Raw genomic sequence first — 57,671 nt, forward strand, 5'->3', positions numbered from 1 at the left:
TCGTAACGCATAAAAATACCCCATAAGTTGTGTCCAACTTATGGGGGTCGGTTCAGATAGGCCCTTTTTTGTTGTCATAGACAATCATATTGCCGCTGCACTCTCAAATCACTAAAACACTCAAACTGACATTATCCGCATAGAATCTCGGCCAGCGCTGCTGGTGTGTCGACCTGATAAGTAGGTTGCTGCGCGGCGAGCTCAGCACTAGAAGCTGTGCCGTAATTGACCGCTATACTGGTCATACCAAGTTGCGTTGCCATTTGAATATCATAAACACTGTCACCGATAAAAACCGCATCAGACACTTGTTGCTGCGTATTATCTAAAATATCTATCAGCATTTGCGGATCAGGTTTCGACCCTGCTTCATCAGCACAGCGCGTCATCACAAAATAATCATGGCTTTTAGAAGCATCTAATACCCGGTCTAAGCCTTTGCGCTTCTTGCCTGTAGCAACCGCCAGCTTTTTACCTTGTGCTTGCAAGGTCTGTAACATATTTTTTGTAGGAGCGAAAAGTGGCGTACTGTGGCTGTTGGCAACATAGTGATCTGCATAGCTTTGTTGAATGGCAAGCTTTTGTGATGTATCTGCCTCAGGATATAAAATATCAATCCCATTCATTAGACTAAGACCAATGATGTCTTTTACTTCTTTATCTGTCGTTTGGAATCCATGCGCCTCTCCTGCGATATGCATAGATTCAACGATTAAGCCGATGGAGTCCATCAGGGTTCCATCCCAATCAAAGATAACCAGTGTCTTATCTGATAAACGATGATTGGTTGATAGCGGAGAAGTTGTAGCCGATGCTAGCGTACTGGCAGCAGATTGTTCACTCATGAATAAGCCTTAGCGAATAGCGATGATAAATAGCGCATATGAATGCGGATACAAAAACGTCACGGCGACTTATTAGAAAAATAAGAGTTCGTGACGTTTAAAGTTAATGCTCAAAAAATTTGGCTTGTTATTTTATTCGGGCAGTTTGGTTTGCTCTGGTAGCCAGTCTGCCATGTCATCTGGTAGTGGTGCGGTAATGGTTTCATAACCTGGGATATCTAAGCGCCACGCATGTAGACACAGACGATGAACACCTGACTTGTCATGCACGTTATATTTATCATCACCTAAGATTGCATGGCCAATATGAGCTAAATGCACACGTATTTGGTGAGTGCGCCCTGTCAGAGGTTTGGCTTCGATTAAGCTCACTGGCTGATCAGCAATCGTAAAACGATTATGAACGATAATATCTGTCTGGCTTTCTTTGGCTTGTGGGTCTTGCGCATCGACTTTGACGCGGCGTTCACCACTAGCGACTGTATAGCGTAGTAATGGCGCATCGATACGTTGCTCATCTAGTGCAGGCTGCCCTTTTGCGATACATAAATAATGCTTTTGGATGGTTTTGTCTACCAGATGCTGCTGCAATGCCTTTAGCGCTGAACGCTTTTTAGAAATCATCAATAGACCCGACGTATCTTTATCAATACGATGTATCAACTCTAAGTACTTTTTACCAGTGACTTCACGCATGGCTTCAATAACACCAAAGTCCAAACCACTACCACCATGAACAGCAATACCAGAGGGTTTATTTAGCACTAATAAACCGTCATCTTCATAGACCACGCGTGCTAGTAGGCTTTTGGCAAACTCTTCACTAATAATGGGCTTTTCGCGGGTAGCGAGTACCACTGGCGCGATACGTACCACGTCTTCACGCTGTAGTCTATCATGCGCTTTACAGCGTTTATTATTAACCCGAACCTCATCAGAGCGAATCATTTTGTAGATATGCGATTTTGGTAAACCTTTCAACCGGTTCAGCAAAAAGTTATCCAAGCGTTGATCGTGCTGATGGCGAGTTACTTCGAGATAATTCACCTTGCCAAAGTTACTGATTTCGTCATCAGCGCTTTGCGGGCGTGTTTTGCTATTAAAAATAGCAGGTGCTTCGTGGATAGGTACATCTTCAGTCATTTTTGAGTTCGCATTTTTAGTTAGGTATTTACACAAAGATTTGCTATAGTTTAACATGTTGAACGACGATTAAGCAGAGACTGCGGCAATAATCATTGTTGTTTCAGAGAGTTCATTACCATTTTTGCTACTTGCTAGCAACAAGGTATAGGCTGTATGCCCTGCCAAGATTGTCCCTTTCATCTAATTTTCGGGCGCATTATGTATTTAGGACGATCATTTACAGATACTTCTAGATATTGCCCCATAAATTGAAAAACTGCACTGATGTTATTCAGTGCCACAAAATAAATAGTGACACTAACTAAATACCTTTGTGTTCGTAAATTCAACGCTTATAAAATTGGCAGAACGCCTTTTTATTAAGCTCGAATACTATTAAACGCAAATGACACTTAAACGCAAATGACACTAAATTGACTCACAACCTGCATGACAACGACTTTTTTGATAATTATTCATTATTTAATGACTGATTATCTGATGATTCTTTAGACAAGCATAGTTGAGCAAGTATGGGTGATTTAGTATTAGGGTCGATAAATATATCGATAGCTGCCCAAGTATTAGTGGTCAAACAGATAACGATAAGCAAGATATAAATACAGCACCACACCAATAGTTTGGTCATTTATTCTGTTTGCCAAGTACGCCCCGCTGATAATGAGAGCCGCGAGACCTAACTTTACAACTAAAACACCCAAGATATTATTGACGTTATACCAGTCAGAACGACAAATACAGAGTGACCAATTGCTTTACCTAGAGAAATAACTGCTGACCACTACTACTTAATCATAGTACTGATAACAGCGATATTATTGTTAGACTTTGAGAGATTGATTGCAACAGCCAGATTTTTTCGATATCAAGATGTTAAGTCAGTAACTGACCGTCGCCCACTCTTACAAAGTGCGCTGACATAGCTACCAACTAAACCTAATGATACTGAAACTTTAATCACAAGCTGGGCTATTAACATTTAGACCAAACCTATCAATAATAGGATATAAACACATAGCCTTACACCCTATAAAATTTATATTTACATTAGCACTGCTAAAAAATTTAGGTAAAAATAAGCCATTGAAAAGCCTACGTGCTTTCTTAAATACCTCAGTGACGTTCGACTGTTAACTAACATCTACAAATGCTAATTTAAAATACTAGCCACACTTGCCATTATGCTCTAAAGCCCATCTTGTCGTTGTTGTGCGTACTCATAGGATATAAATATGAAACGCATTTTGATCAACGCAACTCAAAACGAAGAGATTCGTGTCGCCTTATGTAAAGGCAATCATCTGTATGATTTCGACTTAGAAAATCGTACGCGTGAACAGAAAAAATCTAACATCTATAAAGGTCACGTAACTCGTGTCGAACCATCACTCGAAGCGGTTTTTGTAGAGTATGGCTCACAGCGCCAAGGGTTTTTGCCAATTCGCGAAATCTCTACCGAATATCTAAGCGGCAACCCACGTGATGAAAATATCAAAAAACTGATTAAAGAAGGCGACGAACTCATCGTTCAAGTCGAAAAAGAAGAGCGCGGCAATAAAGGCGCTGCCCTATCGACTTACGTATCATTAGCAGGACGTTATCTGGTATTGATGCCAAACAATCCTCGTGGCGGCGGTATCTCACGTCAAATCTCAGGCAAGCTACGTGAAGACATGAAACGCATGCTGGGTAATCTTGATTTACCCAAAGGCATGAGTGTCATCATTCGTACTGCAGGTATTGGCAAAACTCAAGAAGACTTGCAACACGATTTGAACCACTTGCTCAATATCTGGCAAGCCATCCAAGAACAAAACCAAAAATATCCATCACCGCGCTTGGTTCACCAAGAAGCAGGCGTCGTCACACGTGCTGTTCGTGACTATCTGCGTGATGACATTGCTGAGATTTGGATTGATAACGAAAACGCATACGTCGAAGCGGCAGGGTTTATCGATGCAGTGATGCCAAAGCAAGCCGAAAAACTGCGCAAATATACCGATTATGAGCCGATGTTTTCGCGCTTTAATATCGAAAAACAAATCGAAACGGCTTATCAACGTGAAGTTCGTTTGCCATCAGGTGGCTCAATCGTTATTGATCAAACAGAAGCACTGGTTTCAATCGATATCAACTCAGCCAAATCGACCAAAGGGTCAGACGTTGCTGAGACCGCTTACCATACCAACCTTGAAGCAGCAGACGAAATTGCGCGTCAATTACGCCTACGTGATATGGGTGGTTTGATTGTTATTGACTTCATTGACATGAATGATAACAAGCATCAAAAAGAAGTCGAAAAACGTCTCATTGATGCCACCAAATATGACCGTGCGCGCGTTCAGTTTGGTGATATTTCTAAGTTTGGTTTGATGGAAATGAGCCGTCAGCGCTTACGTCCTTCACTAGAAGAGTCAACTGGCTATATCTGCCCACGCTGCCATGGTAATGGTATGATTCGTGACTTGCGCTCATTATCACTATCGATTATGCGTCAGATCGAGCAAATCGCGCTAAAAGAACGTCAAGGTGAGGTACAAGCTGAAGTGCCAACTGACATCGCCGCATTCTTATTAAATGAAAAGCGCGACAGTTTAGTCTATCTTGAACAAGACAGTGGTACTCGTATTACTATCTTGCCACATGCACATTTAGAGTCACCAAATTTCAAACTGCACTTTAACCGTGATGGTTTTGCGCCATCAAGCTATGAGCGCATTACCGACACTCAGCAGCAAGAACATAGCGACCTTGGCTACAATGTTGATTGGCAAACGGCTGAAAAAGAACGCCCTGAGCAACAGCCTACTCGCCAGCCACGCCAAACAGCAGCAAATAAAGCCACTAATAAACCAACTACAACAGTTGAGCACAGTAATGATCGTCGCAACAATAAAAGTGCGACCAATGTTTCATCTACACGTGCATCTCAAGCTAATAAAAATCAAAGCGTTGCAGCACCAACGACTGCTCCAGTAGCAACACAACCAGCTAAAGTTGAGACAGCCGCCCAACCACAAGCAGTGGCCTGGTTATCTAATCTATTTGCTCAAGCGCCTCAAGCCACGACAACGCCTAACGTCAGCAGTCATGATGCAGCAGAAGCCATTGAGGCACTGGTGAATAACGGCGCACAAAGCTTAGGTTCATTTGGTCAAATTGATAACAGTGCTTTGAATAATGCTGCAGATAACGCGCAAGCAACTCAGCAAGACCGTCATCAGAAAAGTGATAATCAATCATCAAATAACAACACCAATAATCAACAGACGCGTCGTAACTCAGACAACAACACTGAGGACGGTAATAGCGAAGACAGAAGAAGACGTAAGCCTCGCAAGTCTAGATCATCTAAGCCGCGTCAAAGAAAAGAGCAAACCGATGAGAGCACCAGTAATGTAAACAGCGACACAGAACGTAATGCGTCGAATAATGCCGTAAATGATACTGATGACAAACAGTCTAGCAATCAAGACAAACGTCAACAGGGTAATAAACGCACGAACGATCGAAATCGTAATAGTCGTCAAGATAGCCACGCTCAAAACGGCAACCGTCAACACAGTAACCGTAATGCAAGCGAGCGCAATGAGACTACTGATAAAGACAGCAGCTCAGCAGATGAGCAAACTCGTAATAAACGTAAGTCGCATAGCCAACGCGGCTCACGTGGCAAGTTAGAGCGCGGTGAAACGCTAACAGCTGATAATATCAAACAGCAATCAGCTTCAGGTAATAATGGCAGCAAAAACCAAGCTAATACCCGCCGTAATCAAAACCCTAACGAAGTCGTGCTACAGGTCAACGAAGCACCTGCTGCGCTTAAGCCATCAGAAGTTGTGCATTTGTCTTTAGATGACAGTAAATCGATGCAGACAAAGTCTCAAGCTACTGAAAAGCAAAGCTCAACAAATGAGGTTGCGAAAGACAAAGTAGCAAAAGCGTCTAATGCTCAAGCGCAGACTAATCACAGAAACACTAATAAAAAAGTGACTGACGATAAGGTTGCGGCTGAAAAAGCGACTGCTAGCAACGCTGTAGAAATCAGTGAAGCTAAGGTTGATAGCACGGCTAAAGACGATAGTCAGCACAACACCATGAAAGCTAATGCTAATACTGATGTCAAGGAACCCGTTACAGGTGAACCGTCCGTGTCTAAAAGTGATAAAGACAGCGCATCTGACGACACTGTGAAGCCAGTAGCAGATAAGCATCAGGAAACTGCTAAGGGTAATGACGAGTGTGACAATGCTCAAAAGGCTGCGAGCGCTCAGAAAGCTGATAATAGCGTAAAATCTAGCAATGAGGGTGACAGTACCAAGAGCAAATCCGCACTTGAGCTGACACATGAGGCATTGTTCGCATCACGCTACGTGACTGCTGAGAAGTTTGGTCAAGCCAGTAATGATCCTCGTGTTGTCCTTAGTCAACAGGCGCAATCACAGGTGACACCAGAGCCTAAAGTCAACGAACAAGCAGTAGCAAGCGTACCTGCTATTCACGGTACGGTTGGCGAGTTTATTCGTGCAACGTTGCCAGAAGCACAGACTCGCTTGACAGCAGATGGCGTGATTAACTGCTTTATCGAAACCGTTGCTTTACACATGGAGCAAGCACAACGTGCTGATAGTGATGCAAGCGTGAGCGCCAATAATGGCAGCGAGCTTGCGAGTCAGAGCTTTGACTTTAGTAACTACGGCTATCAACCTTTAACGGCTGATTATCTATCACGCTTCGAGATGATGACCCAAGCTGTCAGTCAATTTGCAGCAGCCCCAGGGAAGACAGACGTTGAGCCTCGCACCGTTAGCAAGCGTGCCAGTAATGATCCACGTGGTCAGCATCCTGACTATCAGCAGCCAGCCGTATTAGATGCCCATCAAGTTGAGGCAACGGCCCTATCGAATCAAGATCAAACTGATGCTATCAGTGCTGATAGTAAGCAACTGCTAGCCACCGATAAAGCACTATCAGAAGTTGACAGCCAGCAACCTGATGTAGAGAGCGCTACTGAAAACGTAGATGCCAAAAATGCTGCTGAAGCGACCGCTGATACTGCTATCGAACAAGCACTTGAATCTAAAGTAGAAGAACCTACTAAAGAGGAGATTCAGGCGGAAAAGTCAAAAACGACAATAGCCAGTTACAAAAACATGATCGAAAACGTAGCTGAGCAACTGCTACCACAGACTGGTATGTTTAATCTGACCACGCCAAAAGTACCAAAGGCTCGCACTCGTAAGCCTAAAGCAGATCATAAGAAGCCAACGCAAGCAGAACAGTTGGATGCTGATGATTCAGACAGCTAATTGCAATACATTACTGTAAGCATAAAAAAACCCCGCATATTCTATAATATGCGGGGTTTTTATTAAGTAGCATTTCATCTATAGCAATACTAGTGAGCCGCAGAAGCGTTATCACCACGCATGTTATTAATAGTAGTGATGATAGCCAAAACAATCGCACCAACCACAAAACCAATAATGCCCTGCAATAGCATAAGAACTAAACCCTCTAATATTCCTATTTTACCCGCAATGTCCTCTAAAAAATGCTCTAAAGGCGCAATACCATGAGAGAGAATACCTCCCCCCACTAAGAACATCGCTATCGTGCCAGCAACAGATAAAAACTTCATTAGCTTTGGCGCAGCAGATAGCATAAACTGACCGAGCTTGCGGCTGCTAGCACTAGCATCTGGCTTCTCAATCAAGTGCAAACCTGCATCATCAATTTTGACAATACCTGCAACCAAACCATAAATACCAACAGTCACAACAAATGCAACAATAGAGAGCACAATACCTTTTTCTAAAATATCTGCTCCTGCGGCGGTTACCGCACCTAAAGAGATGACTAATATCTCAGCTGATAAAATAAAATCAGTACGAATAGCGCCTTTAACTTTCTCTTTTTCAAATTCGACCATATCGACATTATCATCTGCATTTGCCGCCCTTCGTGCTTCATGCGCTTCATCATGCGGCAATAACCTTGGCCAAAACTTATGAATGACCTTCTCAGCACCTTCATAACTCAAATATAGGCCACCAATCATCAATAAAGGCGTGATTAACCAAGGTATAAAATAACTAATAAGCAGTGCAGCTGGTACTAATATAAGCTTGTTGACAAACGAGCCTTTAGCAACTGCCCAAATAACAGGCAGTTCACGGCTTGGCCTAACGCCAGTTACTTGTTCAGCATTGAGTGCTAAATCATCCCCCACCAAACCAGCTGTTTTTTTAGCTGCTATCTTAGTCATGACAGATACATCGTCCATCAATAGGCTAATATCATCAAGTAATAATAATAAACTGGCACCTGCCATGTGTAGTCCTTATCTGCATTTTTTGAGGTAAATAGTTCTATACAAAGGATTATTATATAGAATCTTATAGAATAATGTTAAATACTATAAAGCGTATTAAATACCCTAGCGATACGAGCATAAATATTAAATAGTACAAATGTATCCTATTTTTAAGACTCACTTGTTTCTATACGACTATTGTCATGCCTTTTATTTACCGATATAGCTTACTAGCCCGTGGCTATTATTTATTATAAATATGTTAATATAGTCGGAATTACCGTTTACTTGACATTATCAATATTTCTCTATATCTCCTTAATATTCAAAATCTTAAGGAGTTTTGCATTCATTATCATACGTATACTATTATTAGCTCCATTCTCAAAACAAATTTATGATTAGGCACGATGCCTATAGGAAACCCGTATGTCGCTTCCCTCTATCAAAAGCACCACCTCGCAAAGTCGCTTTTCTCGTACTCTTTTCTCTCGTTTTATGATGAGTACTCTACTGGTTGGCATCGCTGCTGGCTGCTCAAACAATGCTGCCGATGCCACCAATAATACCAGTATTGTCAGCAACGCAGAGAGCAACGTCAGTGCTGATAAAACGTCAACGGATAGCGATGCTACAGTGGTAGAAGCATTACAAGCCAACTTAAATGCTTCTGGTATCGAGGAAAACATCATTTCAGCAGTACCAACGGATATGGATGGTATTTATTGGGTAACGGCTGAAGGTCTGCCACCTTTCTTTACTGACAAAGTAGGTAAGCACATCATTCAAGGGCAAATCATTGCAGTCGGTGAACAAACTCCTGTAGATATTAGTGCGGCACTGGTTGCTAGCACGGCCCAAGAAGCGTTAAAGGCAGTCGACAAAAAAGACATGGTTATTTACCCAGCAAAAGGTGAAACAAAATCAATTATCTATGCCTTTACTGATGCAGACTGTGGTTACTGCCGTAAGCTGCATTCAGAAATAGACGATATCAATGCGCGCGGTGTCGAAGTGCGTTACTTAGCATGGCCACGTAGCCAACAGTCAATACCAAAAATGGAAGCGATTTGGTGCAGTGAAGATCGCAAAGCGGCAATGAATCAAGCAAAAACAGGCGCCAATGTGCAAGCGCCTAGCTGTGCAAACCCTGTACAAGAGCATATGGCCTTGGGTGCAAAACTCGGTGTGCGTGGTACCCCAGCTATCTTTACTGAAGCAGGACAACAAATTGGTGGCTATCTACCTGCCGCACAATTGGCAGAAGCCGCTGGCGCTAACTAAGATTCATTGTATGCGTTAATCATTATTGATATCTATACTTGCTAGCAGATAGTTTTAGAGATAAGAACGATGAGCGGTATTACTATAAATAGTAAACTAGGTCATGTTTTCATTTTAAAAATGGAAACATAACGGTGGCGATATTGTGTAGACGTCACAACTGCTTGTCGGTATGATACGATAAAACGCTATGAAAAATCTGCAGCATACTACTTTTATTTGAGTACTTTTTATTCAACTATAATGAAGTCACGATAGCACTACTACTGTCAAAGTACGCTTATTACTATTAGTAAATTTGACCTGTAATAGTTTTGCACTTGATTCATTATATTTAACCTCTTGAGGATACTGTGAGCAATTCCATCAAACTAGCGATACTTGGTCTGGGCACTGTCGGCACTGGCGTGATCAATCTTATTAATGACAACTTAGCTGAGCTAAAGCGCCGTAGCGGCCATGATATTATTATTACCGAAGTTGGTACGCGCCGTCAGCGTGATAATATTGATCCTAATATTATTCAAAACAGTGACTTGATGGCAGTGGCTGCAAGCGATAATGTCGACATTGTTATCGAAGTGATCGGTGGTACTACTTTAGCTAAAGATGTCATCATGCACGCTATTAAAAATGGCAAACATGTCGTCACTGCAAACAAAGCACTATTGGCTGAACATGGCAATGAAATTTTTGCATTTGCAGAAGACAATAACGTCCATGTCGCCTATGAAGCAGCAGTGGCAGGCGGTATTCCCATCATTAAAGTAATGCGTGAAGCGTTAGCGGCCAATAAAGTCAATTGGCTTGCAGGTATCATCAACGGAACTGGCAACTTCATCATGACCGAAATGCGTGATAAAGGTCGTCCGTTCTCCGATGTGCTGAGCGAAGCACAAGAGCTAGGTTATGCTGAAGCAGATCCAACGTTTGATGTGGAAGGTATCGATGCGGCGCATAAACTCGCCCTACTCGCCTCTATTGCATTTGGTATCCCATTACAGTTTGATAAGGTCTACTGTGAGGGCATCACTGGTATTACCTTGCAAGATGTGAACTATGCTGAAGAGCTTGGCTACCGTATCAAGCATTTAGGCTTTGCTGTACGCCGTGATGGTCAGGGTGACAATGCCGCCGCTGGCATCGAGTTACGTGTACATCCAACGCTTATCCCGCAAAATGCGCTATTGGCTAATGTCAATGGCGTAAAAAATGCAGTCTTGGTTAACTCTCATCCACTTGGACAAACGCTCTATTGCGGGGATGGCGCTGGCGCTGGGGCGACGGCTTCTGCAGTCATGGCCGATGTCATGGATTTGGTTCGCGTGTTAGGTAACAAAGATGGCGATGAGCAAGACAGCAACAATCAAAACAACCACGGGCATCATGTACCGCATCTGGCATTTATCCCTGAGCAATTATCAGACACACCAATATTACGCGCTGAGCAGATGACGACTGGTTACTATCTGCGTGTACATGCCAGTGACAACCCTGGGGTATTGGCCGATATCACTCGCATCCTAAGCGATGCTGGTATCAATATCGATGCGATTTTACAAAAGCCTGCACATAAAGTTGGTCAAGTCCCAGTAATTATTCTGACCTTACCTGTGGTTGAGAGTCAGATGAACTTAGCGATTGAAAAAATTGAAAACTTAGAAACCATTACTGATAAAGTAGTACGCATTCGCTTAGATGAGCTAGCATAAAACTAAGTAACTGAAACTGCTGCTCACCTATCTGCGTTTGATAATGAATAAATGTTTGATTTTACTCAGCGTAAAATACTCTCATTTAAAATACGTAAAAGGGAATAATAAAAATGTCAAATGATGCAATTGTAATTTTAAACGGCGCACGTACTCCAATGGGCGGCTTCCAAGGTGCCTTAAAAGATATGAGTGCGACAGATCTTGGAGCCGCTGCCATTAAAGCTGCGGTCGAGCGCTCAGGTGTTAGTAGTGATAACATTGATGAAGTTATCATGGGCTGTATCTTGACTGCAGGTCTGGGTCAAGGTCCTGCCCGTCAAGCAATGCGTAAAGCAGGTTTGTCTGATGCAACTGGTGCTGTCACTATTAACAAACTGTGTGGCTCAGGCCTAAAAGCAGTCATGCAAGCACATGACGGTATCAAAGCAGGTAGCTTCAATGTCGCGGTTGCAGGTGGTATGGAATCAATGACCAACGCACCCTATATCCTGCCAGGCTCACGTGGCGGCTATCGTATGGGACATAAAGAGGTCAAAGACCATATGTTCTTGGATGGTTTAGAAGATGCTGAAACTGGCAAGCTGATGGGTAGTTTCGCTCAAGAAATGGCGAATGAAAAAGGCTATACGCGCGAGCAAATGGATGAGTTTGCTATCGAATCTCTCAATCGTGCACTAACAGCTATCAAAGATGGTCACTTTGCAGATGAAATCGAAGCGGTTACCTTTAAAACTCGTAAAGGTGAGCAAACGATTGATACTGATGAGCAACCACCTCTTGCCAATGCCGATCGTATTCCTACCTTACGCCCAGCATTTGCCAAAGATGGTACCATCACTGCGGCAAACGCCAGCTCGATATCTGATGGTGCTGCCGCCGTGGTCGTCATGAAAGAATCGCAAGCGCAAGCTGAAGGTTTGGATTACCAAGCACGTATCATCGCTACAGCATCCAACTCTCGTCATCCAAGCGAATTTACCATTGCACCAATCGGTGCGATTGAAAAAGTACTGGCTAGTGCTGGTTGGTCGGTGGCCGATGTCGACCTATGGGAAATCAACGAAGCCTTTGCGATGGTTACCATGGCTGCGATGGACGAGCTAAAAATTGACCATGCCAAAGTCAACGTAGAAGGTGGTGCTTGTGCACTGGGTCATCCAGTAGGCTGTTCTGGTGCTCGTATTTTAGTCACTCTGATCAACTCTCTAAAACGCACTGGCGGTAAAAAAGGCGTTGCCACCTTATGTATCGGTGGCGGTGAAGCAGTGGCAGTTGCCATAGAACTGGCTTAAGGCGGATTTGTTAAATATAGAATTGCCTTGAGCATTAAAGAATTCTTAATATTCAAAAAACCGCAGTGTATCAAACACTGCGGTTTTTTTATGTCTATCTACTCTCAATACCCTCAAAACATTACTCTCTGTAAAAACACGTTAATGTATACCCCCACCTATGTTATGCCATTTACAGCCTATTACACGCAATTACTTCAAGTGCACACTTTGCTACCTTGCTCATATATCTCATCAGAAATCCTGATGTTAGGATTATTACAAGTCGATATAGAGTTTTCTTATGACTTATTAAGTAATTGATTATAAAAATATTTTTCTTGAAGATGTACTATTATTCAAATAACTATTAATAATTATCCCATAAAATAATTAACTCATAAAAAAGGAAGACAACAATGAGCCAACTAATCCGTTTAAAAGATATCCAAGCAACTCACCATGACCTTATTGGTGACGACTATTATGATCCAACAGGCAAAACTGCATATGGTGTCAATGAAGACAAAGTCGGTAAAATTGAAGGTGCGTTGGTAGAAGATACCACTGGCCGTATCCGTTATCTCATTGTTGATGCAGGTGGCTGGTTCAGCTCAAAAGAAGTACTAGTACCAGCAGGTCTCGCTCGTATCGTTGGTGATGATGTATTCTTTGATAGCTTAACCAAAGCTCAAGTAGAAGCTATGGAAGTATATGATCATGACTATCAGTATAGTTATAAAGATCAACATCAAAAAGATCGCCAAGCCTTTGTCGCTGATAGTGTTCCTCCTGCAGAGCGCATGGAAATCGCTGATCATGCCTATGAAGCACCAAATACCCTAGAGTTACTAGAAGAGCGTCTAACTGTCAATAAAGACCGTATCGTCGCTGGCTTAGTTAAAGTCGGTAAGCATGTGGTCACTGAAGAGCGTAATGTCGATGTCGAGCTAGAAGAAGAGCATGCCAATATTCAACGTACCAATGTCGACCGTCCGACAGACCGCCGTATCGGTGATGTAAATGGTGATGAAACAGTTGAAGTCGAGTTACAAGCGGAACGTGCACGCGTTGGTAAAGATACCTATGTGTCAGAAGAGGTCAATGTTGGTAAAACAACCGACCGTCATACCGAAACTATCGTTGAAACCATTCAGCGTGAAGAGTTAGACGTTGATCGTGACGGAAATGTGGTCGACCGTGAAGGCAATGTCATAGATCGCGAGGGAATCACTGCAGAAGACGTACGCCGCGCACGTGATCTGTAATACACTACACCACCACATTATTTGACTGTCATTACAACTAAATGAAATCTAGATAAAGATAACAGTCACAAGTAGCTAAGTTTAGCTATTTAGGTTTTTCTATTTAGATTTTCGCTTAGAAAATTAAGATCAGGGTATAACTCTGGTCTTTTTTTTGCTCAGCTTTTACTCATTCATATAGTTGAGTTCAAATAATTTCGATACAAAAAAACCGAGTGCAAGCTATATATTAGTATGGTCAGCGAGGATGACGATGTAGCAGATTTATATGGGTTTGACTATCTAAGCCATGTTAAACATTGCTGATAAAACGCCCGCAAAAAATAATAACGTTAAATGAACCAAATTTTTCAATACTCGCCCTCCATTCCTGTATAACTATAAATATTGCTCAATTATAAGGAAACGATGATGACCACTAATAACAATAAAGACAAGCGCCTAGACAGATCAGACAAAAATCAAGTTTTACCACCTGATCAACAAACTGACAAGAAAGGCATCAGTGATGAAAAAAAAACTGGTTATTTAGAATTGCTAGAAGAACGTCCAGTCATTAACAAAGAACGCTTGGATGTCGGAAAAGTCACGGTCACTAAGCATGCGCGCACTAGAACCGTTGATGTACCCATCGAGCTAGTAGAAGAATACCTTACCATTCGCACTGAGTTCAATGATGCAGAAAGTCAGGACCTATTGTCTGGTGATTATGACAAACAGGATATATTGCGTCATGTTGAACCATCATTGGACAGTAAAGCCGTTATCACCATTAATGGTAAGCAAATACAAATCGGTGATGACCCTATCGAAATGGTCTTGTCTCGCCAAGTAGCTACCATTATGAAGGAAACCTATACTGTCCAAGAAATAGATATCAGTAAAACCACGCATACTCATACCGATACCATTCAAGTAGCGCTGAAACATGAAGAATTGGATGTACGAGAAGAAGGGTTTTTAGATCATGAGGATAGTAATACGCATAAGTGAGCCAAAAGTCGGTAATAAAAAAAGCAACGATAACGTTGCTTTTTTTATTGCTTCGACCATAGTGAATGTTTTAGGGTGTGTCCTCATCAGCATCGCTATCTTCAGCAGCACTATCCATCGAGATAGCCGCATCACCTTCTACTTCATCGACCGATGTATCTGTAGTATCAATGATCACTTCAGTCGGCTCAGCAGGTTCAGCAGACATTGGTACTGTTTCTTCAGTATTAATACCGTCTTCTATATCACCCTCTGTCTCTGGCTGTTGCTGACAGGCGCTGATAGACAACACACCAGCAAGCAGTGCCGTCAACGCCATTGAACGACGTAACCCTTTTGCTAACTCTAAACTCATAACACTCTCCAAATAAATCTGTTAAATACTATAGCCTGTCAATAAATACACGCCTACGCTGAATTTGTAAGAAATCAATACAGCATATAGTCAAAGAACTCTAAAATGAGTATAAGGCAGCCAACTGTAGATTGTACAAGTAGTACATCTAAGAAGGATAACGCCGTAGTGACTTAGTAGTTCAGCGACTATATCTGAGAGTATTAGTGCGTGTCTTAATAAATACCAAAAAACCCCTATCCACTTTAGATAAGGGCTTTTCCTATAGTATTGCTAATATATCTTTACTAACGATTCAGTACCTAGCGTCCACACCTACTTATTAGAGCTAAATTTTGCCATGACAGTGTTTGTATTTGAGGCCTGAGCCACACGGACAAGGCGCATTACGGCTGATGTTTGAGCCTGCATATGGGTTTGGCTCACCAGCTGTACTCCCTGCTATCGAAGCCGCTGCTGCTGCACTGGCTACAGCACGGTTGTCAGGTTGCGACTGTGCAGCTGAGTTGCTTGCGCCACTATCTAAGTTATCAATGTCATTATGCTCGAACTGCATTTGCATATGAGCAGCATTCTCACGTTGCTGCGCTTCCAATGCTTCTAGCTCTTCTTTGGTAGGAATATGTACACGTGATAAATCTTGTACTGTTTCAGATTTAATCGCACCTAGCATCATTTGGAACAACTCAAACGACTCACGCTTATATTCTTGCTCTGGGTTTTTTTGTGCGTAACCACGTAAATGAATACCTTTACGTAACTGGTCCATCTGCGTTAGATGCTCTTTCCAATGCTTGTCTAGACTCTGTAGCATAAAATGACGTTCTAGCTGAGCTGCGTCTTTTTCACCCATCTGCTCACGGCGCCCATGATAGCGCTCTAAGGCTGTTTGAATGATTTTTTCACGCAGTCCTTCTTCATCTAAGCGGCGATCCTCGTCTAGCCAATCATTAATCGGCATCGAGATTTTGAACTCATCTTCTAGCTCATCCTCTAAACCATCGATATTCCATTGGTCATCGATAGAGCCCGGTGGAATAAACTGGTTGATCATGGCATTATAAACTTCACGATGCATCACTTCGAGAGCCTCGAGTAAATCCATCTCTGCCAACAAGTCATCACGCTGACCATAGATAACTTTACGCTGCTCATTGGCAACATCATCGTATTTCAATAGGTTTTTACGGGCATCAAAATCACGACTTTCAACCTTACCCTGCGCATTCTCAATCGATTTGGAGACCATTTTGTGTTCGATGGCCTCGTCTTCTTTAAGACCCATGGCGCGCATCATATTGACCACGCGATCGCCTGCAAAGATACGCATAAGGTCATCTTCTAATGATAGGAAGAAACGCGACATACCAGGGTCACCTTGACGACCGGCACGACCACGCAACTGGTTATCAATACGGCGTGATTCATGGCGCTCAGAACCAATAATATGTAGACCACCTGCCTCAACCACTTTGTCATGCTTGACTTGCCATTGATCTTTTAAGCGCTGCATTTCCTCTGGGCTAACCGCATCAATGTCCTCAATAAACGACTGCCAATTACCACCAAGGATAATATCGGTACCACGACCTGCCATATTGGTCGCAATAGTGACTGATTTTGGGCTACCTGCTTGGGCGATAATTTCTGCCTCACGCTCATGCTGCTTAGCATTCAAGACATTGTGCTTAACGCCTTCTTGATCGAGTAGATAAGACAATTCTTCACTGGCTTCAATCGTCGCCGTACCAACCAGTACTGGCGCACCTTTGGCTTGAATTTCTTTAATTTCGCGGATAATGCCTTTGTACTTGCCTAGCTTGGTCAAGAAAATCTGATCATCCATATCGATACGAGCAATTGGCTCATGCGTTGGAATGACGATGACATCTAAATCATAAGTTGATTTGAATTCTGCCGCTTCGGTATCTGCTGTGCCCGTCATACCAGATAATTTGTCATAAAGACGGAAGTAATTCTGGAATGTGGTGGTCGCAAGCGTTTGGTTTTCTGCTTGAATATCGACGCCTTCTTTGGCTTCTACTGCTTGATGTAGACCTTCTGACCAGCGACGACCCGGCATGGTACGACCAGTATTTTCATCAACGATGACCACTTCGCCTTCATCAACGATGTAATGCACATTTTTTACAAAGACATGATGCGCACGAATGGCGGCTTGCACGTGAGCCAATAACGGCAAACGGCTTGGACTATATAAGCTTTCGTTTTCGCCAAGCTCACCGACTTCGACTAAGAAACGCTCAATTTTTTCATAGCCTTTTTCGCTGATTTCAATCTGGCGATTCTTTTCATCAATCCAAAAATCTTCTTCTTCATTATTCTTATTAGCCTCTTCGTCTTTTGAGCGAATCAGCACAGGGATAATGGTATTAATCAGCGCGTACATACGTGATGAATCTTCGGCTTGACCCGAAATAATGAGCGGCGTACGGGCTTCATCGATCAAAATAGAGTCAATTTCATCGATAATACAGAAGTTCAGCGGACGCTGTTTTTTCTCAGCAAGACTAAACACCATGTTATCGCGTAGATAATCAAAGCCGTATTCATTATTGGTACCGTAAGTGATATCCGCTTGATAGGCCTCAACTTTATCCTGCGGTGGCTGCTGCGAATAAATAACACCAACCGTCATACCCAAAAAGCCAAATAACGGGCGGTTCAATTCGGCATCACGCGCCGCCAAATAATCATTAACTGTAACCAAATGAACGCCTTTACCGCTGATCGCATTGAGATACATGGCCAAGGTACCCATTAGGGTTTTACCTTCACCAGTTTTCATCTCAGCGATTTTGCCTTCGTGCAAAGTGATACCACCAATCAGCTGCACATCATAGTGACGCATGTTATTGACGCGTAATGATGCTTCACGGCAGACGGCAAACGCTTCTGGCAGTAACGCATCTAAGCTTTCACCCTTTTGATGCCGTGCTTTAAACTCTGCGGTTTTTTGTTTTAATTGCTCATCAGACAGTGCTTGTATTTCGGCTTCTTGTGCATTAATTTTACTGACCACTTTGCGCATACGCTTTAATTCGCGGTCATTTTTAGTGCCAACCACACTGCCTATAATCTTTGATAACATAATTTTTTGACCTATGGAAATATTCGATAATTAGTGCGCATTAGCCAACGCTTAGCTCGCTGCCTTGTCATTATCTGACTAACGTACCACTGAAATGAGGTACTGCCTAATGAAGTATCGCCTAATGAAGTATCGCCCAATTAAGTGTGACGTCATTATATATGGTTATGACGCTGATGGATACAAGGGCAGCGAGCAGATATTTGCCGACGTAAAAACACGGTTGAACGTGTTAAAATGGTTTTGTTATATTTATGACATGGCACCGCTATATTCACTGATATTACGTCAAGCCGTTTCATGCTAGCTGAATACAAATACGTAAAAAACACTCCATTTCATACTATCACCACTCCCAAAAAATAGAATAGCTAAAAAAACAAGCGCACGTACTACGCCTAGTAGTCTGAACAAGCTTGATACCGCTAATCGTACTTTTGGGATTGGTTATAAGTACTACAAGAGACTCTGAATGACTGTAAAGACGTCCGCTCAAGATTTTAATACCTCAAAACCTACTCCGTCAGCATATGCGCTATCAAAACAACAGACATCCGAGCCATTAACCGCTGATCATTTGATAATTGGTGATAGCGTTTATAATTTGGCCAATCATACGCCGATGATGGTGCAATATCTAACCATGAAAGCCAACTATCCACAAGCGTTACTGCTGTACCGCATGGGTGATTTTTATGAGTTGTTTTTTGATGATGCCAAGCGCGCGGCACAAATATTAGACATCACCTTGACTCGCCGTGGTACGGATAAAGCGGGCAATACCATTGCCATGGCAGGTGTGCCTTTTCATGCGGCCGATAGCTACATGGCAAGGTTGATAGCTGCTGGGCAAACCGTCGTTGTGTGTGAGCAAATTGACGAATCAGCCACTGGCACTGACAACACGAATAATCCTTCCAATGCTCCGACGATGGGCGATAAGCAGAGAAAAGATAAAAGCAAATCTGCTGCTGGCAGTATTATGCGCCGTGAAGTGGTTAAAACGCTGACCGCAGGGACAATTACTGATGATGCTTTAATTGCGCCCAATCATACGCCAACTGTGGTCGCCATTGATATCGAGATACCTAAATCGAACAGCAAACAACCTGTGCAAGCTGCCATTAGCCAAATGGATTTAGCCGCTGGAACACTAACGACGCAAACGCTTAGTGCCAGCTATAATAACAGCCCTGATGATGTTAAAAATTTGCAAACGCAAATGCTGACGGTGCTGGCACGCTTTGCGCCTAGTGAATGTATCGTTAGCGAAGCACTTAACGACCGTATCGGCGAAGATTGGACGCTGTGGCTACGTCAACATCTCGACTGTCCGATTATCGAAGTGGCGGCAAATGACTTCCACCGTGAGCATGCCAGCGCAACCCTTTGCCAACAGTTTGACGTGCAGCGCCTTGATGGACTAGGAATCAATGACACACTTCTTGCCCAATCTAGCTGTGCAGCGCTCATACATTATGCGCGGCAAACTCAGCAGCGTCATGTGCCACAGCTCAATCAGCTGATCGTTGAGTACAGTGACGACTATTTAATTATTGATGCCAATAGTCAGCAAAACCTTGAGCTATTTACACCCGTTAGCAGTAATGGTACGTCATTAATATCGGTGCTCAATCATTGTCAAACGCCGATGGGTCGACGCTTACTGGTGCAGCAAATGAAACGCCCACTGCGTCAGCATTCGCGCATTAATATGCGCTTAGATGCGATAGCTAGTTTACTAAAGAACTGTGATCTCTCTGTCAATACTGAATATTCTGCTCAACACCTAGAAAATAGCGTATCCGTTCAAAACATACGGGAAACCTTAAACGCCATCGGTGATATGGAACGTATCAGTAGCCGTATTGGGCTAATGAGTGCTAAGCCGCGTGACCTGCGTAAACTTGCTGATGGTATTGCTAGTAGCGCCCAGCTTACGACGCTACTGACAAATGCAGGTATTCGCCATGAACAAGCAGGACTGTTACCGATGCTAATGCAACAATTGCCTGCGCAGTTACCTGCCATACAGTCCGTCGCTGAGCTGATTGAGCGAGCTATTATCGCAGAACCACCTGCCCATATTCGTGATGGCGGCATGCTAGCCGCTGGCTATGATGCTGAGTTTGATCGCCTGACTCATTTACATGACAATATCCAAGTGACATTGGATGAAATGGTCGAGCGCGCACGTTTAGAGAGTCAATTACCCAGCCTAAAAGTAGGCTTTAATAAAGTGAGCGGCTTTTATTTTGAATTGCCTAAAATACAGGCAAAGAATGCACCAGCGCATTTTATCCGGCGGCAAACGCTCAAAAGTAGCGAGCGATTTATCACTGACGAGCTAAAAACAGTCGAGACAGAATATCTAAGCGCCCAGTCATTAGCATTAACCCGTGAAAAGCAGCTGTATCACGAACTCTTAACTGAACTCAGCAACCATTTAGCCGAACTGCAACAACTAAGCGCTGCTATCGCCCAAATAGATGTGCTCAGTAATTGGGCACAGCTTGCAACTATTTATAACTGGCAGCGCCCAGTCATGAGTAACGACTCAAAAGAAGATAGTGGCTTAAAAAACAGTCACTTAAAAAATGGCTTGAATAATAACAATCAAACCAATATCGATATCAAAGCAGGTCGTCATGTCGTCGTCGAAGCCGCGCTAAATCCTGTTCATGCTCACAACAATACTCCTGCCAAGCATAGCAGCCATTTTGTCGCCAATGATTGTGCATTAGGCAGTCATGCAAATCCTGAGCGCCTACTAATGATTACTGGCCCTAATATGGGTGGCAAATCGACCTATATGCGCCAAACCGCGCTGATAGTTCTACTCGCTCATTGCGGCAGCTTTGTGCCAGCAGCGCGTGCACATATTGGTGATATCGACCGTATCTTTACCCGTATTGGCTCAGCTGATGATTTGGCGGGCGGTAAATCTACCTTTATGGTGGAAATGATTGAAACGGCTAATATTCTCAATCAAGCAACCAATAAATCGCTGGTACTGATGGATGAAGTCGGACGCGGCACAGCGACCACTGACGGTTTGGCCATTGCTCATGCTTGCGTTAATCGATTGCTAGAGATTGGCTGCCTGACATTATTTGCCACTCACTATTTTGAGCTGACAAAATTGGCGGAAAACTATAAAGAAAGCAGTGGAAGCAATGACAAACTTATCCGCAACGTCCATGTCGCTGCCAGTGAAATCGACGGTCAACTGTTACTACTGCATCAAATCAAAGACGGTGCCGCAAGCTCTAGTTTTGGTCTGCATGTGGCAAAAATGGCAGGGGTTCCTACCCAAGTACTGGATGATGCCAAGCACTACTTAGCCGATAACTTAAAATTAGACCCTATGAATACAGAAAGCGTAAGAACCGTTGATGACAAAAATGAATTAGCTAAGTCAGTAAATGATAAATGCGATCATATGGATGGTCATGAAATAGAGAAAGCGGATGTAAGCCGTACCAATCAAACTCAAATAATGAATAACATTCCACAACAAAATCAGCTGTTTAGCTTACAGGATGAGCTAAGTGCGATTGATCCTGATACCTTAACGCCAAAGCAAGCCCATGATTTACTCTATGATTTGAAGAAGATCATTAGTCATTAAAGGGAATTGTCAAATCGTAGTAAAGGCGCTAAAATACGCTTTATTTTCGACTATTCTATTTAGCCAAAAGCCAAATCAATAACAGGTAGACATTACTATGACCTTTGTCGTTACAGATAACTGCATTCTTTGCAAATACACCGACTGTGTGGAAGTCTGTCCTGTGGACTGCTTTTATGAAGGACCGAACTTCCTTGCCATCGACCCTGATGAGTGCATCGACTGCGCACTATGTGAGCCTGAATGTCCTGCCAATGCCATCTTCTCAGAAGACGAGGTGCCGAAGGGGCAAGAGATGTTCACTCAGCTAAATGAAGAGCTGGCGCAAAAATGGCCAAACATCACAGAGATGAAAGAGCAGATGCCAGAAGCCGCCAAATGGGACGGCGTCGAGGGTAAAATTCAGTATTTAGAGAAGTAGGCAACAACTGATACTTTGGATACTATGTAGGCTGGGCTTTTGGCTCAGCCTTTTTATTTATAACCTAACTCCAATTCGTATCGCGTAGGCTGTGGCTTTAGCCTAGCATGGTAACTTTGCATGATTTGAGCTGGGCTAAAAAGGCCAGCCTACCTACGCCCATCACCTCGTCTATACACTGATTGCCTTATGAGAAACTACATTCGTGACAAAACCCAAGGCGGTTGTTATTTTTTGACCTTTAATCTACTGGATAGAAAGTCGTCACTCTTATTGACTCATATTGATAAGTTTCGTGATGCCTACGTTAAAACCATTCAACACCACCAATTCAAATTAGACGCTATGGTCGTCCTTCCTGACCACGTCCATATCATGATTACTTTGCCACCAAATTCTGATAATTACGCTGTCATAGTGGCGAGTATCAAAAGCCAATTCTCTAGGCAAATCACTAAAACCGAAGCCATTACTCCTTCACGACAAGCAAAAAGAGAGCGTGGTATTTGGCAACGACGATTTTGGGAACATCGTATCCGTGATGACGCTGACTATCGGCAACATATGGATTATATTCATCATAATCCTGTTAAGCATGGCTACGTCACCAATCCTCAAAATTGGCAGTACTCTACGTTGCATAAATTGATTAAAAAAGGCGTGTATCCCGCTGATTGGGGAGCGGATGAGAATGATAAAAATATCAACATTCGATATGATGTGTAAGCTAATATATTGGCTTACACATCATAGGCTTTGGGATTTATAGGCTGGGCTACCCTTGGTTTTTTATTGAATTTAATCGTTTAATCTGTGTAGGCTGTGGCTTCAGCCCAGCATGGTAACTTTACAAATATTTGATGCAAAAAATTTTGAATAATTTTAAACACAAAAAAACCAAACGTAGCGTTTGGCTTTTTAGATATTAAGCGAGAGTCTTTGTAGGTTGGGCATTTTGCCCAGCATATTAACCTTGCGTGATTTGAGCTGGGCTAAAAGCCCAGCCTACGCTTGCTTGCGGTAAAAACAATCACATCAATGGCATTGAGAACTTTTGGAACCAGTCTAAACGAACTCTAAGAAAGTATAATGGGATCGATAAGAAGAACTTCCATTTGTTTTTAAAAGAGTGTGAGTTTAGATTCAACTATGGTTCACCATCTAATCAGCTGAAAATCCTGAGAAAATGGTGTGATATTTAATTCTTATCTACTACAGCCGCTTCTAATTTACAAGAAGCAGTTGCATCGACGTCACAAACAACCTTCTGGCCTGTACCATCAGTCGGTGTTGCTGTTGCAGAGGTAACTGTAGCTACATTTGCATCAGTTAATTCTTCTAAGGCAGTGTCACCAGCTTTATATGAAATATCACCACAATGGGGTAGATCACTTACACCTGGAATATTAGCAATATTAGGGTTTTCAGCAATTTTCTCTGCCAAAACTAGGCTTGAGGCAGACTTCATTTCAGATAAGCAACTAGAATCGCGAGCTTTTTTAGTGTAGCTTTGATAACCAGGAATAGCGATCGCCGCTAGAATACCGATGATAGCAACCACGATCATTAGTTCGATTAGGGTAAAACCTTTTTGAGCGTTCATAAGAACTCCTTTAGAGGGGATAAAGATAACGGATATTCGCTCGCGCTATCTTTTGTTATGTTAGGTATTGGATATAGTGTATTGGTCTTTCGTGCTCTATTAGATGCATATAGCGTGCCAATATCATTAGTCACAGTAGGTATATGTGCTAAGTGCCCAATACTTATCGCTATTTATCGATATTTTCGTGCAGATACTTACCATACTGTTATCTACTGACACTAATTGTTACGCTAAGCATACCTAAAAGTGTCAGTTTATGTCAATGGTGACTACTCTGGCTCACGATAACTGACAATAATTGTCAGTTGCCAGACTAATTTTTAGTCATTCCACTCATCACCAAACCCACATACCTGATCCGTATCCGTATCCGTATCACTGCCTCGGCATTTTTCCCCCTCAAAATTGAGAGTAAGCACACCATCATCTTCCATTTGAGTACCTGATATAGGATTAGCAGTGAGGATCCAGTCCCTGTCATCAAACGGCGTCCTGTCAACGGCAGTAATCTCAACAGTATAAAGCGCTGTCCCATTATTAGGAAAGGTAGTACCTGCACCACTCACCGTATTGCTAAATATCTCACTGAGCGGGATACGATCATAGCGTCTATATGTGATTTTATTGGCTTCTATTCTTGATGCTATCTGCTGCATTTCCGTCATCATATCGACGCGCTTGGTCTTTATGACATAAGACTGATAACTAGGATAAGCAATCGCTGCGAGTACACCGATGATGGCGACGACGATCATCAGCTCTATCAGAGTAAAGCCTTGTCGGCTGCGTTTTACCATGGTTCACTCCCCTCTCCGCAGTTCTGCTCTGATCCAGCCGCCACCATGATGTCACTGGCTTTGGATGCACACTGTACCCCTTGACTGGTATAGGCCAGCATAGGATTGTCTGCGACCAGACTACCCGTGCGCGGCGTCGCTACCATGACCCAACTATTTGCAGGAGATGCGGTAGATAGCGACACTGCGGTAGGTGTGCTACCTGAGCTCACATGCATGATTCTTATCGCATACTGATGATTGGCGGCAGTACTACCACTAGGTGTATAGACTGTATCAGCAGTAGCCGACCAGCCTCTATTGGGTACAAAGCCGCCGTAAGTCAGAGTCTTGGCTCGCCACCGCTCCAGCTCTACGCCTAGTGCTAGCATACGCGACTCGGCTTCGCTTTGAGCGTTTTTTCGTACATACTGCCGATAAGACGGTACCGCAATAGCAGCCAGGATACCTATTATCACGACTACTACCATTAGCTCAATAATAGTAAACCCAGACTCTGAAGGTCGATTCACTTACCTCTCCTTCCATTGCATTGGATCTATACGTGAGTCGGTAACCACTTGACAACTGGTACCTTGACAGTTTAGCCCTTCTGTCAATGGGTTGACTTCAAGATTGACTTTACCATCGCTACAATCACCACCCTCACAGTAGTTTTCTAGCACCACCACACTATTTTGTGTATCTCCATCGAAGTTACCATCTGCGATGATATTGTCTACGATACCGATACCAGCATTAGAGACATAACGAGTCTTGCGCACTGCCCAGTCTCCCGTCAGCGCACCATCTGAGTCCACATCCTTGCTCAAGCAAACACCATAAGGCAAGCATAACTGCTCTCGCTGAGTACGGCCAGTCACGCCAGCAGAACAAACACCTGACGTATCGCCTACATTGGGGTTATAGACCGTCGTAAATAACAGCCCTGCAATAGCATCAGGCTGATTGAACATCTTAAGACCTCTATTGTTAGTCGTTACTGCCTGAGTACCAGAAGTCGTTTTTTCTGACCACATCGTCAGTGGTAGATACCAGCCTAATTTCGTATAGCTGTCCATTTGTGTCTTAATAGTCTGGGTATTGGTAAACTCGCCAGAGTTATTGCTGGTCAGTGGTACTAAATCGGCAGGGGTAATCGCTGATGGCTGGGCGAGAGTGGTCGTAACCCCATCGCACTCATCATCTGGTGTGTCTTGTACATCGTAGCAAAACAGATCTGGGCGCGCGATATCACGATCGACAAAGGTATAGATGCGATCTGCTACGTTTCGCTGAGCGCGTACAGGAGAGCTTCTATCGCCTGTACCTACCGTCACAAGACCAACGATGTCGGTACCTTCACCCAATCGAGTAAACGTCACTAACGGTTTTTCATAAATTCTTGGTAGGGCATCAGTGCCGCTCGATGCAGCATTGCTGCCACTAGCAGACAAATCAAGTAACTTTGTCACTCGCTCTACTGCAAAGTCATCTGCATCTTCAGCGCTATTAATATCGACACGCCATACCCTTCCTCCTAAATCTGCAAAAACCAGCTGATCAGTCAAGCCATCATAGTTACGATCTAATACTCGGATTTCGGTCACGACACTGTGGTTCATATCTGTCACTTTGGTGAAGTTGGCATTGCCAGCGCCGTTGTTAGAGCTGCTTGTCCACCATAGCAAGTCGCCGTTGCCAGACGTCGTATCAAAGCTACTTTCGTTACTGGCATCAGGATTCGTCTCTGATGTGCTATCGACTTTTTCTTCACCAACTTGCACCATATAGATGCCATTGCCTTGAGCGGCAGTCTTACCATTACATCCTGCGACTGTGTTCGTTGTAATACCTGAGCCTAGTTGGAACTTTGGATCTTCATAGCAACGATCATAGCCGCCTGCCAAAAAGTTCACCATAACGCGTTTACCATCTCTCATCACGTAGCCGACACTGGGCTGTGCAAAGCTCAACCCCATTCTTGCATAAGCTTTTTGCTGGCTCGTATTGGTGGTGGCATTAGCGACGGCGTCATTTTTTATGCCCTTAGCATTGGCACTTCCATCCATTGCATAAGTAGAGCCGACTGAATATATCAACTCAGGGTCGCTAAGATCAGACAGGTTCAAACCATAGTACATAGAACCGCCCATACGCAAGCCGCCAAAGGCAAGCGTCTGCAATGCAGTAACTTTTGTATCTGAATACTTATAATTGTTGAATACCGACCATGGGCCATCCACACCAAATATCGGATTTTGCGCCACCGTATCAGGGTCAACAAAGCTTGCGCCTTGTTGCTCTAGCACGTGCTTCGGTATAAAAGTGAATACTTCTTCACCCGCTTTATCTGAACCAGAGCTTGTATCTCTCACGACATGTAAGGCACCGTCAAGAGAGCCATACAGTACATAGTCTTCACGTTTAGTATTGTCTATAGAGCCATCTGCTTTTAACGCTGCTTTTTTGGAAATAAGTTGGGGTAACGAATGCAGCACCCCTCCCAACTGTTTTTTATTCCGATCAAATGGCACGCCAATCGCTGTATTATCATTGATCGTCAATGAGTTGGCTACGGGGAAGCCTAAGAAGTTCAGCAATTGCTGCTTTTGCGTATCAGTATAGCCAGCTAGTGCATCAAAACCTACGGGCTTTGCAGCCGCGGTTGTCGCATCTGTACGGATATTTTTGAGAGTACCACCTTGATTGACAAAGAGTTTGCGGCTGTTATTGTTTTCAAAGATATGCTGATAAGTACCACCTACCTGAGGCCTAGCCAAATCGGGGCTCCTAGCATCTAGGCGACTGGTATCTATAATAGTGTTGTACAAGTCTGAGGTATTTAAGGCAAACTCACCATCTTTACCTGTAAAGATTGGCTTATTGCTCTTATCGACCAACGTACCGTTTTTTACATTGTACTTTTTAAGGTTGCCGCGCCACAGCTTGTTTGGAGATAACGGGTCTGGGTCCAGGATTGGTAGATAAGCAAACTTGCGTGAGGTGGATACATTAAGATCATCTAGCGGCACGGCCATACTACCCGTAGAGATCGGTGGTATCTCAGTTGTCAACTTACCTGTCAAGGACTTAACACTATTGACGATATCCTCTGCGCTCTCTGCATAATAAAAACCACCTTGACCGTTGATCCCTAGATTACATAAGTTTCTAGCATCGGGACTCGATCCTGCATTACAGTCCACGTTGGTCGTCGCATTCTGAATGCTATTATAAACCGACCCAAAGCCTACAGTCGCTGTTTTGATTGCAATACCACTTGGATTATCCGTATTCAATAGCTTATCGGCAAAAACGGACATGCACGACCAGCCAGAGTTATCACCTCTATAATCATTACTGCAAGTAACGGATAACGAACCTGTAGTTGACCCTCTAGGTGTCAGCGCATTATCCATCACCGTTGTGGCAATGGTTGCACTCGATTGGTTAGGTACACCATCTGTCAAGAAATAGATCCCGTTACCGGCACAAGTCTTATCACTTGGTGGTAGAGGCGATACATAGTATTTCTCGTCATCAGTCTTGGTATCCTCTGATGAATATGGAAAGCCGCTATATGCGTAGTTTGTAACAGTCGTATCTATCAATGGATAAGGAACGATATTATTGCTCGTAATCAGCGGATCATTTGCAGCAATTATTTGTCTATAAAAATCGGTATATACATAATATGCCCACCGGCCCCAGCCCTCAATATCTCTTTGAGTTGCATAAACTTCATGACCGTCTCTATCTAAAGTATTAGTATTTAATTTCGATACATTTTGCCAATTCGTACACTTTATAAAGTTATTATCTGGGCTAAGCGAGCTTTTATCTATACTCTCCCAAGCCGTACATTTCTGGTCTCCATCCGAGGTGTTGTCGAATCCTGTATTTCTATAGTTTTTAAATGTATCTTTGTATAAAGAGAATGGGGTATCGACAATACTGTTTGTTGTCGTACCCATCATATAGGCACCTGCCTCGGCATAGGCTTGAGCAGCAGGTGTACCACCATTCGCAGAAAGTGTCGCAATAAAATTATCAATATCTGCCTTATGTGCTGCATTGAGCTTTTTAGCAGGTATATCAATATGACCGTTATTTTTATCTCCACTACCAGAACGGGGGTAGGTGCCAATACCAAGTTTGACAATATCTTTAAGATCAGGATCTTTGACTAGATCAGATACACCCATTTTTAGGTTATCAATACGACGATAATATTTATTATCTCCTACTTTGCAATAATATGTCGTATAGCCATAATCATCTTCTGTGTAATAATAGTAGTAGGGTCTGTACTGACAGCCACTAGGTGCGTCTATCTTATCCATACTACCGGAGACATCTAGCATTAAGGTAATAACGGGTAGCGCCTCTTGTGGGCCTTTATATATCTCAAGGTCACCATGGTTTTCGAGACTAGCATGAGTCACACTTCCAGCCAGACCTGCGAGCACAGCAGCGGTCAAAGACTTAAGCTGCCATAAAGAGACTCGATTCGTTATGTTTTTTTTCAAAATAATTACCTCAATATAGAAATCAGCTTAAGCAGCGTACGCTAATAGGTTTTGACTTATAGGCTTGCATTTGTGTATTAAATGGCACATTTAGGCTTTCTAGGCAAGCGTCAATACTGCATTCTACTTTTGTTTTTGAAGTATCTGCTTCACAGGTTTCTTTTAGCGCATCTGTATTGACATTTTTTAGACAGGCATTTATCTTTGCCGTACTTTCATCAGAAAAGGCTGGAACCAGTGAAGTTGCGTATACTTCAAAGTTAGAACACTCAAAAGGCGTCTGACCAGTTTGAGAAATCTGATCGTCTGTAAAAGTTTTATCGCCTTCCAAGCTATAAGGGAGCGCCTCTGTGACATCGCTCTTTGCAAACGTCATTTGTGTCACTGTTCGGCTTTCACCAACATAGTCTGCTGAATCTCCCACATCACAAAAACCATCATTTTTGCCAGAGATATAACCTGTGCCATCAGAAGTCTTCTCTGTCAGCTTAGTTTGATTAAAAAACCTACTGGTTTTGGGCCTGACACAAAATACAACCTCACGGCCTACATATTGTTTGCCAGGTCGGGTGACATAGCCTCGTACATTGTCCACACTATTACCCTGACCCAATGATCTGTCTTCTTTTTCAAGCTTGTTAAACGCCGCGTCAGTCGACTGAAAGGTTAATTTTCCAACCTGTGATGCCGTTGCGAGCCTTAGGTCCGTACTACCTCTTTGAATGGCTATAGTGCCAAGCAGAGTGATTAAGATAAGCACTAATAAGACCACAATCAGTACTGCGCCTGACTCTGAACCTCTGATCATGTTTTTTTTAGAAGTAGATATCATGGCTTACCTCTTGCGTTACGAATCAACGTCGTCGTTTCATATACATTTCTTAAGTACTGACGGTCATTAGCAGCCGCAGTATTGAGTTGCTGGTCGCGTCTATCTAAGACATTGAAGCGTAGGCTACTATTGGCTTGCTGAGTGGCTGTCGCGGTATCAGAATGGACAAGCAGCCCGACTTGCACACTTACAATACGTTGTCCTGCCAATGACGTCGGATCATTAGGTATCGGCTGGTAGATCAGTGCTAAATTTGTAGGATCTGTAGCAAAATCATTCTGAGCAGTTGTACCTAGCAGTACTCTAAAGTAATCTACATTAGGAATAACGATCATGCCATTTCCAGTTAAACCTGCTATATCTGCTGATACATCTATCCCTGTAGTATTAGCGAGGGTTTCATCATAAGTGTATATCAGTGATGCACAAGCCAAGCCATTTTTATTTGGAGTTATACTGGTGTCTGTACGAACAAAATAACGCTCTATGACATAATCGCCTTTATCAATCTCTTCACCATCACAGCTAAACATGTCATCCTGATAAGCTTGGTATTGAATAGTAAGCTGATCACTATTATCAATGCCGTCCAGATTACTCTCACTATCTGTATATTCATTGGTCGAAAGTATACTCGTCGGCAAAGGATCAGAGCCATTTTTTAATCCATTGAGGTTAGATTTAGACCACGGGCTCGTACCAGTACCTGTCGGCCTAGTCAGCACTATTCCACCTTGAGGCGTTAAATGATTGAGATAAAAACCACTGACTGTATTTGAATTTGCGCCGTAATTTGCTCGCCGTAAGTGTTTACTAAAATCATCAATACCAAATACCGCGTTGTCTTGAATCTGAGAGCCTGCTTGCTGGCGGTTATTATTGACGCTGCTGGTATAAAATATCTGTAATGCTGCTGCAGAGACTACAAGCCCTAAGATCAAAGCCACCATCAACTCTACTAATGTAAAGCCACTTTGATTTATGCTTACAGGATAGCCTGTTTTTTTCATCAAGTTATCTCCATAAACATGCATGTGGCTTTTGGATGATAAATACCACCTTTGGTGATTGAATCATCATCATTAGTCACTTGAGAGGTCAGACAGTAGTTTTTGTCAGCGTTTGTTCCAATTGTAGGACGGGTCTCCCCCCATGCACTTATAAGACACCATGAATACATAATATTATTAGCATTTTGTCCACCTGTACTGGGACAAGGATGTAGATTAACTGTAAAACCATGATTGCTCATGTCTTGTGTAAAGATATAAGACTCTGCTGTTGCTAACTGGGCGGGTGTACAAGTAGTCGTAGCACTACCGTATAAACCGCAACTGACAGTTGGTACTGTAGTTGAAGGTGAGTTGATCGCCGTCTGATAAGAAGTGATAGCTGTTGGGTTAAGTCTGATTTTTTCACCCATATTTCGCATCATGACAAGAGACTGTGTTCGCTCCAAGGATTCATCAGTTGCTTTGATTGCTTGACCTTGCATAGCGGCAAACCCTAATACAGCAATTGCCAGTATTAGTAGTGATACCATTACCTCTATCAATCCAAAGCCTTGCTGTTTATTTTTCATTAGCAATTTGTCCCTGCACATTCAAAAGCTCTCTTTGTGTTTACTCGCACTCTCTGAGTAGTAGCTGCTGCTCGAGTATCTCCTATGTCAATTGCTAGGTTTATAGCTCCACCCGCTATCGTCCTGATATTGCCTTCTTTATTTGTCTCAAAAGTAGTCACTGTGGTAGGCGTAAATGTCAGTGTACTATTACTATTTAAATCATAACTAGCAACTGTCGCGCCTTGACTCACTAAGGTAATCTGATGATCGGTGTCATCGTAACTCCACACAATATTACTACGCTTAATAGCACTTTCTGTTTTCGCTCTTGATATGGAGGTTTGGATAATAGTAGATGTTGACTTTATTTGGTTTTGCGCCAACTGCGTACTAATGCTAGGCGCGGCGATACTGACAATAATAGCGAGCACAGCAATCGTTACCATCAGCTCAATCAGGGTAAATCCTGAGCTATTCATTCGTAGTTTGGGCAATAGATTGTTCGTAGATGCGGTCACATCAAATCCCTATTTATAACGGTAATTGTCTATCTGATAACGATATTGAGCTAGAGAAAGTTAACCAATAACCCATATTTTTATATCGTTTTTTCTGCACTTCTTTACATCTGTGAACGTATAATTATGCAGTAAACCCTGCAATTTTTATTCCATAATTATTAACTGCTGCCCGATAAAGAAATAAACACAGCTACGTCAATAGTACAAGCTATCTAAGACTCGTCATTTTGTTGGTTGGTTTCATTCAATGTTAAACACATAATTTCTGAACAACTAACAAATTCATATATACAATTTTAACAATATAGCGTTAAGGAAACATATTAGCATATTTCAAGTTGCGAAAAGCAGCTATTCGCATCTATTTTTATCTTAAAAATAGTGATATCTATCACCAAATCAGAAAAGCTATGCAGCTAAGTTAGGATATTGAGCAAAATTTAGCCCTTGAAATGACTACTAACTGGATTAAAAATAAATCCTAGGATTGATTGCCATGTGCCACAGCATAAGCAGAAAGATGGTACCTATCATGCAGTGGACTATTCAGAGTAGTGTCTGTGAATGCTCTTGATAGAGTACGCCCTAATGCTTGCAAACTAGCACCTGTGGTCGCAACATCATCAAATAGCAGTAAGCGTCTGACGAGTGGGGTTTTGGTTAATGCAAAGGCATTGTCTAAGTTACTCAAACGCTCTGCGCGTGTAAGCCCTTGTTGACTGACGGTATCATCAATACGCTGAACTCCGTGCCATAAGGGTATCCGCCAATGCTTGGACAGTTGCGCTGATAAAATACCGACAGGATCGAAGCCGCGCTTGATCAGGCGCTGATTGGTCGTTGGCATGGCGACAATCACGCTATTGTCATGATGACAGCCATGTGGCCGTGGCAACTGGCGTATTGCATGCAGTAGCAAGGGTAACTTGGTCATATCTTCATGATGTTTAAAGGCCCTGATAGCTTCACGCATTGGATAGTCATAATAAGTAGCGGCTTGGATAGTTAGTGAACTACCAACAGCAATATCAACATCAAAAGGCTCCGGCAACCATGCGACACTATGATGGCAGTACGCACATAGCAATCCTTTATTTAAATGGTGATGAAACTGATGATATAGCCTACTAGAGAGGGAGTGGTCGCTTGATGAGCCAGTGGTATTTAATGATGGTTTGCCTGATGATAGCTGAGACTGTGGTGTGCTGCGATAAATACGACATAACTGGCAGTGTATATCAACATACTCTGCCAGCCATAAGCCAGTTTGATAAGGTGCTAATCGCCGCATAAGTGACCGTTGATACTCATACTGCTATCAGAATCCTTTCCAATCATTAAGTATGATTCCAATACCAATAGCGGTAGCCTCATCATTGTAATCGATAAGAGATTCACCATAGCCGTGGAACAACTGTACATAACCATTGACGTTTTTGCTTAGTGGATAGACATAGTCAATTTGTGCAGCGCCTTTATTACTATCTGGGTTATAACGCAATGTACCGCTGATACTCTGTTGTTTTGGCATATCATACAAGAACTTGAGATCACCATAGCCCATATAGTCTTCGATGTCAGGGTTGTCATCTTGACCGCTATCATCATCTACTCGAGCCCATAAGCGGGGTATAATCGAAAAATTGCCCCATTCAGCACCAGCCATTAAGTAAATACGATTCCATGAGCGTGACAACGGATCATCCTGTCCATTTGACTGATGCACTGCGCCTGCACCTAACATGCGTAAACGTCCACCAAATGGTAAGTTAGCAGCCACAGGTTGCGTCAAGAATATTTCAGGCTGATAATCCGTCGCACGGAATGGTCTTGAGTTGTCTTCGTTATAGACCTGCCAATGTGATTCTTGCGTATAACCAAACCATAAATCAGCATTACTATCGAACAAATCTTCAGCTACTTTGGTTTTTAAAGATAGCTGAAATTTCAACTCGGTTTCACGTCTATCATTAGGGGTGAAAACTTCTGTATCTTGTGATGGTGTGCTTGGACTCAAGTTAGGATCAACGGTATAAAACACGGGCAAAAGGTAGTTGGGATTATGTGGTCTAATGGTCCATGTACCACGCTCACTATTTTGATCTAAATCGTAAGCAAGACTAAGTGGCGAGTATTTTTCAATATCTGTTTGAGTGACTCCGACATTTTCTAAAATCTGTGCCTCACTTTGAGCTTCGCCGTTTGCCTCTAGGCTGCTGCTTACATCTACGCTACTGTTTGCATCTAACTTACTTGACGCATATCGCTGGTTACTCACTAGAACTGTCTCGGCATCTTCAACCGTTGTCCCACTCATAGCGCTCTCAGACTCGGCCAACACTACTTGTGGATTACCTGAGATCGTGCTTTTAAAGGTTTTTGCTAGATCTAGCGGCTGTTTAGTTGTTGTGTAACTTGGCGTCTTACCTTGCTCAGCAACTTTGTCAAAACAAGCCAAACGTGCAGCACTATTCTGTACTTGGCTACACTCAAAAAACAACTTCGCCTGCGCAGCAATAAACTCTTTACTGACTACTTTGCTAGTCTGATCCGCTTTATCAACATCTACCGACTGCCCGCCAACATCTTGTGGTATCTCATAATCTTGATATTCTACCGATTCCAATGCGGTCTCTGGTACTGATGGTAACTCACTGTAAGCCTGCTCTTCATTAGCAGCCTGTACTTGTGCCGTAAAGCAGGTCAATGCTATGCCAACAGCCATGGTTAAATGATGTTTTTTTGTTTGAAGGAAGATATTTTTTCTCGCTTTAATAAAAGACTTAGACGGTCGCTGTGCAATAATATGGGAAAACATAAACATCCTTTAGCTCACTGATAGTTCATAGCGTCAGCAAGTATATAAAGTAATAAACTTGATCATTAGCATCATTGCTAAAATAAGATAAGAACCAAACTAAAACCAATGACATTCGAACATAAAAGTCAGCAATTACCATTGGTAATGTTTTTTTAGCATTGTTGCTTTATTGTAATGAAAATATAAGCACTATACTAGCGTTATCGCTGCACAATACAAATATCACTGTAAATAAACCATTTTAAACCAAAAGCTTAATACTAAAATAATAGATATATCTTGAGATAATAAAAAAGCCAACGTACTGTCACCATAGTACGTTGGCTTTGTCAGATTTTTAAGCCTAGGGTGTGTCCTCATTTTAAAAATGGTGATAAAAATAAGATAAATCGCCGTCAAATGAGGAAAATAGTGCAGGTAACATCAAGATATAGACCAACTATTTGACGATGTTTGGCAAAATTTAGCTATTTTTAGCCCATTTAGAGGACACTCGTTTGAATTGAGGACATGCCCTAGATAATAGATTTACTCGCATTATCAAAAATTAAGTATCAGTTGTTCAGCATCGTCAATGTCTGCTCAAACTCTGAACGACCGATTTCACCCACTTGTTGATTGGTCAATTGACCATCCTGATAATAAAGCAATGCCGGTGGGCCAAATAATTTATAACGCGCTAAGATAGCTTTCGAGTCAGCAGTCGTCTCAGTGATATCAAGTTTGACCAACTGCCAATCTTGCATTTGTGTTGGACGATTATGAAACAAATTTTTATCCATAATACGGCACTCTATGCACCACTCAGCAGTGACATCGACAATAATTTTTGGGTTGGCCGCGATAATAGCATCTAACTCAGCCAAGGTAGTGACCGTCTGATCAGTTGCATCATTAGCCGTTGTCTGACCAGAGGTCGCCTGCATCATCGGCGCTGCACTCAATGAGGCGAGCGGATGTAAACTGTCATCGTTGCCTAATGCTGCACCGACAACCAAACAAGCCGCCCAAATACCCGCGAGCAAGCCGAACGCTTGCGTCAGCATTCGACCTTTACCTAACCAGCCCCACGCCCATGTAGCAACAACCATAAACCATAATGCCCAAACCATTAGCATTATTGGTGATATAAAGACACGCTCAATTAATAATAGCGCCACAGCAAAGAGCAATAAAGCAAAACCTTGCTTGACCCAATTCATCCAATCGCCAGCTTTTGGCATTATTTTGCCTTGAGTCGCACCGATTAGAATAAGCGGCGCTGACAAACCAAAACCAAGCATAAATAAAGCAGCAAAGCCAAGCAATGGACTGCCAATCGTAGACACCGCAAGCAACGCACCAAATAGTGGCGCAGAGACACACGGTGACACAACCAACGCAGATAAGAAGCCAGCGATTAAACTACCGCTTGTACTACCAAGTTTACTATCGCCCGCTTGACTCAAGCCTTGCATCTTACTACTAAGGGCTCGTGGTAAGTGAATACTAAATAACCCAAGCATATAAAGCGCCAGTAAAACAAAAATAATCGCAAAGCTAATCAGAATAATGGGGTTTTGTAACCAACCAATAATACCTAATGATTCGCCAAACACAGCAATAACAGCACCCAAAATACCATAAGCAGTCGCTACACCAATGGCATAACTGGTGGTTAAAATCACCCCACGTTTCACTGTTGGGTTCTGTTCACGAGCCACGATGTTAGCAACGATAGGTAGCATCGGTAATACACAAGGCGTCAACGCTAAACCAAGTCCTGCTAAAAACAATAAAACTAACGCTATCCAAGGATGAGAGCCTAAACCAAAAGGATCGCTATCGATCACGCTATCAGCAGCAATACTACTGTTTGGCGCGGTGCTCCCTACTGCTTCTCCATCTGTATCCGCACCAGAGATAGTATTGGTGGTAAGTAAGTCTTCTGAATCATCCTCACCTAACAACGCATAATCAACAATCTCATCATCTGCTTGCCCTGCTTCAAAAACATCTGTACCCGTCGCTTGCTGATTTTCATCAGTCATAGCATTGTTATTTGTCTCAGAACCATCAGTTGAAGAGTTTTGGACTGTAGCAGAGTCACTAGTACTACTTACTGCTGATTGCTGTGATGTCGCTGCGATATTGATCGTAGTATTAATTTTTTCAGGCGGATAGCAGAGTCCTGCTTTTGCACAGCCCTGCCAACCAATGACCACCGCAGCATTATCTATACTATTGCCGTTGTTACTCGTCAACGTGGTCGTCGCAACCATATTTATCTGATCAAATACTGGCACTTGACCAAAGGTTGGATCATCAATTAATACAGGCGTCTGACTAAAAGTAAAAGGTGCCGCTGTCACGCCAGTCGGCAACGTCAGCTTGATTTGGTTTTGATAAACATAATGCCCAGGCGTGATATCAAAATTAATGGCTAAGCGTGTACCATTATCAGTAGCGTTAGTATCCGTAATAACCTGAAAGGCCTCATCTACTGGCAAAAACTTTGACGGATCGCTACTTTTTTTATTACCAAACAAGTCACCCAATCCAGCCGCTTGCGTGGTCATAGATACAGTTGTCAACCCCGTCGCTACTAGACTAGTAGGTAGAAATCCTGTGAACAATGAGCTGCTAGCAATTGTCAATGCCAGTAGATAAGATTTTTTAGTAGGACGATTTAGCGTTAGTGATGAGGGTTTTTCTGTTGCCTTAATCGACATGGGTGGCTACCTATTTATTACCAATATTCTATTTATGACTAGGGTCTGATGAACCTTCAAATATTAGGGCTACTGATTGCTAAAACTACACCAAACTAGGTGCAAGCCAATGATAATCTCGAGACTTTGACTTTAGCTAGGCTTGCCATAACGTTTGGAGTGATGTTAGCACCAGCTTTTTAGAACACCATATTTGAATATCAAACAGACACTGATGTATGAATCGATCCACTAACTACTGAACCGCAATATTAACAGTGGTTTTTATCTTTTCTGGTGGATAGCACAGCCCTGCTTTAGCACAACCTTGCCACCCAATCACAACCGGTACATTCTTAGCACCTTTACCATTGTTTGTTGTCAGCATGGTAGTGGCGACCATATTTTTTTGCGTAAATACTGGCACCTTACCAAAGGTCGGATCATCAATTGAAACAGGTGACTGACTAAAAGTAAAAGGCGTTGCACTCACCCCTTTAGGAAAGCTCATAGTAAGCTTATTTTTATAGACGTAATGCCCTGGCGTGATATCAACAGCAATAGATAAGCGTGTACCTTTAGACATTGCCTTAGTACTACTACTCACTTGAAAAGCTTGATCAACTGGTAAAAATTTCGATTTTTTCGCCGTGTTATTACTAAATAGCTCACCTAACCCTGCTGCCTGCGCACTCACAGATATCATGGACGACATACTCATAACAGTAAATGCAAGCACATAGATTTTTTTGGCAGCATGTTTTGATATTGTTGCCGATGTTGATGTTGACGTTTGGATTGACATAAATGATTACCTTTAACTGCTGCTTTTCAAGACTGATATGTATCTTTAATCTGTACAGTACACGTTGCATAGGCTAAAGGTGGCTAGCCTGTCACTCATCTATACAGAGCCTTATAACGTAAAAACTATATCGAATGGTATTCTTTGCCTACTAATAAAAAATATCAACCAATAATTATCTTATTGATTGATGTCATAGTCGATTCAATTTAAAAATAGTACAAAGCAACTGAAGATGTATACGTGATACCGCAAGCGAGACGCTGTCATGCTTTTTCTGTAATACTTTTATAGTGGAGTGACTATAGTATTGAGCAATGAGTCATTTAAAACGTCATACACCCCAAGGATACTTGTATAGATTTATAGACAGTTAATTCAATTTGGTGCTGACTACCACTAGGGTCTGTTGCTGACTATTCAATAACTCTCACTATAGCTTGACGAATGGTTTTACCATAGTAAAAATGTGACTCAGTCAACAATATACAACAGTAAGCAAATATTAAGAAAGCTATGGTATGTCATGAGTTAGATTGTATGACTTAAAATGAGAAGGATGGTAAATAAGAAAATTACCATTAAATAGACACCTTTCAAGCCCTATTACCAAGCAACCAGGTGATAACCATCCATCGCATTTACTTTGATAAATTGCAGACTTTAGGGTTTGGTACACACTCATCAATCAATGAAAAATACCGCCACACCATACCTAAAAATCCACCACTCAAAAAAGTGGTGTAGAGTCACTACTGTCTGGCATCAGACCTTTCAACAATAAAACGTCTAAATTCTGTTGTTGCAGTTTTTTATCGAAATCATTTACCTCTGCAATCAACATTCTTTCGATTCGCTTATCGCTAGAAAAAACACTCAAGCGGGCACAAATAACCGCCAGTTGATAAATGCGTTTTTTACAATAACCATCTAGCCCTTGTAACAGCCTAACCATATGCGGTGTTTCAAGACTGGCATAGTCATAATCTGCCACAACTTGTTGACCAAGTGCCATAACACTATAGCTAATAGATAAATGCGCACAAAAATAACAACTGAATAAATAGCCAACAACATGACCAATATAGTAACCACGATCATAGGTAAAACTACTCACGCCAAAGTGGCTGAGCACGTAGTTATTGAGACTACCTTGATCAAGGATAGGTTTGGCATGTTTTAGCTTACCAATAGTCGCAAAACACAATGGGTTGCGACCATCTTGAGTAGTGAGCTGCCAACCTGCTGGTTTTTGGGCTGGCATGTGACGAACAACATCAGCAATGATATCATCGACGACATGCAACTGCTGCCAAAGACGTTCTAGTCCATCCGTATCCATCAAACCACGTTTATCGAGCTGCTGAGCAAGCAAATATTGCTGACGTTCTACGAACTGTGGTTTTAGCGTTTGCACCAAATACGTAGGACGGGTGCCCGCTGAAGCCATGTATAGCAACCGAGTACGATCATATTGAGAGTGATACAGTGCCACACGCTGCTCTGCGATATTGGTCTGACTATCAGCAGGTTTTTGCATGGCAACATTGCTATCAGCAGCCACAGCAGCTGAGCTGTTAGATATTACCGTCACGTCTTCTGAGTGTGGTAACGTAAACAATGCTAACAATGCAGCTTTATCAAGAGGCTCAGCCACACTATCTGCTTGCACACTATCTGCAAGGCATTGGTCGTCTTCACCCTTGCCTTTGATGTGGTTTGTATTGCCTTGTTTTTTTGCGCATGCAACAGAGCCTTGTTGGTTCTCGGCTTGTGCATCTGGCTTTGCAGTCGGTTCAGTCATAACATACCATCAGCAGTATAAATAAACATCATCTAGGCCGTGCGATATGAACACCATGTAGTGAAATATCTTACGCTAAACACAAACGCTCATACCCAGATAACTCATTAGCCCATAGTAACTGAATACAAGCGCATTGTCAGCCGTACATCGTCGAAATACTAGGGCGTGTCCTCGTTTTGAAAATGGTAATAAAATGAGATAGGTAGTACGAATAATATCAAGTCATTAGCAAGCTACTTGATGCAGCTTGCAATAGTTTAACCACGTCTGGTCCATTTATAGTTTAGATTGAGCACACAGCCCTACTATGGCTAAGTATATTTAACGTAAACTAGGGTGTGTCCTCATTTTAAAAATGGTAATAAAAATGAGATAAATTGTAGTCAAACAAGGAAAATAGCGCAGATAATATCGAGATATTAGTCAGCTATTTGACACCGTTTGGCAAGATTTAGCCATTTTTAACCCATTTAGATGGCTATCGATTGAATTGAGGACACGCCCTAAACCATTATTCTTTTTTGATACTGTTGACGATATACTTTGGGGGACACCCCATATACACGCTTAAAGGCCTGACTAAAAGTAGAATCTGATGCATAACCAACTAACTCACTAATACGGCCAATACTGTTTTGCTGCAAACGCAAATAACGGGCAGCTAAACGTAGGCGATAATCCATAAGATAAGTCAATGGCGGTATGCCAACCGTATCTCTAAAACGCTGTGCAAAGCTTGATCGTGACATCCCAGCTACCCCAGCGAGCTTATGTATCGTCCAACTTTGATTGGGGGATTCATGCATAGCCACCAACGCTTTGGTCAAAAAAGGATCTTTCATAGCTTTTAGCCAGTTTTCCGTCGCCTCAGGTAAGCTTTCAATATACACACGCAAACACTCAATCATCATAATGCTTGCCCAATGATTGATAACAGCGGTCTTCCCCATGCGATCACGCTCAGCCTCTAGGGTCAGCAGCTTAATCTCTACGTCAATCACTTCAAACCTACCATCAGATGCGTCGTTAATTTCGGGTAAAATCGATGGCAACACAGATAATAAAGGACGTATCATCTCTTTATCATACTTACATTCAATTAATATCAAAGAGGAGTTGGGGTCACCATTACCATCAATATCCAGCGTATGTTTTTTACAATTGAGCAATGAGTCATCTAATGGTTCAGCAGCATCGCCATGATGATTTAACGCATAGCTAACATGTCTATGTGCATTAGGAATCATAATCATATCACCAGCATGGGCCTGTCGTAGACCGTTACCGACATCAATACAAAAGCTACCAGACATGACCAAATAAAATAAAATCGTATCTTTCCTAGTAATTGAATAAGACCAATTACCAGCACCATTTAACCGATAGTATTTGGTTTCAAACAAATGCACATTTTGTAGCAATACGCTCAATGCGTCCATCAATTATTTCCTCGATAAGATAAGGTCAATATATTCCATACACTATATGGCTTTAAAAGTTTCTCATGACACCTGACTTAAAAACGTATCGCTATTGGTCTATATCAAAGCAAATAAAGAATAATGAAACAAGCACAGAGAAATGCGGCTTATTAAAAACAACCTATAATAAGATACAACAGAAAAAATCAGACAGACGCAAAAAAATGCCAAAAGAGGCAGATAGCATAGTTTATATTAAAATATTTTTGAAGAAAAAACTTAGAACTAACAAGGAAGGATAAAAATAGCACAGAAAAAATTGGGGCGACTGATGGGACTCGAACCCACGACAACCGAGATCACAACCCGGGGCTCTACCAACTGAGCTACAACCGCCATAACTATTACCTGAGAAGGTAAGATTTGCAGGCTAGATGGTGCGCCTGGCAGGATTCGAACCTGCGACCACCTCCTTAGAAGGGAGATGCTCTATCCAGCTGAGCTACAGGCGCTCTTAGAGGGCTTTTATACATTAAATTTAGTTTTAAATATAGCAGAAACTAAACCATTATACATAAAAAAAAGCCTGTAAGGCTCTTAAAAATAGATGGTCGGAGTGATAGGATTCGAACCTACGACCCTCTGGTCCCAAACCAGATGCGCTACCAAACTGCGCCACACTCCGAAATTTTCTATTATCACGATAGGTTTGCTTATTGACTTGTTATTGGTAATACCGCTAACTTGTTAACGCTGCTCGCTATCGAGGTGCACATATTAAGGGGAAAAGATGATTGTGTCAACACCTATTTTTGATTAATTTAAAAAAAAGCTAAATTATTTCAAAAGTACTTATTTTTCGTGACACAGCGCTTATACAGCACCCTACCCTTTCGATAAGATTTAAGTCTTATCGAAGGCTGATTATACTCCGTTCCAATCTGGAATCAAGCCCTTATTTACCTTACCAGTGAGAACATTAAAAGGAACGAGCCATAACTGAGTAATATCCCTATGCACATCAACGTCTTGACCATGAAGCGACCGTTGACTGAGCGCGATAACCTGCCTATCGTCACCTTGTACAGGGTAGACTAACCAAACCTGTCTTGCTTGATATGCCTGCGCATAACTGGTCAACTGATAAGCATCGCTGGCACTGATATCAGCTGCATGAGATAAAGCTTTCCACTTGATATCGATGACATGACTATAGCTACCTGAAACACTAATCGTAGAGGTGTTTGCTGTATCACTCCGATCTTGATAAATATCTGTATTTATCGATGGCTTATATATGAGCAAATCAGGACGTATAGACAAGCACGCCTGTCCTTCTAAATCACTGAGCCAGATACTTTGTGCTTGATATAGCGGCTTATAGTTCGAACTCACCTGTCTGAACATTGAGGCGATACGCTGACTTGCCCATTGTTCAAAAGCTTGATTCATATCAATCAACAGGCATAAACGTGGTCGCGATAAATTTTGTTTAAATGCTTTGTTTGGGTCAATAATATAACCCGCAGTGCTATTTGACTGTTGTAATAACCAATAAGCCAAATTCACCAGTTGTTGCAGAGCTTGTAGCTTGTTTATTTGAAGCGGCAGAACGGCTAACTGCTGCTGAGCTTGATGGTATATGGTATCTAGCCGCTGCAGTTCAGCCTGACTCAGCACAGATATTGAATGCCACGCCTGCACAGATTTAGGTACCGTTGAGGTGCTGACTAAAGGACTTAATAACGCCAGTGCACTCTTAATCAGCCGATTACTTTGCATGTCTTGACTCAGGATACTACTTTCACAGATGAACTTATGCGGATGCATGCTGTTTTGGCGTAGCTGTTCTTTGACAAGCAACCGCCCTTGTAACGATGCTTGATTATGGGTTTGCGACTGATAATGCTTGGTTGGTTGATGCGGTATCAATCGTTGCAAAAACTGCATACTAAGCCAATCTGATAGTGGCAATGTGGCTATCGGTAGTACGCTATGCTGATTACTAACCTGACCTAAGTTCTTTGTCCTAGGTAGTTTATTGGCGATGCGGTCACTGCTATCAATCAAGTCTGATAACATCGCTTGTACCCATTGACGAGTTTGTATGAGATTACTGTTTTGAGTAGACTGGCTCAGCTTGGGTAATATTTCCAATATCATGCCGCTAGGCAGAAGAATAACACCAATATAATGTCCAACTTTTAGCTGCCACTGCCCTTGTTTACGTTTGATACTGAACACTGAAAACTCTTGCGTCATCAACCAATGAAAATCCGTTACCTGCAAAAAATCCGCCGTCGTTAGCCGTTGATGCTCAAACACAGTAATAACGTTAGTGTCAACTGAGCCAATGTCATTGACACAATTGCTTGCACTGCTCTGACTGCACTCATTACTATTTATCAATTTTTAATAACCCAATCAATATAGTCGCTGATAGGTAATAGGTTTTGTAAACTCACCTGTCTTGGTGACGAGATCATCATTAATCTTATAACCACCTGTATTCATTGATTGTCCAAGCCATGAATTGTGCCCTGAGAGTACCTGACCCTGTGCTGTTAGATTATTTTTCATACCTATCTGATGGTTTTCATCATTTGCTACCAGTGCTTGGCTGTCTTGAATAAATTGAGCACTCAATGGCTGCTGCGCATCCTTAAAAATATACTGTAACGCCGATACTTGCCCTCCAGTGGCTTGAACTAGTTGTGGAATAATCTGCTCAACCAATGCACTTTGTAACTGTTCAAGACTAGTGACGGAAAACAAAAAAGCATGACCCAATTGCGAATCGACTCCTAACGTCTCAATAATACGCCTGTTTAGACCAGTTAATAATCTCGCTAAATCTATAATTTCTGAGTCATCACTTGCGAATGTTTTTGGTGCTTCTACCTCTTTTGTATTAAAACTGATCATTGGTAATAATTCGGGCTGCGGTGGACAATCAACAAAGCGAAAACGACGACGCAGTGCCATATCTAGCGGTGCTAAAGAATAGTCTTGAGTGTTCATGGTCGCATAAATATCGACATTAGCAGGTACACTAAAGGTCCGACCGGAATATGCTAGATTGATCGTCATGGCATTTGCCATACCTGTACGTTTATCCGACTCAATCAAGCTAAGTAGCTCACCAAAGACTCGTGAGACGTTAGCACGATTTATTTCATCGATCAGCATGGCATAGCGCTGTTTCGGATTATTTGCTGCACGCTGACATAACGTTAAAAATGCGCCATCTTGAATCGCATAGCTCATCTGAGACGCACCGTTATTGAGGTTATTTGATTGACTGCTGGCTGCCATCACAGGACGAATACCTTCGACAAATTCTTCATAACCATAAGCCTGATGAAAACTCACCATACTAAACCGCTGCTGACTAAAAACTTGGTTTTGGCTGGTGTTATTGTCACGCTTTGCCTGCTGAAATTCTTCTAACTGCTGCGATAAACCCGTTAATAACGCCATGCTTTCTGGTAACAAATACCATGCTCCACTATTATCTTTATCAAAGTAAGCTTGGCTGGCACGATTCTCGAAACTCACTGTCTTAGAGTCAGCAGGGCTATGCCTGCGCAACTCTAACCATGCAGTGCTGCTAAGATTACTCTCACGAGCATTTTGCGAGGCTTTTGCGACAAAAAATTCATGACTGACAATTTCAGGCACTTTGACCAAGTCTTGATGGTTAGATTGTAAGTCTAAAAATATCAGACAGACAACATCACGCCAACTGAGTGCTTGCAACAACTGTTTCAGCAAATCTTCATCATTCGCTCTAGGCAGATAGTCGGTATATTGCTTGGCAATTTGTAACAGTCGATAGGTTTTACCTGTACCAGCAACCCCTGTATAAATAATATTGGTCGGCTTATGAATTGATGTATCAGGCATAGCTTTATCCAGCAGATGAGAAGTACTTAAAAGAATAAAAAACGCTCGAAAATGCTATTACTATAACGTTGCTCATCATAAAGCATCTAACAACATTACTGTTAACAATATAGCTTGTAACGAGGTTGTTTCTAGCATCTAAGACATGATGAAGTTACTGTTGGTTTTTAAGCGCAGCAGTTCATTCTAATAATAGTCGAGCGACAATAGTTAATGTAACATAGTGGTTATAGCAGCTTTTATAATACTCAGTATTTTTCTGCTACGATAGCCAGATATCGGATATGGCCTAAGACTCACACCTCATTCAATCCATATAAGTTAAGGAATTTTGTATGTCAGGATTATTAAAAAAACTCCCTACTAAGCTGACCAGTAAATTACCAGTCAAAATGACTGACAATACAAAATCGCCAGCCGAAAAACAAACCAGCACGCTCAAACCTATTAATAACCAATTCACCAAACTGTTATCCGTGACGAAGTACTTACCCGCCAGCGCCCGATCGAGCATTTTATCCAAAGCCTTTGGTAAAGTAGTGCCGTATGTTGGCACGACGGGGGTCTATTATGAAACGGTCGACCCCAATCAGGTGGTGGTTAGCTTAAACAATACCAAGGCTGTACAAAATCATATCGGCTCTATCCATGCCGTTGCAATTACCTTGCTGGCCGAAACAGCCACAGGTTTTATCTTGGGTTTAAATTTACCCTCTGACCGTATCCTATTGATTAAATCTTACTCGGTTAATTTTTATCGTCCTATCAAAAAAGGCCAAATTGCTGCAGTCGCAAGCTTATCTGATGAACAGCGTTTAGATATCTTGAACACCCCAAAAGGTGAAATGGTTATTCCTTGCGTGATTGATGACCGTGAGTCTGATAGTGAACGTGACCCAATCGTGGTTGAGATGACATGGGCTTGGATACCTAAGTCTGAACTAGAAGCACGCCGTAAAGGTAAAGAAAATAACAAAGTCACAGAAGTTAATACTGACACTGAAACCACCACAGAGCCCGAAAAAACAAACCAGCTATAAACAAATGAGCGGTAGTTCATATCACTACAGGTAAGTACGGTAGCAGATCACTTAGGGCGTATTCAACGCACCTTTATACCATTAGCTATAGTCAAAAAACTCTAAAATAAATACAGAACTACTGACTGCGGATTATACTGTAGTACCTCTAAGGAAGGTAGTACAGTAGTGGTTTGGTAGTTTGCCGGCTATAAATGGTTAAACTGGGTAAAGATTGTCAGTAAGCACGCATGAGTTTGTTATAATAGTTTCTCATTTCGCGCACGTAACAAGGCTTGCCTTTAATGCTAGACGCTTTCTTATCTCATCGTCACCATTATCATCAAAAGCAACTGTCTATTACCGAATAACGACCTGCGTTGAATGACCTTTACAGTTAATCTTGCTCTTTGTTTGTTACCTTTGTTCGCCCGCTATTAGGATTATCCTTATGTCACAACAAGCCGTTTCTCCTACTACTAACCTTACTCCACTTTCACAAGATACTTTTACTGTAGGCACTCGTACATTTTCTTCTCGACTGCTGGTTGGTACAGGAAAGTATAAAGACATGACCGAAACTGGTGCTGCTATTGCCGCGTCAGAAGCTGAGATTGTCACGGTTGCTATCCGCCGAGTCAATATTGGACAAAATAGTAACGAACCTAACTTATTGGACGTTATCTCACCCGATAAATACACCATCTTGCCCAACACGGCTGGCTGTTTTGATGCTGAGACTGCTGTTCGTACTTGTAAGCTGGCACGCGAGCTATTAGGTGGGCATAATTTGGTTAAGCTTGAAGTTTTGGGTGATGAAAAAACCTTATATCCAAACGTAATGGAAACGTTGAAAGCTGCCAAAGTATTGATTGATGATGGTTTTGAAGTGATGGTCTATACCTCAGATGATCCTATCGTTGCACAGGAACTAGAGAGCATGGGCTGTGTCGCCATCATGCCACTTGGTAGCTTGATTGGTTCAGGTCTTGGTCTGCTCAATCGTCACACGCTCAGTTTAATCATTGAAAATGCTAAGGTTCCCGTACTGGTAGATGCTGGCGTTGGCACAGCCTCAGATGCTGCACTGGCGATGGAACTTGGCTGTGATGGCGTACTCATGAACTCTGCGATTGCCAATGCTAAAAATCCAGTCATGATGGCGCATGCCATGAAACATGCTATGTGGGCAGGTCGCGAAGCATTTTTAGCAGGTCGCATGCCGGTACGTAAAATGGCAACTGCTAGCTCGCCACAAACTGGCTACTTTTTTCAGTAAAATTTTGACTTAGTGAGATTGCATCACACTTAGCATTTGTTGAATATAATAAAAAGTCAGCCACATAACAATAAGAAAATTTGACGGTAGACCCGCTTATATTGAGAGGTTATTTTAATAACTGCCTAAAACTTATTGAGCAGTCATATAGTTTCAATACCATATAGCTTCAATGTCATATAGTCCTAATACAGACTATATGATTGCTTAATAGGCGCTCATGATAGCTTCTCATTTAACGTATCGTCATAAAAGGATTTATTATGCGACTTCTCACAGCAGTCGATCAATTATTTTTGTTTCTTGAGTCGCGTAAACAACCCATGCATGTTGGTGGCTTATTTGTATTTGAAGTCCCAGATGCAGCAGATAGTGATTTTGTCTATCAATTAGTGAAGCAGATGCAGGATTCCTCTGTACCACCGACCTTTCCTTTTGATCAGGTTTTGGAGCATTTGGTATTTTGGAACAAAGACAAAAACTTTGATGTCGAGCATCATCTTCATCATGTCGCGCTGCCAAAACCTGCACGAATACGTGAACTGCTGATGTATGTGTCAAGAGAGCATGGACGTTTGCTTGATCGCGCCATGCCTTTATGGGAATGCCATGTAATTGAAGGTATCAACCCAGAGAATGAGGGCGATCCTGAACGCTTTGCTTTATACTTTAAAATTCATCACTCCTTGGTCGATGGCGTAGCAGCCATGCGCCTCGTACAAAAATCTCTCTCACAATCGCCGCTTGAGCCAGTGACACTACCAATTTGGTCTTTAATGGCACGTCATCGTAATCACGCAAACACGATATTACCTTCAAGAAGATCCATTAGGCGTATCGTTAAAGAGCAAGTATCTACTATTAAACCTGTATTTACAGAACTGCTAGATAACTTCAAAAATTCTGGCGATGAGGGTTATGTCGGTACCTTTGATGCACCAATGAGTATCTTGAATAAGCGTATTTCAGCCTCACGGCGGATAGCTGCACAGTCTTATGATATACAGCGCTTTAATGATATTGCCCAAAGACTACAAATCAGTAAAAACGATGTGGTCTTAGCCGTTTGTGCTGGAGCACTGCGTCGATACTTGATATCGATGGATGCCTTACCAAGTAAGCCTCTCATTGCTTTTGTACCGATGTCACTGCGTACGGATAACAGCATATCAGGCAATCAGGTGTCATTTGTTTTGGCCAATTTGGGCACGCACGTCAATGATCCATTACGTAGGATAGAGCTGATTCATCGTAGTATGAATAATAGCAAACGTCGATTCCGCCGAATGAATCAAGCACAAGTCATCAACTATAGTGTCATCGCCTATGCTTGGGAAGGTATTAATTTAGCCACTGGCCTATTTCCAAAAAAACAAGCTTTTAACCTTATTATTTCAAACGTGGCTGGTTCCAAGAAGCCTCTATATTGGAATGGTGCGCGCTTACAATCTTTGTATCCTGCTTCTATTGTATTCGATGGACAAGCCATGAATATCACCTTAGCCAGCTATTTGGATAAGATCGAGTTTGGTATTGCCGCTTGTAGTAAAGCATTGCCGCATGTACAAGACATGCTCGAGCTGATAGAAAAAGAATTAACGCTATTAGAAATAACAAGCAAAAAACTCGAATTTCAAGGTATTACCGTTAAAGATAATAAAACAATAAAAAAGCTGGCTCCTTAACGGAACCAGCTTTTTATGTACAGGCTATGAAATACAGCCCTCTCAACACTAATGTCTATCTATACTAAGACCTATCTATACCGCATCGCCCCATAGTGGCACAACCACTTGCATGAGCGGTTTCAATAATTTGACATTACATGCAAATATCGAACCTGATGTCATCGAGTTGTGCGCACCTGTATGATCGACCACCACACCACGTGCTTCAGTGACGATAAGCTCGCCAGCAGCGATATCCCACGGCTTAATAGACATTTCAAAATAACCATCAAAACGACCAGCTGCTACATAGCATAGATCTAGTGCTGCTGACCCTAAACGACGAATTTGACCGCCCGCTTCAGAGACTTTTTGTAAGCTTTCGAAGTGCTCTTTAGCATAAGACACAACCTCGCCATTGCGTTTACGCTCTAGCGGATGACCCGTAGTAAATAAACCACCATCAATGGTTTTGCGTTCGCTGACATTGATACGGCGCTGATTCAAACGAGCACCTTTACCACGGCTAGCAGAGAACATCTCATCACGAACAGGATCATAGACCACACCATGCTGAGTAACACCTTTATGCTGTACCGCAATAGATACACAGAACTGTGGCACGCCATGAACAAAGTTTTTGGTGCCATCTAGCGGATCAATGATCCAGCACCAGTCAGCATCTTCACCGATACCTTCTTGCATACCAAACTCTTCACCCAAAAATGAATGATTTGGATAGCTGGCTTTTAGCGTCTCAATCGTCAGCTCTTCACTGAAACGATCAATACGCGTGACCAATCCGTCGAGCCCTTTCGACTCGATATCCAACTCGATTTTGTGGCGGTTTTGATGCGCATATAAAATCTCTTTACCAACTTTTTCAGCAGTACGCGCTGCGATGACGACCATGGGTTCCATAAATAACCTATTTGCTTGATGAATGAATATAAAAATCAGACTAACTTTGTGCCCACAACATGCCAATTAGACTAGCCGCATCACACCACATCTATGCGATTTAAAAAACGTGTCTTTTATCAATAAAAACTGATAAACGACAACCGCATTATACTAAAATTGTTCGAGAAAAACGAAAAAACCATTACATTCGCCAAACCAACCTATGTTTTGGTGGTCATTACAAACTGCGCAAGTTGTAAAAAAGTCAGCACCCACGGCTAAGTAGGCGTCATTTCTATGTATGAGTGTCTTATTAACTAAAATCGCCACTCTGTCTCAAGAGCGTTGCGAGCTCAATACTGTCAATCTTAAAAACTGCAATCTTTAAAACTGGTAGTATATCAAAAATCAGAATACTACTTATGATAATAGCTGCTGAAGCTGCTTAACCACACCATCAGTATCCAACCCACAATCGGTCATTTGTTCGGCTTGTGAACCATGCGCAATAAAGCGATCAGGAATGCCAATATTACAAATCACAGGGGAATAATGCTTAAAAGCAATCGACTCGTTGAGCAAATATTCGTTTACCGCACTACCTGCGCCGCCCATCAGTACATGCTCTTCTAAAGTTACGATATGGGTAATGCCTCGGGCTAGTAACAAATCTAACAGTTCAGTATCTAGCGGCTTTACCCAACGCATATTGACCAAATGCACCTGGCAATTTAATGCCATCTCATCAGTGGTAATAGCTTCTGCTGCTTGCTGAGCCGTTGCCACCATCGTACCAAACGCTAGCAATGCTACTTGCTTGGGCGCATTATCGCTACCTGATACAGACTCAACTGTCGCTTGACCGATTTTGTAAGTTTGTAAAGGCTGTTCGATAATAGCACCTGTTCCAACACCGCGTGGATACCGTACTGCCGTACATCCTTGATATTCATAGCAGGTATTGAGTAGATGATAACATTCGTTTTCATCTTTTGGTGCCGCAATCACCATATTTGGCACACAACGTAAAAAGCTAAAATCAAACACGCCAGCATGGGTGGCCCCATCTTCACCGACCAAACCTGCTCTATCAATCGCAAACATCACATCAAGATTTTGCAACGCAACATCATGAATCAGCTGATCATAACCTCGCTGCAAAAACGTAGAGTAAATCGCGACAATTGGCTTAACACATTGCGTTGCCATACCAGCGGCTAGCGTGACAGCATGTTGCTCAGCGATGGCCACATCAAAAAAACGCTCTGGATAATGACGAGCAAACTCAATCATCCCCGAACCTTCTTCCATCGCAGGCGTGATGGCAAGCAGATTCTTGTCTTCGGCTGCTTTATCACATAAAAACTGTCCAAACACTTGCGAATACTTTAATGCAGGCTTATTTTCTACCGCTTTAGCCGTTTTAGCTTTCGCTTCGCTCTCTTCAACAGGTAGCTTACTGATAGCATGATAGCCGACCGGATCTAACTCAGCAGGCGCAAAACCTTTACCTTTCGTGGTATAAACATGAACTAAAACAGGACCTTTTAGCTGCTTAGCCAATGATAGTACCCGTAGCAGCTCAGGAATATTGTGACCATCAAACGGACCAAAGTAGGTAAAACCAATGGCTTTAAATAAATTATCTTCTACTTGCGGAACATCGCGCATCTCTTTGTGACGCTTTCGACGATCAAACCCTTGCATATCGGGACGATGACATAAGACAGGTTCACCGCTATCAGAGATATCAACCTGATAGCCGGACTCCCAAAGCATGGCTAAATGCCGTGAAAATCCGCCGATAGAACAGGATATAGACATATCATTATCATTAAGGATGACCAGTAGATCAGCATCTTGCTGTACCGCATCATTCATGGCTTCAAATGCCATACCACCTGTCATCGCACCATCGCCAATAATACAAGCAACTGTTTGCGATCGACCTTGATAACGCAGCGCTAGGCTCATTCCTAAACCCGCTGAGATAGAAGTAGATGAATGACCAACACCAAAGGTATCGTACACGGACTCCATACGCTCAGGAAAGGCAGTCAAACCATTTTTAGAGCGAATGCTTCCTAGCTGCTCACGACGACCAGTCAATACCTTATGAGCATACGCTTGGTGACCAACGTCCCAAACGATCTGATCTTCTGGAGCATCTAATAAATAATGTAGCGCAATGGTCAATTCAACCACGCCCAAATTGGCACCAAAATGCCCGCCACTCTGACCAGCTGAGTACAGCAAAAAAAGCCGTAATTCATCAGCTAAGGTAATAAGCTGAGCTGCGGTAAAAGATTTTAAATCAGAGGGTACATTAATACCATCTAATAACGGCGTATGCGGGCGCACACGCGGAATGACAGCATAAGTCTGCTGCAAAGTCGACAACTGGGCAGCAGACGTGGTGGCTGATTCAGATACGGACTGAGACTGTGGGGGGTGGGGTGACTGCTGCATAAACCGTACGATACCTACCAATCTGCTGACTAGACGTGCTTTAGAATATAAAGATAACTATAGCTAAGCGACGTCAATAATATCTACATCATTATTGATGTGACTGACCATATAATTATTCATGCTACGCCTACGCGCATATAGCTACGTGGCGTCTAAAAGCAAACACGCCGTCATAATAGACAGCGTTTTTATACCAAGGGTGGATATTATGCCTTATTATTTTGCATCAATACCGAATGTTCGTGACGACATAGTAATGTAAGGGTAAAGACTTGTCACTGTATCCGTCAAAATAGTATGGCATAATAGCATTTTTTTTTAATGGTCGCTTTAATCATCGTGCATCGTCTGTGAACTTTGTGTGTTATTTATAATAAAGACAATCAGCACGCGTGCGTTACGAACAGGTTATACTGCTATTACAGACCTCACTGCCACAATTATCGGCTTATGCAGGACATTAATGTCATATCAATTTATTACTAGTGCCAAGCTACCAACTCGTCATGGCGAGTTTGATATTCATATATTTGAAAACGAAGACGGTCAAGAGCATGTGATGCTGACCGTTGGACTTCCTGTGGTTGCTCAAAACACAGAATTGAACAATACAGCAAACCCGAATGGTAAGATGGCAAATCAAAAACCTCATCTGCTTGAACAACAGACGCCATTGATTCGTATTCATTCTGAGTGCCTAACTGGTGACGCCTTTAGCTCACTGAAATGCGATTGCGGGCCACAGCTAAATACAGCAATGCAAGCCATACAAGAGGCAGGCTGCGGTGCTATATTATACCTGCGTCAAGAAGGTCGCGGTATTGGCCTGACCAATAAAATTCGTGCTTATGCCCTCCAAGACCAAGGGCATGATACCTTAGATGCCAATCTAATGTTAGGCTTGCCCGCAGATGCCCGCATTTATGACATGTGTGGACCGATGCTTGCTCATGTCGGTGTTGATACCGTTCGTCTTATCACCAACAATCCAAATAAGATTGCTTATCTCACTGAACACGGTATTGATGTCATTGAACGTGTACCATTACTGGTTGGAGTAAATGATATGAACGCTGAATATCTAGCGACCAAACGCGACCGTATGGGACACTTGCTAGATAAAGACCTCAATACTGCAATACACCTAAATAAATAGATATTTTATGAGTATTTCAAATATAGATAATAAGCACGATCTCTCAGAGTCAACGACGACACCGACCGATAATGACATCGCACGAGTACGTGAATTCTTAGTCGATTTACAGGCGCGAATCTGTCAAGCGTTAGAAGCACAAGAGCGTGATGGTGGCACAAATGGCAACGAGCATGCCACGTTTGTCGCTGATGACTGGGAACGTCCTGAAGGCGGCGGTGGACGCTCATGTGTCCTAGCAGATGGCGAGGTGATTGAAAAAGCGGGCGTGATGTTTAGTCATATTCATGTTCACAACCTACCAGCGTCAGCAACGGCACGTCACCCTGATATCGCTGGTCGCAAAGCTCAAGCCATGGGCGTCTCATTGGTGGTACACCCCAAAAACCCCAACGTCCCTACTAGCCATGCCAATGTGCGTTTGTTCGTCGCCGAAGCGAAAGGTGAGAACCCTATTTGGTGGTTTGGTGGTGGTTTTGATTTGACTCCGTTTTATCCGGTACTGGCTGACTGTGTTCATTGGCATCAGGTTTGCCACGACCTATGTGCGCCTTTTGGCGATCACATCTACCCTGATTTTAAACAATGGTGTGATGAATATTTTCATCTACGTCATCGTGATGAGCAGCGCGGTATCGGCGGCTTGTTCTATGACGATGTCAATACTGAAAGTCGTGGCTGGGATTTTGAAACCTGCTTTGATTTTATGAAAGCTGTAGGTAACGGTTATTTGGATGGCATTTTACCTATTTTTGAGCAGCGCAAAGACACACCTTACACCGATGAACAGCGTAAATTTCAGCTGTATCGCCGTGGTCGCTATGTTGAGTATAACCTTGTCTATGATCGCGGCACGTTATTTGGACTACAAAGTAATGGTCGTATTGAGTCTATCTTGGTTAGCATGCCACCATTGGCTAGCTGGCACTACCGCTTCGAACCTGCTGAAGGGACGCCCGAATTTGAGCTGACCGATTTTTATCTGAAACCACGTAATTGGTTGACTCTATAGTTTGTACGAATATAATAAGGACTAGAGATGTCTTCCAGACTATTGTCTAAAATATTAAAATAAGGTCAGCTATAGTAGCTGACCTTATTTATATACTCACTCTTAAAAAACTGTCAGTTACATTAAGGGATTGCGTTCATTCAACTATATATTTTAGATTATCTTTATTATTGTCCTAATAAATAGTTGTCATTTCAAAAATTACGATGATGTAACAACTATTTTAACTATAACTACGTAAATTGTGGTTACAATAGAAGTCATATTCTGAAAAAATCATTTAGAGTCGAATACGATTCTAAATGGTTATAAGTAAAGCTTATACCTACACCTTGTTCAAAGCCAGCGTTTGCATACACGCATACTATTAGCAATATTTTAAAGGAGTAATCTATATGACACAGGTTCATTCTAATAAGTCATTAAAGTCTATTTTTGGTATCACATTAATGGCAGCTGCCCTAGGCTTAACGGCATGTAGCCCTTCAGCAGATACTGACTCTAACCCTGATCTACAAGCCCGTCAAGACAGCATGAAAAACTGGGGTGATGCCATGGGTGTCATGGGCGATATGGCTAAAGCACCTGATACCTTTGATGCAGATGTCGTTAAAGAACAAGCCGCATTCTTAGCAGAAGATGCTAGTACGCCCTGGAGTCATTTCGAAGACCCAGAAAACATGGGTAATGCAACTGAGGCAGTTTGGTCTAATGCGGAAGGGTTCCGTGCAGAAGCCGAAAACTTCGAAGCCGTCACTGCTAATCTAAGCGCTGCTGCACAGACAGCGACTAGTATGGATGACATCAAGCCTGCCTTTGGTGAAGTTGGTGCAAGCTGTAAATCATGTCATACTGATTTTAGAGCAAAAGACGAATAAATCTTTATACTGATAGCTAGGGCGTGTCTTCAAGTTACTCGATAGTCATCTCAATGGGCTAAAAATGGCTGAATCTTGACAAACATCGTCAAATAGCTGGTTAATATCCCGATATTATCTGCGCTATTTTCCTTGTTTGACGGCAATTTATCTCATTTTTATCACCATTTTTGAAATGAAGACACGCCCTAGTAGACAAGCATAAAAAAACCGCCACATTTTTGATAGGGCGGTTTTTTTATTATCAAAATTAAGCTATGTCCATATTAAGACATGATTACTCTGCTACTGACTTGCTCGTATCAATTGGCTTGCTTGTATCGATCGTTTTTTGCTCATTCAGTTTATTCACAATCGTCACGACAGATGAATCACTCAAATCTATCGTCCGAATTGGGAATGGAATATTTATACCAGCCGCATCAAATGCGCTCTTGATCTCCACAAAAACCTGATGAGTCGAGGCGACTTTATTGGCCTGTGTGCCATCTTCAATAAACCAACGCACCATCAAATCAATCGAAGAATCTCCAAAACCCGTCGCAATCACACTCGGCTGAGCTTTCTTTGAGACACTATCTGATCTGTCTAATGCTTGCAAAATTTCAGCTTTTGCTGCTTCGATGTCGTCTTCATAACCAATACCCACGGCCAGTTGTAATCGGCGCTGCTTATATGCCGTATTGACTGTCAACGCTGAGGTATATAAATCAGAATTGGGAATCACCACTTGCCGACCATCATAAGTTTTGATGGTCGTTGCACGGATCTTAATATCTTCGACGGTGCCCTCATATTCACCAGACACTATCTGATCGCCGATACGAAACGGCTCTGAAATAAGTAGCAAGATACCAGACAGCAAGTTTTGAAAAATATCTTTAAAGGCAAAACCAATAGCAACTGAACCGATACCAAGTGCACCGATCAACTTGGCAGGCGTAAAGTCTGGTACTGTAATGACCATGGCTATCATAATGCCAATAAAGATAATGAGCGCCCCACCCACTCGCTGAAAGACTTTAACTAGATTTTGATGACGTCTACGACGGCCTAAAATTTTATAAACAACCTTTTTAAAGGCAATCGATAAAAACCAAAACACAAGAACCACGATGATAGAAGCAACAAAATATGGAATACGCTCAAGAAAGCTAACGAATATTTCATTTGCTGAATCAATAATACTTTGATAAGTCAGAACATCAGTGGTTACTTCCTCAGAGGTGGGCATTTAGGTATCACTCCTTTGATCAGGGGGCTCGCTAACTTACTCAATCCATTAATAACTATAACTGCTTGGCATAAGCAATAACTCCTTATACCACGCATTCAAACCTAACCCATCAAGTCAGCTTGGACAATCTCAATCCAGTAACCATCGACATCTTTGATAAAGGCAATGTTTTTCATACTGCCATCTTCTGGGCGTTTTTTGTATTCGACATTGTTTTTATCAAACCAAGCAACGGCTTCCTCTAAATTAGGGACGCTAAAACAGATATGACCAAAGCCTTGTGGCTCTTGGTTGCCATCATGATAACTAAAGTCAGCTTGGGTTTCGGTCCCGTAATTATGGGTCAACTCTAAGATGCCACGTTGACGGAATGCAAAAATTTCTAAATCATTGCCAGCTGGCAAATTCTC

At 42.3% G+C, this 57,671-nt stretch carries 41 protein-coding genes, 3 tRNA genes and 1 pseudogene (1 of these 45 running past the window's edge); 17 read left to right on the forward strand and 28 right to left on the reverse strand.

Annotation, left to right across the window (positions count from 1 at the left end):
* Positions 1-131: 131 nt before the first annotated feature.
* Both EI164_RS00930 and EI164_RS00935 read right to left on the reverse strand, forming a co-directional pair.
* The gene (locus EI164_RS00930; protein ID WP_192518128.1) at positions 132-845 is read right to left on the reverse strand and encodes an HAD family hydrolase; all 714 of its coding nucleotides are present in this window, start codon (positions 843-845) and stop codon (positions 132-134) included.
* 132 nt (positions 846-977) lie between these two features.
* Positions 978-1,988: an RluA family pseudouridine synthase gene (locus EI164_RS00935; protein ID WP_225739051.1), complete on the reverse strand. Its 1,011-nt coding sequence runs from the start codon at positions 1,986-1,988 to the stop codon at positions 978-980.
* 1,235 nt (positions 1,989-3,223) lie between these two features.
* Between EI164_RS00935 and EI164_RS00940 the strand changes: the two genes are divergently transcribed.
* Complete coding sequence (locus EI164_RS00940; RefSeq protein WP_192518130.1) at positions 3,224-7,300, forward strand: Rne/Rng family ribonuclease; 4,077 nt, start codon at positions 3,224-3,226, stop codon at positions 7,298-7,300.
* Between the two features lie 89 nt (positions 7,301-7,389).
* Here the strand turns inward: EI164_RS00940 and EI164_RS00945 are convergent, their stop codons facing one another.
* Entirely contained in the window at positions 7,390-8,325 is a 936-nt protein-coding gene (locus tag EI164_RS00945; RefSeq protein ID WP_192518131.1) for a DUF808 domain-containing protein, read from the reverse strand.
* A gap of 480 nt (positions 8,326-8,805) precedes the next feature.
* On the opposite strand from EI164_RS00945, the gene EI164_RS00950 reads away from it, so the two are divergent.
* From EI164_RS00950 to EI164_RS00970, 5 genes are all read left to right on the forward strand, one after another.
* The gene (locus tag EI164_RS00950) at positions 8,806-9,591 is read left to right on the forward strand and encodes a DsbC family protein (RefSeq protein WP_413038418.1); all 786 of its coding nucleotides are present in this window, start codon (positions 8,806-8,808) and stop codon (positions 9,589-9,591) included.
* A gap of 353 nt (positions 9,592-9,944) precedes the next feature.
* Positions 9,945-11,303 (forward strand): homoserine dehydrogenase, encoded by a 1,359-nt coding sequence (locus tag EI164_RS00955; protein WP_192518133.1) that lies wholly within the window; start codon positions 9,945-9,947, stop codon positions 11,301-11,303.
* A gap of 113 nt (positions 11,304-11,416) precedes the next feature.
* Positions 11,417-12,598 (forward strand): thiolase family protein, encoded by a 1,182-nt coding sequence (locus tag EI164_RS00960; protein WP_192518134.1) that lies wholly within the window; start codon positions 11,417-11,419, stop codon positions 12,596-12,598.
* A gap of 398 nt (positions 12,599-12,996) precedes the next feature.
* Entirely contained in the window at positions 12,997-13,845 is an 849-nt protein-coding gene (locus EI164_RS00965) for a DUF2382 domain-containing protein (RefSeq protein WP_192518135.1), read from the forward strand.
* Between the two features lie 411 nt (positions 13,846-14,256).
* Entirely contained in the window at positions 14,257-14,838 is a 582-nt protein-coding gene (locus tag EI164_RS00970) for a YsnF/AvaK domain-containing protein (protein ID WP_225739052.1), read from the forward strand.
* Between the two features lie 70 nt (positions 14,839-14,908).
* On the opposite strand, the gene EI164_RS00975 is transcribed toward EI164_RS00970, so the two are convergent.
* Entirely contained in the window at positions 14,909-15,193 is a 285-nt protein-coding gene (locus tag EI164_RS00975) for a hypothetical protein (protein ID WP_192518137.1), read from the reverse strand.
* Between the two features lie 328 nt (positions 15,194-15,521).
* Positions 15,522-18,305 carry a preprotein translocase subunit SecA gene (gene secA, locus EI164_RS00980; protein WP_192518138.1) on the reverse strand — a complete coding sequence of 928 codons (2,784 nt, stop codon included), beginning with the start codon at positions 18,303-18,305 and terminating at the stop codon, positions 15,522-15,524.
* A gap of 472 nt (positions 18,306-18,777) precedes the next feature.
* Between secA and mutS the strand changes: the two genes are divergently transcribed.
* From mutS to EI164_RS01000, 4 genes and pseudogenes are all read left to right on the forward strand, one after another.
* Complete coding sequence (gene mutS, locus EI164_RS00985) at positions 18,778-21,936, forward strand: DNA mismatch repair protein MutS (RefSeq protein WP_192518139.1); 3,159 nt, start codon at positions 18,778-18,780, stop codon at positions 21,934-21,936.
* A 97-nt stretch (positions 21,937-22,033) separates the two neighbouring features.
* Entirely contained in the window at positions 22,034-22,357 is a 324-nt protein-coding gene (gene fdxA, locus EI164_RS00990) for a ferredoxin FdxA (protein WP_192518140.1), read from the forward strand.
* Positions 22,358-22,546: 189 nt separating this feature from the next.
* Positions 22,547-23,083: an REP-associated tyrosine transposase gene (locus tag EI164_RS00995; protein WP_192518141.1), complete on the forward strand. Its 537-nt coding sequence runs from the start codon at positions 22,547-22,549 to the stop codon at positions 23,081-23,083.
* 296 nt (positions 23,084-23,379) lie between these two features.
* A pseudogene (locus EI164_RS01000) lies at positions 23,380-23,559 on the forward strand (IS1595 family transposase); the annotation flags it as partial.
* Here EI164_RS01000 and EI164_RS17375 read toward each other — a convergent pair.
* From EI164_RS17375 to EI164_RS01070, 14 genes are all read right to left on the reverse strand, one after another.
* Entirely contained in the window at positions 23,556-23,960 is a 405-nt protein-coding gene (locus EI164_RS17375) for a pilin (RefSeq protein WP_318779502.1), read from the reverse strand. The pseudogene EI164_RS01000 and the gene EI164_RS17375 overlap by 4 nt on opposite strands.
* A gap of 323 nt (positions 23,961-24,283) precedes the next feature.
* Positions 24,284-24,760 carry a type IV pilin protein gene (locus tag EI164_RS01010; RefSeq protein WP_192518142.1) on the reverse strand — a complete coding sequence of 159 codons (477 nt, stop codon included), beginning with the start codon at positions 24,758-24,760 and terminating at the stop codon, positions 24,284-24,286.
* The gene (locus EI164_RS01015; protein ID WP_318779503.1) at positions 24,754-25,272 is read right to left on the reverse strand and encodes a type IV pilin protein; all 519 of its coding nucleotides are present in this window, start codon (positions 25,270-25,272) and stop codon (positions 24,754-24,756) included. The genes EI164_RS01010 and EI164_RS01015 overlap by 7 nt, the downstream gene beginning before the upstream one ends.
* Positions 25,273-29,271 (reverse strand): hypothetical protein, encoded by a 3,999-nt coding sequence (locus EI164_RS01020; RefSeq protein WP_192518143.1) that lies wholly within the window; start codon positions 29,269-29,271, stop codon positions 25,273-25,275.
* Between the two features lie 22 nt (positions 29,272-29,293).
* On the reverse strand, positions 29,294-30,103 hold the full coding sequence (locus tag EI164_RS01025) for a PilX N-terminal domain-containing pilus assembly protein (RefSeq protein WP_192518144.1): 810 nt from the start codon (positions 30,101-30,103) through the stop codon (positions 29,294-29,296).
* Entirely contained in the window at positions 30,100-31,113 is a 1,014-nt protein-coding gene (locus tag EI164_RS01030) for a PilW family protein (RefSeq protein WP_225739057.1), read from the reverse strand. Before EI164_RS01030 ends, EI164_RS01025 begins: the two co-directional genes overlap by 4 nt.
* Positions 31,113-31,685, reverse strand: coding sequence for a type IV pilus modification protein PilV (pilV, locus tag EI164_RS01035; protein ID WP_225739053.1), 573 nt, complete (start codon positions 31,683-31,685; stop codon positions 31,113-31,115). Before pilV ends, EI164_RS01030 begins: the two co-directional genes overlap by 1 nt.
* Positions 31,685-32,146 (reverse strand): prepilin-type N-terminal cleavage/methylation domain-containing protein, encoded by a 462-nt coding sequence (locus tag EI164_RS01040; protein WP_192518174.1) that lies wholly within the window; start codon positions 32,144-32,146, stop codon positions 31,685-31,687. The genes pilV and EI164_RS01040 overlap by 1 nt, the downstream gene beginning before the upstream one ends.
* A gap of 523 nt (positions 32,147-32,669) precedes the next feature.
* Positions 32,670-33,479: a ComF family protein gene (locus EI164_RS01045; protein WP_192518146.1), complete on the reverse strand. Its 810-nt coding sequence runs from the start codon at positions 33,477-33,479 to the stop codon at positions 32,670-32,672.
* Positions 33,480-33,506: 27 nt separating this feature from the next.
* Positions 33,507-35,006: a phospholipase A gene (locus EI164_RS01050; protein ID WP_192518147.1), complete on the reverse strand. Its 1,500-nt coding sequence runs from the start codon at positions 35,004-35,006 to the stop codon at positions 33,507-33,509.
* 557 nt (positions 35,007-35,563) lie between these two features.
* The gene (locus tag EI164_RS01055; protein WP_192518148.1) at positions 35,564-37,720 is read right to left on the reverse strand and encodes a protein-disulfide reductase DsbD domain-containing protein; all 2,157 of its coding nucleotides are present in this window, start codon (positions 37,718-37,720) and stop codon (positions 35,564-35,566) included.
* Positions 37,721-37,955: 235 nt separating this feature from the next.
* On the reverse strand, positions 37,956-38,504 hold the full coding sequence (locus EI164_RS01060; protein WP_192518149.1) for a protein-disulfide reductase DsbD N-terminal domain-containing protein: 549 nt from the start codon (positions 38,502-38,504) through the stop codon (positions 37,956-37,958).
* A 730-nt stretch (positions 38,505-39,234) separates the two neighbouring features.
* The gene (locus tag EI164_RS01065) at positions 39,235-40,308 is read right to left on the reverse strand and encodes a hypothetical protein (RefSeq protein ID WP_192518150.1); all 1,074 of its coding nucleotides are present in this window, start codon (positions 40,306-40,308) and stop codon (positions 39,235-39,237) included.
* Between the two features lie 506 nt (positions 40,309-40,814).
* Positions 40,815-41,750, reverse strand: coding sequence for a helix-turn-helix transcriptional regulator (locus EI164_RS01070; protein ID WP_192518151.1), 936 nt, complete (start codon positions 41,748-41,750; stop codon positions 40,815-40,817).
* Positions 41,751-41,815: 65 nt separating this feature from the next.
* Here EI164_RS01070 and EI164_RS01075 point away from each other — a divergent pair, with 65 nt between their 5' ends.
* Positions 41,816-42,034: a hypothetical protein gene (locus tag EI164_RS01075; protein ID WP_192518152.1), complete on the forward strand. Its 219-nt coding sequence runs from the start codon at positions 41,816-41,818 to the stop codon at positions 42,032-42,034.
* Between the two features lie 18 nt (positions 42,035-42,052).
* Here the strand turns inward: EI164_RS01075 and EI164_RS01080 are convergent.
* The 5 genes from EI164_RS01080 to EI164_RS01100 form a co-directional block, all read right to left on the reverse strand.
* Positions 42,053-42,128: transfer RNA gene (locus EI164_RS01080), tRNA-His, on the reverse strand.
* A 39-nt stretch (positions 42,129-42,167) separates the two neighbouring features.
* Positions 42,168-42,244 (reverse strand) — tRNA-Arg (locus EI164_RS01085).
* Positions 42,245-42,340: 96 nt separating this feature from the next.
* Positions 42,341-42,417: transfer RNA gene (locus EI164_RS01090), tRNA-Pro, on the reverse strand.
* 239 nt (positions 42,418-42,656) lie between these two features.
* Positions 42,657-44,141: an McrC family protein gene (locus EI164_RS01095; protein WP_225739054.1), complete on the reverse strand. Its 1,485-nt coding sequence runs from the start codon at positions 44,139-44,141 to the stop codon at positions 42,657-42,659.
* A 15-nt stretch (positions 44,142-44,156) separates the two neighbouring features.
* Positions 44,157-45,638 carry an McrB family protein gene (locus tag EI164_RS01100; RefSeq protein WP_192518153.1) on the reverse strand — a complete coding sequence of 494 codons (1,482 nt, stop codon included), beginning with the start codon at positions 45,636-45,638 and terminating at the stop codon, positions 44,157-44,159.
* 335 nt (positions 45,639-45,973) lie between these two features.
* Here EI164_RS01100 and EI164_RS01105 point away from each other — a divergent pair, with 335 nt between their 5' ends.
* The 3 genes from EI164_RS01105 to EI164_RS01115 all read left to right on the forward strand — a co-directional run bounded on the left by EI164_RS01105 (position 45,974) and on the right by EI164_RS01115 (position 49,621).
* Positions 45,974-46,678, forward strand: coding sequence for a DUF4442 domain-containing protein (locus tag EI164_RS01105; RefSeq protein ID WP_192518154.1), 705 nt, complete (start codon positions 45,974-45,976; stop codon positions 46,676-46,678).
* Positions 46,679-47,108: 430 nt separating this feature from the next.
* Positions 47,109-47,936, forward strand: a complete 828-nt coding sequence (locus EI164_RS01110) for a thiazole synthase (RefSeq protein WP_192518155.1) — start codon at positions 47,109-47,111, stop codon at positions 47,934-47,936.
* A 263-nt stretch (positions 47,937-48,199) separates the two neighbouring features.
* Positions 48,200-49,621 (forward strand): WS/DGAT/MGAT family O-acyltransferase, encoded by a 1,422-nt coding sequence (locus EI164_RS01115; protein ID WP_192518156.1) that lies wholly within the window; start codon positions 48,200-48,202, stop codon positions 49,619-49,621.
* Between the two features lie 75 nt (positions 49,622-49,696).
* Here EI164_RS01115 and EI164_RS01120 read toward each other — a convergent pair whose 3' ends face one another.
* Together EI164_RS01120 and dxs are read right to left on the reverse strand one after the other, a co-directional pair.
* Positions 49,697-50,524: an inositol monophosphatase family protein gene (locus tag EI164_RS01120; protein WP_192518157.1), complete on the reverse strand. Its 828-nt coding sequence runs from the start codon at positions 50,522-50,524 to the stop codon at positions 49,697-49,699.
* A 402-nt stretch (positions 50,525-50,926) separates the two neighbouring features.
* The gene (gene dxs, locus EI164_RS01125) at positions 50,927-52,975 is read right to left on the reverse strand and encodes a 1-deoxy-D-xylulose-5-phosphate synthase (RefSeq protein ID WP_192518158.1); all 2,049 of its coding nucleotides are present in this window, start codon (positions 52,973-52,975) and stop codon (positions 50,927-50,929) included.
* Between the two features lie 466 nt (positions 52,976-53,441).
* Between dxs and ribA the strand changes: the two genes are divergently transcribed.
* The 3 genes from ribA to EI164_RS01140 all read left to right on the forward strand — a co-directional run bounded on the left by ribA (position 53,442) and on the right by EI164_RS01140 (position 56,024).
* Positions 53,442-54,134 carry a GTP cyclohydrolase II gene (gene ribA, locus EI164_RS01130; protein ID WP_192518159.1) on the forward strand — a complete coding sequence of 231 codons (693 nt, stop codon included), beginning with the start codon at positions 53,442-53,444 and terminating at the stop codon, positions 54,132-54,134.
* A gap of 7 nt (positions 54,135-54,141) precedes the next feature.
* Positions 54,142-55,146: an oxygen-dependent coproporphyrinogen oxidase gene (hemF, locus tag EI164_RS01135; RefSeq protein WP_192518160.1), complete on the forward strand. Its 1,005-nt coding sequence runs from the start codon at positions 54,142-54,144 to the stop codon at positions 55,144-55,146.
* Between the two features lie 395 nt (positions 55,147-55,541).
* Positions 55,542-56,024, forward strand: a complete 483-nt coding sequence (locus tag EI164_RS01140; protein ID WP_192518161.1) for a c-type cytochrome — start codon at positions 55,542-55,544, stop codon at positions 56,022-56,024.
* A 277-nt stretch (positions 56,025-56,301) separates the two neighbouring features.
* On the opposite strand, the gene EI164_RS01145 is transcribed toward EI164_RS01140, so the two are convergent.
* Both EI164_RS01145 and gloA read right to left on the reverse strand, forming a co-directional pair.
* Positions 56,302-57,258: a mechanosensitive ion channel family protein gene (locus EI164_RS01145; protein WP_192518162.1), complete on the reverse strand. Its 957-nt coding sequence runs from the start codon at positions 57,256-57,258 to the stop codon at positions 56,302-56,304.
* Positions 57,259-57,362: 104 nt separating this feature from the next.
* A protein-coding gene (gene gloA, locus EI164_RS01150; protein WP_192518163.1) for a lactoylglutathione lyase crosses the window boundary here: on the reverse strand, positions 57,363-57,671 show its 3' portion. 267 nt of this gene lie beyond the right edge of the window; the window shows 309 of its 576 coding nt (coding positions 268-576); its start codon lies off the right edge, out of view; its stop codon occupies positions 57,363-57,365.

This window comes from Psychrobacter sp. FME13, from assembly GCF_014861395.1.
Lineage (GTDB): Bacteria > Pseudomonadota > Gammaproteobacteria > Pseudomonadales > Moraxellaceae > Psychrobacter.

What these genes read in the sequence shown, in the direction of transcription:
- EI164_RS00930 (WP_192518128.1), bottom strand. Translation starts at nt 845, where the DNA reads ATGAGTGAACAATCTGCTGCCAGTACGCTAGCATCGGCTACAACTTCT.
- EI164_RS00935 (WP_225739051.1), bottom strand. Translation starts at nt 1,988, where the DNA reads ATGACTGAAGATGTACCTATCCACGAAGCACCTGCTATTTTTAATAGC.
- EI164_RS00940 (WP_192518130.1), top strand. Translation starts at nt 3,224, where the DNA reads ATGAAACGCATTTTGATCAACGCAACTCAAAACGAAGAGATTCGTGTC.
- EI164_RS00945 (WP_192518131.1), bottom strand. Translation starts at nt 8,325, where the DNA reads ATGGCAGGTGCCAGTTTATTATTATTACTTGATGATATTAGCCTATTG.
- EI164_RS00950 (WP_413038418.1), top strand. Translation starts at nt 8,806, where the DNA reads ATGATGAGTACTCTACTGGTTGGCATCGCTGCTGGCTGCTCAAACAAT.
- EI164_RS00960 (WP_192518134.1), top strand. Translation starts at nt 11,417, where the DNA reads ATGTCAAATGATGCAATTGTAATTTTAAACGGCGCACGTACTCCAATG.
- EI164_RS00965 (WP_192518135.1), top strand. Translation starts at nt 12,997, where the DNA reads ATGAGCCAACTAATCCGTTTAAAAGATATCCAAGCAACTCACCATGAC.
- EI164_RS00970 (WP_225739052.1), top strand. Translation starts at nt 14,257, where the DNA reads ATGACCACTAATAACAATAAAGACAAGCGCCTAGACAGATCAGACAAA.
- EI164_RS00975 (WP_192518137.1), bottom strand. Translation starts at nt 15,193, where the DNA reads ATGAGTTTAGAGTTAGCAAAAGGGTTACGTCGTTCAATGGCGTTGACG.
- secA (WP_192518138.1), bottom strand. Translation starts at nt 18,305, where the DNA reads ATGTTATCAAAGATTATAGGCAGTGTGGTTGGCACTAAAAATGACCGC.
- mutS (WP_192518139.1), top strand. Translation starts at nt 18,778, where the DNA reads ATGACTGTAAAGACGTCCGCTCAAGATTTTAATACCTCAAAACCTACT.
- fdxA (WP_192518140.1), top strand. Translation starts at nt 22,034, where the DNA reads ATGACCTTTGTCGTTACAGATAACTGCATTCTTTGCAAATACACCGAC.
- EI164_RS00995 (WP_192518141.1), top strand. Translation starts at nt 22,547, where the DNA reads ATGAGAAACTACATTCGTGACAAAACCCAAGGCGGTTGTTATTTTTTG.
- EI164_RS17375 (WP_318779502.1), bottom strand. Translation starts at nt 23,960, where the DNA reads ATGAACGCTCAAAAAGGTTTTACCCTAATCGAACTAATGATCGTGGTT.
- EI164_RS01010 (WP_192518142.1), bottom strand. Translation starts at nt 24,760, where the DNA reads ATGGTAAAACGCAGCCGACAAGGCTTTACTCTGATAGAGCTGATGATC.
- EI164_RS01025 (WP_192518144.1), bottom strand. Translation starts at nt 30,103, where the DNA reads ATGATATCTACTTCTAAAAAAAACATGATCAGAGGTTCAGAGTCAGGC.
- EI164_RS01030 (WP_225739057.1), bottom strand. Translation starts at nt 31,113, where the DNA reads ATGAAAAAAACAGGCTATCCTGTAAGCATAAATCAAAGTGGCTTTACA.
- pilV (WP_225739053.1), bottom strand. Translation starts at nt 31,685, where the DNA reads ATGAAAAATAAACAGCAAGGCTTTGGATTGATAGAGGTAATGGTATCA.
- EI164_RS01040 (WP_192518174.1), bottom strand. Translation starts at nt 32,146, where the DNA reads ATGAATAGCTCAGGATTTACCCTGATTGAGCTGATGGTAACGATTGCT.
- EI164_RS01045 (WP_192518146.1), bottom strand. Translation starts at nt 33,479, where the DNA reads ATGCGGCGATTAGCACCTTATCAAACTGGCTTATGGCTGGCAGAGTAT.
- EI164_RS01050 (WP_192518147.1), bottom strand. Translation starts at nt 35,006, where the DNA reads ATGTTTTCCCATATTATTGCACAGCGACCGTCTAAGTCTTTTATTAAA.
- EI164_RS01055 (WP_192518148.1), bottom strand. Translation starts at nt 37,720, where the DNA reads ATGTCGATTAAGGCAACAGAAAAACCCTCATCACTAACGCTAAATCGT.
- EI164_RS01060 (WP_192518149.1), bottom strand. Translation starts at nt 38,504, where the DNA reads ATGTCAATCCAAACGTCAACATCAACATCGGCAACAATATCAAAACAT.
- EI164_RS01065 (WP_192518150.1), bottom strand. Translation starts at nt 40,308, where the DNA reads ATGACTGAACCGACTGCAAAGCCAGATGCACAAGCCGAGAACCAACAA.
- EI164_RS01070 (WP_192518151.1), bottom strand. Translation starts at nt 41,750, where the DNA reads ATGGACGCATTGAGCGTATTGCTACAAAATGTGCATTTGTTTGAAACC.
- EI164_RS01075 (WP_192518152.1), top strand. Translation starts at nt 41,816, where the DNA reads ATGACACCTGACTTAAAAACGTATCGCTATTGGTCTATATCAAAGCAA.
- EI164_RS01100 (WP_192518153.1), bottom strand. Translation starts at nt 45,638, where the DNA reads ATGCCTGATACATCAATTCATAAGCCGACCAATATTATTTATACAGGG.
- EI164_RS01105 (WP_192518154.1), top strand. Translation starts at nt 45,974, where the DNA reads ATGTCAGGATTATTAAAAAAACTCCCTACTAAGCTGACCAGTAAATTA.
- EI164_RS01110 (WP_192518155.1), top strand. Translation starts at nt 47,109, where the DNA reads ATGTCACAACAAGCCGTTTCTCCTACTACTAACCTTACTCCACTTTCA.
- EI164_RS01115 (WP_192518156.1), top strand. Translation starts at nt 48,200, where the DNA reads ATGCGACTTCTCACAGCAGTCGATCAATTATTTTTGTTTCTTGAGTCG.
- EI164_RS01120 (WP_192518157.1), bottom strand. Translation starts at nt 50,524, where the DNA reads ATGGAACCCATGGTCGTCATCGCAGCGCGTACTGCTGAAAAAGTTGGT.
- dxs (WP_192518158.1), bottom strand. Translation starts at nt 52,975, where the DNA reads ATGCAGCAGTCACCCCACCCCCCACAGTCTCAGTCCGTATCTGAATCA.
- ribA (WP_192518159.1), top strand. Translation starts at nt 53,442, where the DNA reads ATGTCATATCAATTTATTACTAGTGCCAAGCTACCAACTCGTCATGGC.
- hemF (WP_192518160.1), top strand. Translation starts at nt 54,142, where the DNA reads ATGAGTATTTCAAATATAGATAATAAGCACGATCTCTCAGAGTCAACG.
- EI164_RS01140 (WP_192518161.1), top strand. Translation starts at nt 55,542, where the DNA reads ATGACACAGGTTCATTCTAATAAGTCATTAAAGTCTATTTTTGGTATC.
- EI164_RS01145 (WP_192518162.1), bottom strand. Translation starts at nt 57,258, where the DNA reads ATGCCCACCTCTGAGGAAGTAACCACTGATGTTCTGACTTATCAAAGT.